We start from the raw sequence: 57671 nt of genomic DNA, 5'->3' as shown, positions 1-57671 counted from the left end.
ACGGCAGCATCCGGCGCATCTGCTCAGCGGTGGTCAGAAGCAGCTGCTGGCGATCTCCGGCGTGCTGGTGATGGAGCCGGAGTATATCGTTTTCGACGAGCCGACCACGCTGTTGGATCTGCGCAACAAGCGGCGTATTGCCGCCGCGATTGGCGAACTGGATCAAACGGCGATCGTCGTGTCGCACGATCTGGAGTTTTTGCAGGATTTTGACCGCGTGCTGGTGTTTGAGCGCGGGGAAGTTGCCGTCGATGATGTGCCCGCCGTGGCGCTGAAAGAATATGTCAGGATGATGTCATGACCCTGAGTGATTACGTACCGGGTAACTCGGTTATCCATCGCCTGCCGCCGGGAGTCAAAATCCTCTCTCTGGCGCTGGTCGGTACGCTGCTGTTTGTTTTTCCCCTGCTGGCGGCCGTGCTGTCCACGCTGGCGGTGGTTGCTGCGCTTTATCCCCTGTCCGGCATCGGACCGAAAATCATGCTGCTGCAGCTGAAACCGCTGCTGTGGGTGCTGGCGCTGTTGTTCGCCGTGCAGTGGTGGATGGTCGACTGGCTTTCCGGCCTGCTGGTCGTTGCACGTCTTTGCGCGCTGCTGCTGCTGGCGGCGCTGGTCACGCTGACGACGCGCACCACCGATATGATTGATGCGCTGGAAAGCGAGCTGTTCTGGCTGCGTTTTTTACGCATCAACCCGGCGAAGGTTAGCCTGGCGCTCTCGCTGGCTTTGCGTTTTATTCCGGTGCTGGCGGCCATCACCGCCGAGGTGCGTGAAGCGCAAAAGGCGCGCGGCCTCGATCGCAGTGTGATTGCCGTAGCGATCCCGGTTATTGTCCGTACCCTGAAAATGGCTGATGACATTGCAGCGGCGCTTGAGGCCCGCGCATACGATCCTCAGTTAAAACGTCCCCAAAGCGATGCTGAAAAGTCGAGAGGCTCTTAATGTCCACCCGAGATATTGTTTATATTGCGTTATTTGCAGCGATGACCGCGGCGCTGGGCCTGTTCCCGGCCTTCAGCCTGCCGGTAATTGGCGTGCCGATCACCGCGCAAACGCTGGGCTGTATGCTGGCGGGTGCGATTGCCGGCGCTAAGCGCGGCGCGCTGGCGATGGTGTTGTTCGATCTGCTTGTCGCTATCGGGCTGCCGCTGCTGGCCGGTGGCCGTGGTGGGCTGGGGGTATATATGGGGCCGGGCGGGGGTTTTATTCTTTCGTGGCCGCTGGCGGCCTTGCTGATTGGCTACCTGTATCAGCGCGGCCTGCGTTCGTTGACGTTGGTGAAAGAGCTGCTGATTATCGCGCTGGGTGGGATCGTGGTGATTTATGCCTGTGGTATCCCGTGGATTGCTGCCGTTGCGGGCATCACGCTTAAGCAGGCCGCGCTGGGTTCGCTGGGGTTTGTGCCAGGCGATATCGTGAAGGTTGTGCTGGCGGCGGTGATTGTGCGGGCGGTGCGGCGGGCGTATCCGACGCTGAGCTAGTGTTCGGCGCTGTGGAACGGGTGGTTGGGGTTCAGCCTCTGCTGCTGCTCCGGGCGGTCCTCGCGCCGCGTTGCGGTACCCGGTAACGCCAGAAGACGTCGCCGTGGAACAGGTGGTTGGGGTTCAGCCTCTGCTGCTGCTTCAGGGCGGTCCTCGCACCGCGTTGCGGTACCCTCGGTTACGCCATTGTGCCGAACGGATCGGCCAGGATTGAACGTCCTTGTTCAAGCCCGGCCTGACGCCAACATCCATGTTGCCGTCTCCTGGCGCAATGGCTCCACCTCAGCGCTGCGGATGCCCTTACGCAGCAGCAGAGGCTGCCCCATCACTTGATTCATCGCTTTTAGATTTTCAGTCAAGACGAATGTCAGATGTGCCAGGCGATATCGTGAAGGTTGTGCTGGCGGCGGTGATTGTGCGGGCGGTGCGGCGGGCGTATCCGACGCTGAGCTAGTGTTCGGCGCTGTGGAACGGGTGGCTTGGGTTCAGCCTCTGCTGCTGCTCCGGGCGGTCCTCGCGCCGCGTTGCGGTACCCTCGGTTACGCCATTGTGCCGAACGGATCGGCCAGGATTGAACGTCCCTGTTCAAGCCAGGCCTGACGCCAACATCCATGTTGTCGTCTCCTGGCGCAATGGCTCCACCTCAGCGCTGCGGATGCCCTTACGCAGCAGCAGAGGCTGCCCCTTCACTTGATTCATCGCTTTTAGATTTTCAGGCAATACTGAAATCAGAAAGCGGGCTGGTCGTGCCTTCGGTCGGGCAATCCACAGCGCTGAACGGAGAGAGGAAGCCAGGATTTGGCCGCATGGACGCGGCCGAAAAGCGTAGCCGCGCAGGACGCGCGTCTACGCTGGTCCGTCCGGCTGACGAGCGAAGTGAGGGGACCGCGTAGCGGCGCGAGGACCCGCCCAACCGAAGGCACGACCAGCCAGCACAACCCCCAGACTGCAAACAACTTAGCGTAAACGTCCGGCTGACGAGCGAAGCGGCGCGAGGACGCCCGACCGGGGGCACTGCCAGCCAGCGCCAGCACCTCGCCCTGCAGAATCTCAGCTCTCTCAAAGCTTCAGTAAAATCTTCCCCTTCAGCGCCCCAGACAGCACCGCTTCCACCGCCCGATGAATATCCGCCAGCGCGAACTCGGCCACCACCTCGGTCGCAATCACCCCGTCACGAATCAGCGCCATCACCTCATCAATCCGCCGCTGCACCAGCGCTTTCTCGTGGCCATGTACCCACAGCCGTAAATGGAAATTGGAAAAACGAATATCCGGCCGACTGCGCCAGAACGCCGGAGGAATCGGCCGACCGGACAGCAGGCCATAATGAATAAACTGGCCGCCCGGCATCAGCGCCTGTGCCAGCGACAGCGACTCCTCACCGCCGATGCAGTCCAGAATCGCCTCCACGCCGCCGCTGCGCTGAAGCGCCGCCAACTGCTGCGGGTAATCCGCGCTGCTGCTGTTCAACACCTTCTCAACGGGGTAGTCGTCAAACAACGCCAGATTCTCCGCCTTGCGCACGATGGCGATTGCCCTGATGCCCAGATGGCTGGCAATGCGGATCAGCATCTTGCCGATCGCCGAATTGGCCGCATTGATAATTACCCGCATCCCGGGCGTGAAGTGCAGTTCCTCGGTCAGCATCAGCAGGGCGGTCATCGGATTCACGTAGCTGGTCGCCGCTTCTTTATCGCTGACGAAATCGGGCAGGGTGAAACACCACTGCGCCTCGCTGTCCTTGAAGGTCTGCCAGGCTCCCATGCTGCCCACCGGTAGTACGCGCTGGCCACGTAACAGAGAGGGATCGTTGCTCTGATGAATATGCCCCATACCTTCGAAGCCCGGCACGAAAGGCAGGGTAATACGTGAACGGTAAGCACCGGAAATAGTAATAATATCAGAGGGATTGATCGTCGCCCACGCCATCTTAACTCGCACCTGACCGGCGGCTAATTCACTCTGCTCACCGGATTCCAGCCGCAGAATATCCCTGATATTACCGAACTCGCGGACCATCGCTCTGGTGAATAAACTCTCTTTCATGGTATATTTTCTTTAGTGGTTTCTGGTTTACAGGTTGATGATTTTTATGCAGCAGTATAATAGTGAAACATTTCGCGTATCAATGCGTGATATCGATCTGCATGGTCACGTCCATAATTCAGTTTACCTGGATTACTGTGAAGATGCCGTGGTTAATGCCTTTCGCCGTGCCGACATTTTAGCGTTATTTCGCCCTAAGACGGCCGGTGTGGTTTATCACGTTAAAAAATGCGAAGCCACCTTCCATTTTCCATTATCGGTCGACGATGTGGTGGAGCCGCAGGTATTCATTGAGAAGCTCGGCAACAGCAGCTTAATATTTTCTATTCATCTGAATTTACAGGGAAGGGATATTCTCGCCGCCGAAGGAAAATTAGTCTGGGTTTGCATCAATCCTGCTGAAAATAAGCCCTGTCCGATCCCTGAGGAAACCCGCAACGCGCTGACCCATCATTTTTCATGGATTGAGGCCGGAGTCTGATGCCGGTTCACGACAGAGTCCAGCAGCATGCTCGAAAGTATCCCCAGTCTGTCGCCATCAATATTGATGGCCAGACGCTGAGCTGGCAGCAGCTCTGGCGTCGCTCACAGGCGCTTTATCAGTATATTCTCACGCAGCCGACCGCCGGAAATCCCGTGGCGATAGCGACGGGTAATGCGATTGCGTTCCCGATAGCCTGGCTGGCGGCCACTGCACAGCCGTTCACCGCAGCGATAGTTGATCCACAGCTGCCCGCCGCACAGCTGCACGAAATGCTGAGCCGTATTAAGCCGGGTCTGCTGCTGCTAAACCAGCAGGATCGGGCGACGATCGCGCTGGCCGATGCGCTACAGATCCGCTGGCTGGCGGTGGATCGCTGGCTGGAAAACGATCCTGTCAATGCCGACGATCTGCCCGCATTCAGCCAGGGGATGCATGACGCCACGCCGTTTCTGATAAACTTCACTTCCGGCACCACCAGCCTGCCGAAGGCGTTTGTCCGCTCGCGCCGATCCTGGCGCAGCAGCTTTGAAAACGGTGAAGCGATCTTCCAGCTGACGGATGCGCCCTCAACGCTGTTTCCCGGCCCGCTGTCGAACGGCATTGGCCTTTACTGCCTGAATGAAACGCTGTATGCGGGAGGCTGTTTCTACAGCCTTGGGAAGTGGCAGCCCGACGGCGCACTGGCGCTGATCGCCAGGCAGCAGATCCAGCGGCTGGTGGTGGTGCCAACGATGATTGCCGGTTTTGCTCGCGTGGCTGATGGGCAGCTTTTTCCCGGCCTGCTTAACCTGCTCAGCGCCGGATCCAAACTGGAGCTGAACCACTATCGGCAGGCGCGGGCGCTGTTTCCTGAAGCGCAGATACAGGAATATTACGGCGCATCGGAGCTGGGATTCGTCGCGGTGTCCACGCTGAACGACGACAGCATCAGCGACTCCCTGGCGACCGTCGGGCAGGCTTTTCCGGGGACCACCATTGAAATCCTTGACGATGACGGTGCGCCGGTGGCGGTGAATCAGCCGGGCCGGATCTTTATTCGCAGCGAGCAGATCATCGAAGGTTATTTATGGGGCGATGACGGCAGTGCATTTAAAAAATATGCGTGGGGGGCCACGGTATCGGATATCGGCTATCTGGATGAACGGCAGAACCTTCATATTATTGGCCGCCGGGGAAATATGATCGTCAGCGGCGGGAATAACATTTATCTGTCAGAAATAGAAACGACGATCAAATCGATCCGGGGTGTAATAGAAGCGGTAGTCATCGCGATAGATGATAATTACCTCGGAAAAAAGATCGTCGCTATGATTGACGCGGAATTATCGCTGGCGGAAACCATTCCGCTAATCTGCCGCGAGCAGCTGGCGAAATATAAATTGCCGCGCCACTATTATCACATCAGCCGCTGGCCGTTAACGCCCGCTGGAAAAATTAAACGCGCCGAGCTGGAAATAAGGATCGCAAATCATGATTTCAGAACCGATCTCACTGAACTACCAGCCGGAAGATGACTGGCAGCCGATCGTGGTGGCGGCGGTCCGTACGCCGGTAGGCAAGGCATACGGTATGCTGGCGGAGCTGTCGATGGAGGCGCTGCTGGCTCCGCTGTTTGACCGGCTGCTGGCCGCGTTTCCAGCGGATTTTCGCGCTATCGATGAGGTGATTATCGGTAATGCGACCGGCGGCGGCGGCAATATTGCCCGGCTGGCGGCGCTCAGTGCCGGGCTGCCGCTGGCGGTTCCGGCGGTGACGGTCGATCGTCAGTGCGGTTCCGGGCTGGAGGCGACGATTAACGCCTGCCGCCTGATCCAGGCTCGCGCCGGAGAGTGCTATCTGGCCGGTGGCGTGGAGAGTGTCAGTAACGCACCGTGGCGGGTTGAGAAACCCGGCTCGCTCAAGCAGCTACCGCGTTTCTACGCCCGGGCACGCTTTTCCCCGGACGATATCGGCGACCCGGATATGGGCGAAGCGGCGGAAAACGTGGCCCGCCGCTGCGGCATCAGCCGTGAACGGCAGGATAGGTTTGCCCTGCGCAGCCACCAGCGCGCCGTCTCGGCACAGCAGCAGGGCGCATTTCGCGATGAGATCGTGCCGCTGAACGTGGCGGGGCAGGAGATAACGCAGGATGAATGCCCGCGCCCGACCACCTCGCTGGCACGGCTGACCGCGCTGCCGCCCGCCTTTGCCGCCGACGGCAGCGTGACGGCGGGCAATTGCTGCCCGCTTAACGACGGCGCGTCGCTGCTGCTGGTGATGAGCCGCCGTCTGGCGCGCGAGTGCGGCTTTGTGCGCGGGCTGCGCTTTGTTGATGCCTGTAGCGCCGGGGTCGATCCAAACTTTCTCGGGCTGGGGCCGGTTCCCGCCACGCAAAAGCTGCTGGCACGTCAGCCGCAGCTCAGCCTCGATCGGGTCGCCGCCATTGAATTTAACGAAGCCTTTGCCGCCCAGGTTCTGGGATCGCTGGATGCGCTGGGCATCGACGAACAGCGCGTTAACCGCCAGGGCGGAGCCATTGCGCTCGGCCATCCTTACGGCGCGTCCGGGGCGATGATGGTGACGCGGCTGTTCAGCCAGCTGGTACAGACGGCGGAGAGCGAAGACGGTTTTGGCCTGGCGATGCTGGGGATTGCGGGCGGCCTGGGGCTGAGCGCGCTGTTCCGCGCGCAGACGCTGTAGAGTGAGCTTTACTCTCGTCAGAAGGGTATTTCAAAACTACCGCAGTGCTTCGTGCAGAATTTCATGCTTTTATCTTCCTCGCCACTGCGGCGGGCGGCGTTCGCTGAAGGCACGCAGGCTTTCCTGATAATCTTCGCTCTGCTGAAGCTGGCGTAGCGCTTCTTCGGTGGAGGATAGCAGGGCTTCCTGCTGTGCATCCCCACCGGTGGCGGGCAGAGGATGTTTCAGCCGCGCTTCACCGTCGTCAGCAGCGGCATTCAGGTGCTGTTTCAGCAGCGCATTACAGGCCTGCACCGCCAGCGGGGCGCTGCGATTAATGCGTGCCGCCAGCACCAGCGCCGCATCTTTCAGGCCGTCAGGCGCGGCCAGCTGATTGAACAGTCCCAGCGCCAGCGCGCGCTTCGCATCGAAGGCTTCGCCGGTTAGTAGCAGTTCGCGGGCGATATTCACCGGCAGTCGGGCGGCAAGCTGGCTGATGGCCCCGCCAAGCGGCAGCAGGCCGTGCGTCACCTCGGGCAGGGCGATTTTCACCTGCTCGCTGGCAACGATAAAGTCGCAGTCCAGCGCCATTTCCAGCCCACCGCCCACCGCGTGGCCGTTCAGGGCGGCGATCCAGATTTTCCGCCGGGGCTGATGCTGTAGCGGATTGTAGCCGCCGCAGCGGTTACGCACCTTTTTACCCCCGTCGATAAACGCTTCCTGCAAATCCGCCCCGCTGCAAAACGCACCGCCGCCGCCGGTCAGGATCACCGTCCAGATCTCCGGGTTGTGCTCGCTGTAATCCAGCCACTGTTCCAGCTCGGCAATCATCATCGCGTTATAGGCATTGCGCTGCGAAGGGCGATGCAGCGTCAGGCACAGCACGTGGGGGGCCGGGCGGTCAGCCAGCACAAAGCGGGTGAGCGGTTCATCTGCGGTCATTGCGGTCATAGAGGGATCCCGGCATCGGAGGGTTCTGAGCAGTCTACCACGCCGCGGTTGACCTGCTGCACCCAGTCGATAAAGCAGCGCAGTGCGGCCGAGTGGTATTTGCGGCTGGGGTAGTAAAGCCAGAAGCCCTCCGGCCTGGCCGCATAATCGGCCAGGATTTCCACCAGCGAACCGTCGGTCAGCCAGGGCTGCGCCAGCTCGCGCATCACCAGCGCCGCGCCCGCATCGGCGCGCGCGGCCTGAATCATCAGCATATCGTTGTCCAGCGTCAGATCGCCGCTGACCGCCACGTCAAAGGGTTTACCTTCCGTGTGAAACTCCCATTTGTACAGCATGCCGCTGGGGAAACGCCGCTGAATGCACGGGTATCCCGCCAGCCCTTCGGGATGCGGCGGGGTGCCGTGGCGCGCAAGCAGCGCCGGGCTGGCGATGACCGCCCCGTTTATCGGCGGGCCAAAGGGGATCGCCACCATATCCTGCGGGATCGCTTCGCCGAAGCGTACGCCCGCGTCGAATCCCTCTTCAATGATATTGACCAGGCTGTCGCTGGTGGCGATCTCCAGCGCGATGTCCGGGTAGCGCTGGCGAAACGGCAGCAGGATCCGCTGCAGCCAGAGCGTTGCGGCGCTGCGCGGCATATTCAGTCGCACCGTCCCACGCGGGTCGGCCCGCCAGCTGTTCAGCTCATCGACCGCGCTGGAAAGATCCACCAGCGCGGGCTCAATCCGCGAGAGAAAAGCGCGCCCGGCCTCGGTCAGCGAGACGCTGCGGGTGGTGCGGTTCAGCAGCCTGATGCCAATGCGTTGCTCCAGATGATTCATGGTATGGCTGAGCGTGGACGGCGTGACGTTGCGCTCTTCCGCCGCCTTGCGGAAGTTAAGGTGGCGGGCAATAGCGGCAAAGATTTCCAGTTCCTGGAGCGTGGTGCGATTTTTCATATTGATGATTATTTTTCACTAAATCGGTTAAATGGCATCAATTGTTGATTTATTCCGGGGGAAGTATAACGGCTTCATCGTCAGTTAACCGGAGTATTACCATGAAAAAAAGAACGTTAGGCAGTGCAGGTTTGCAGGTTTCCGCCATTGGCCTGGGTTGCATGGGAATGAGTTTTGCCTACGGTGCCAGCGATGAGCGGCAGGCCATCAATACGCTGCATCGCGCCTTCGATCTTGGGGTGGATTTCCTCGATACGGCAGAGGTTTACGGCCCGTTTACCAATGAATCCCTGCTTGGCCGCGTGCTGAAAGGACATCAGGGTAAGGTCAAAGTCGCCACCAAATTTGGCTTCCATATCACCGATGAGGGTGAGGGCTGGGAGCGAATTAAAGGCGTGAACAGCCGTCCGGAAAACATCCGTGCGGTGGTGGAAGCTTCGCTGCAGCGGCTGGGCATTGAGGCGATTGACCTGCTGTATCAGCATCGCCCCGATCCGGCGGTGCCGGTGGAAGAGGTGGTCGGCACGATGGCCGATCTGGTGCGCGAAGGCAAAGTGCTGCATCTGGGCCTGTCGGAGATCTCCAGTGAGACGCTACAGCGTGCGCAGGCGGTGCACCCTATCGCGGCCGTGCAGAGTGAATACTCGCTGTGGAGCCGCGATCCCGAACAGGGGCTGCTGGAAACCTGCCGCCGTCTGGGCGTCGGTTTCGTTCCGTACAGCCCGCTGGGACGCGGCTTCCTGACTGGTAAAGTGGCGGCTGCCGGTACGCTGGCCGAGGATGATTTCCGCCGTTATCTGCCGCGTTTCCAGCAGCAGGCGTGGGAACATAATCAGCAGTTGGTCGTACAGCTGACGGAGATGGCGCAGGGCTATCGGGCGAGTCCGGCTCAGCTGGCGCTGGCCTGGGTGCTGGCACAGGGTGAGAACGTTGTGCCGATCCCGGGCGCGCGTCAGCAGGCCCATCTGGAGGATAACTGCGCTGCGGCCGATGTGGTCATTAACGACCGCGATCTTGCCACGCTGAATACGCTGTTTGCCCCGGCGAATATTGCCGGAGAGCGCTACAGCGAGCAGGAGTTTGCGCTGGTGGAGCGGTAAGGGAAGACGGCAGACTGCGTGCGGTCTGCCGTTAATGATTTAACGGATCTTGTATTCCTGTGCGGTACGTTCCACCGCACGGCGGGTTTTTTCCACCAGTTCATCCAGTTCGGCATGGCTGGCGACCAGCGCCGGGGCCATAATCATCCTGCCCTGCGTGGCGCGGATAATCACCCCTTCCCCGAAGCCGAAGCTGCGGCAGCGCCAGCTCATTTCATCCTCATTCGCAAAGCGCCTACGCGTGGCTTTATCGGCGGTAAACTGCAGCGCGGCCACTAAGCCAGTGCCCTGGATTTCACCGATCATCGGATGATCGCCAAATACCTCACGCAGTCGCCGTTGCAGGTAAGGACCGGTATCGTTTTTCACCCGCTCAACGATTTTCTCATCGCGAAGCGCATTGATATTGGCAATCGCCACTGCCGCCGCTACCGGGTGCCCGGCGTAGGTCAGGCCATGAGCAAACACCCCGCCGTGTTCGACCAGTGCTTCCGCCATGCGCCTTGAAAGGATCAGCCCGCCCATCGGAACGTAGCCCGAGGTCAGCCCCTTGGCGATGGTGATGGTGTCCGGCTCAAAGCCAAAATGCTGGTGGGCGAACCACTCTCCGGTGCGGCCAAATCCGCCGATCACCTCATCCGCGCACAGCAGCACATCGTACCGGCGGCAGATGCGCTGGATTTCCGGCCAGTAGCTCTCAGGTGGGAAGATCATCCCGCCCGCGCCCTGGAACGGCTCGGCGATAAACCCGGCGACGTTCTCGCTGCCCAGCTCAAGGATTTTCTCCTCCAGCTGGCGGGCGCACTTCAGGCCGAACTCTTCCGGCGTCAGATTTCCGCCGTGGGCGAACCAGTATGGCTCATCAATGTGGGCGATATCCGGCAGCATGCCGCCCATCTCGTGCATAAATTTCATACCGCCCATTGCGGTACTGGCCAGCGTGGAACCGTGATAGCCGTTCCAGCGGCCAATCATTACGCGTTTTTCCGGTTTGCCCACCACCTGCCAGTAGCGGCGCGCCGTGCGGATCAGCACCTCGTTGGATTCAGAACCGGAATTGGTATAAATCACATGGCTGTAGCGGTCGGGCAGCAGGCTGAACAGCAGCTCGGACAGCTCAATCACCGACGGGTGGGTGGTGTGGAAAAACATATTGTAATAGGACAGCTGCTCCATCTGGCGGGTGGCCGCGTCGATCAAATCCCGGCGGCCGTAGCCCAGCGCGGTACACCACAGCCCGGACATGCCGTCCAGATACTGGCGGTCATCATTGTCCCAGACGTACAGCCCTTTGGCGCGGTTCATCACCCGGGGACCCGACGCATTCAGTTTCTTCTGGTCGACGAAGGCGTGAATATTATGTTCCGCATCCCTGGTCTGCCAGTCGCGGGTACTGTGCTGATTTACATCATGATTTTTCATCGGTTGTTCTCCAGTCAGTGTAAGGTCCAGCAGGATTTTCCCTGCCTGATTCAGTTTTTATGCGGTGGATTTAGGGCTTTCTCGATGGGTTCCGGGGCAAACAGCGGCTTATTCATCACCCGCTTCACCCACAGCGCGCCAATAATCGCCACGACCGCCAGCACGCCACCGGCGACGGCGAAAACTTCATGCGCCATTTCCGGCGTGGGGGAGGCATTCCAGATGGCATACAGCATGCCGACGATCCCCAGGATCTGCGGCAGAGGATAGAAGGGCGTGCGGAACGGGCGCGACAGGTGGGGATAGCGGCGGCGTAAAACGATGACGTTGATATGGGTGATGATGTAGGCCAGCAGCCAGCAGATTGCGGCGGCCAGCAGCAGCAGGCTGATTGAGCTGGCATTCATCAGCAGCAGCGGCAGCCCGGTAATGGCGGCAACAAACAGCACCGCCAGCCACGGCACGCCGTTGCGGCTCTGGCGCTTAAAGCACGGGAAAGCCTGGCCGTTCTGCGACATGCCGCTGAGCATGCGCGGAATGGTGGCCAGCGACGAATTAAGCGTACTGCAGGTGGCGGTAATAGCGGCCGCGAGCAGCAGCAGCTTGCCGCTTTCACCGAACACTTTGGTGGCGAACAGGAAGTGCGGCAGATCGTCTCCGATCAGGGCGGATCGCGGCAGCACCAGCAGGGCACCGAGGCAGTAGAGGATGATGGTGAAAAAAATCAGCGTCAGGCCGATCATCATTGCGCGCGGGATATCGCGCTGGGGCCGTTTGGTTTCTTCAATCAGCGGGCAGACAAATTCCGCGCCGACGAAACCCCAGACTGTGGTGGCGACCAGGGCGACTGCGCCCCATCCCCAACCCTGCGGAGCCAGGCTCCCTTGTGCGATAGCATCCTGCACCGTTTCCGCCTGCGGACTGGTGAGGGCACAGATGCCCAGCACCAGCAGCACCACCATCATAATCACCGCCAGCGCCGTTTGCAGACGGGCGAAGATATCGATATTCATCAGGTTAAACAGGGTGAACAGCAGCAGCACTCCAGCGGCCACGGTCAGCGGCGGGAGTGAGCTGTGCGGGAAAACCTTGCCGACAATCAAATCCAGCAGCAGCAGTTCGGCGGAGAGCGCAAACATCGCCACCACGATATAGCCTGAAAAGGTGGCGATGATCGCCGGGAAGTGGCCGAGGGCCACCTCGGTATAGCTACACAGGCTGCCCGAGCGCGGGATCATCAACGACAGCTCGGAGAACGAGCAGGCATAGCTGAGGGCCAGCAGCCAGGCGAGCGTCAGCGGGAGGATCAGGCTGAGCCCGGCGATCCCCACCGCGTGCAGCATCATCACCATCACGCCCTGTGATACCACCAGGCCAACGGCAACGGAGATCAGCGAGAGAAACCCCAGCTTCGCCGTCGGCCTGGCGGAAGCGAGCTTATTAACGGATAGATCGGTATTTTGCGACATGTGTCTGTCCTTTTTGCAGGCGAACGAGGGTCACTGGCACAGCTGGATCCAAGTCGTTTTGAGCTGGGTAAACTTGTCGAAGGCGTGCAGGGAGAGGTCGCGGCCAAAGCCCGACTGCTTGCCGCCGCCGAAGGGGACGCTGACGTCGATAGCATCAATGGTGTTTACGGAGACCGTGCCGGCATTCAGCCGCTGGGCAACCCGGTGTGCGCGGCGCAAATCGTCGCTCCACAGTGACGCCGCCAGCCCGTAGATACTGTCGTTGGCAAGGGCGATGGCCTGCTCTTCGCTGTTGAAGGGCATGACAGCCAGTACCGGCCCGAACACCTCTTCCCTGACCAACTGCATATCGGACTGAACGCCGGTAAAAATCGTCGGCTGGATAAAGTTGCTTGATTTGTTGATCGTCAACCGCTTGCCGCCGTAGCGCAGTTCTGCCCCCTGTTCGCGGGCGACCTGGATGTAGCTCATCACCCGCTCGGTGTGACGGCTGCTGACCATGGCCCCGGCCCGGCTGGCGGGGTCGAGCGGATCGCCCGGCTGCCAGTTCTGAGTCTGCGCCAGCAGGCGTTCGACGAATTCGTGGTGAATGCTGTGCTCAACCAGCAGACGGGAATTGGCAGAACAGACTTCGCCCTGGTTGAAGAAGATGGCGCCCGCGGCTTTTTCTGCCGCCAGCTCAAGGTTATGGCAGTCGGCGAAGATCAGGTTTGGGCTTTTTCCGCCGCACTCCAGCCAGACCTGCTTGAGATTGGACTGCGCGGCATACTGCATAAAGTATTTTCCGACCTGGGTGGAGCCGGTAAACACCACGGCATCAATATCCTCATGCAGGCCGAGCGCTTTGCCGGTGATGTCGCCGTTGCCGGGAAGCACATTGAGCACGCCCGGCGGCAGGCCGGCTTCCAGCGCCAGTTCAGCCAGGCGCAGCGCGGAGAAGGGCGACTGTTCCGCCGGTTTGAGTATCACGCTATTGCCTGCCGCCAGCGCCGGAGCCAGTTTCCAGGCGGCCATATCGAGCGGGAAATTCCACGGCACCACGGCCGCGATAACGCCGAGCGGTGCGCGGGTAATCATGGCGACGGCGTCCTGCGCGGTGGGGGCTATCTGGCCGTAAAGTTTGTCCAGGCTTTCGGCATACCATCTGAATACGCCTGCCGCGCCGGGTACGTCCAGCTCTCTGGCATCGGTCACCGTTTTGCCCATGCTCAGCGAATCCAGCAGCGCCAGCTCATCGGCATGCTGCATGATCAGGTCCGCCAGGCGCAGCAGGACCTGTTTGCGGGAAGCGGGCGACTGCTGCGACCAGTCACCGCGTTCAAAGCAGCGGCGCGCCACGCTGACGGCCCGATTGACCGTGAACGGCTCGCTGATATCCACTTCGGCCAGCAGTCGGTTTGTTGCCGGGTTGATCACGGCAAAGGTTTTTTCACTGGCCGATGCCAGCGTCTGGCCATCGATCATTGCCCGTTGGATAAAGTGCTGCTGTTCCGCGAGTTGCTGCCACTTCTGTAGTGTCCACATCGGTTTACTCCCGCTGGTGCATGTTGAGATAACAGAATGTTTAAAAATTGTTAAATCCTGCGTCATCCTAACGCTGGGGGGAGTGGGCGAAAATTAGTAAAAATGTATAGCGTGAGCATGAAAATACGTGGCAAAGCCATTGGCTGAGTTGGGTATGGCTATGGGTATGGCGATCGGGGTTCAGCCTCTGCGGCGGCCGGGCGGTCCTCGCGCCGCTTCGCGGTTCCCTCGTTTTCGGCTGCGGGCCTTACGGATCGGCGCGGAGCGGGCGTCCTGCCCGCGCCACGCCTGAGCCCAGCATCCCTGCTGGTCTCTCCGGCCCCGCAGTCTGCACCTCGGCGCTGCGGATTGCCCGGCCGCCGCAGAGGCTGAACCCCTCAAGCAATGTGCTGGCTGCCTGAAACTGCATGGAAATCATAGTGTTTGGTGGGGCATACCTGAAACTGAAAGGGAATCATGGTGTTTTGTGGGGCATGCCTGAAACCGCATGGGAATCATGGTGTTTGGTGGGGCATGCCTGAAACTGCATGATAATCATCATGTTTAGCGAGTCATGTCTGAAGCGGTATGATAATTGTGACTATTAACAGCCTGTGCCTGAACGGTATTTTCGAACAGGCAACATCGTTATCGAAAGCGGGCTGGCTGTGGCCCCTGAAGGGCAATCCGCAGCGCTGAACGCAGCGAGGAAGCCAGGATTCGCCCACAGGGAAGTGGGCGAAAGACGCAGCCGCGCAGGACGCGCGTCTGTGGCGGTCCGGCGGGCTGACGAGCGAAGTGAGGGCACCGCAAAGCGGCGTGAGGACCGCCCGGCAGGGGCCACAGCCAGCCGGCGCGAGCACCAGACCGCCAGCCAACACCCGCCAAAGTCAGCACCAGATCGCCAGCCAACACCAGTCAACTTCATCCTCCAACCTGAATCTCAGGTTATCAACTCAAGCGAAAAGTTGACGGTTTTTAGCACAAAATTAAAAGAGATAAAGATTAATACCTGGATGAAATACCGCTATATCACCCAACGAACAGCATAAATACTAAACATTAACCATCTAACTAGTGTGGAATGCTGTAAAAAAGGAACTAACCGGAGTTGACGCGCCTCGCAAATAATGTTGCTTATTTGTAAACAGATTAACATGCGTACGAAATCCTGCTATGCTGCCCCACGCGGAACCGGGCGCCTTACCCTACACATGGATGGTTATCACTAATAGCGGTGACTTGGGTGACCCGGGATGCCATATACAATGAGAGCGAGGAGAACGTCGTGCTAGAAGAATACCGTAAGCACGTTGCCGAGCGTGCTGCCCAGGGGATCGTTCCTAAACCGTTAGATGCTTCCCAAATGGCCGCGCTGGTTGAACTGCTAAAAGCCCCTCCAGCGGGTGAAGAAGAATTCCTGTCAGACCTGTTGATCAATCGAGTCCCGCCGGGTGTAGATGAAGCGGCCTATGTTAAAGCCGGTTTCCTGGCCGCTGTCGCGAAAGGCGAAGCTACCTCCCCTCTGGTTACTCCTGAAAAAGCGATTGAACTGCTTGGCACCATGCAGGGCGGCTATAACATCCATGCGCTGATCGAAGCCCTGGATGAAGAAAAGCTGGCTCCGATTGCCGCAGAAGCGCTTTCCCACACGCTGCTGATGTTCGACAACTTCTATGATGTTGAAGAAAAAGCCAAAGCGGGCAACCCACACGCGAAAAAAATTATTCAGTCGTGGGCTGACGCCGAGTGGTTCCTGAAGCGCCCTAAACTGGCAGACAAAATCACCGTAACCGTGTTTAAAGTGACCGGCGAAACCAATACCGATGACCTCTCTCCGGCACCGGATGCATGGTCTCGCCCGGATATTCCACTGCACGCGCTGGCGATGTTGAAAATCGAACGTGATGGCATTGTACCCGACGATGCCGGCAACGTTGGACCGATCAAACAGATCGAAGAATTACAGAAAAAAGGCTTCCCGCTAACCTACGTCGGTGACGTGGTCGGTACCGGTTCATCACGTAAATCCGCCACCAACTCGGTGCTGTGGTTTATGGGTGACGACATTCCTTACGTGCCTAACAAGAAGGGCGGCGGCGTGTGCCTCGGCGGCAAAATCGCTCCGATCTTCTTTAACACGATGGAAGATGCCGGTGCGCTGCCGATCGAAGTGGATGTTGATAAGCTGAATATGGGCGACGTGATCGATATCTTCCCTTACAAAGGCGAAGTGCGTAATCACGAAACCGACGAGCTGCTGGCAAACTTCGAGCTGAAAACCGACGTGCTGCTGGATGAAGTGCGTGCCGGTGGTCGTATCCCGCTGATTATCGGCCGTGGCCTGACCTCGAAAGCCCGTGAATCTCTTAACCTGCCGCACAGCGATGTGTTTGTTCAGGCGAAAGATGTGGCTGCCAGCACCCGTGGATACTCACTGGCGCAGAAAATGGTTGGCCGCGCCTGTGGCGTGGACGGTATCCGTCCCGGCGCTTACTGCGAACCGAAAATGACTTCCGTGGGTTCTCAGGACACCACCGGCCCGATGACCCGCGACGAGCTGAAAGATCTGGCCTGTCTGGGCTTCTCAGCCGATCTGGTGATGCAGTCATTCTGTCATACCGCCGCGTATCCTAAGCCGGTTGACGTGACCACTCACCACACTCTGCCGGACTTCATCATGAACCGTGGCGGCGTGTCGCTGCGTCCGGGCGACGGCGTTATCCACAGCTGGCTGAACCGTATGCTGCTGCCGGATACTGTCGGTACCGGCGGTGACTCCCACACCCGTTTCCCAATCGGTATCTCCTTCCCGGCGGGTTCTGGCCTGGTGGCGTTTGCCGCGGCGACCGGCGTGATGCCGCTGGATATGCCTGAGTCGGTGCTGGTGCGCTTTAAAGGCGAGATGCAGCCGGGTATCACCCTGCGCGATCTGGTTCACGCCATTCCGCTGTACGCGATCAAAGCGGGCCTGCTGACCGTTGAGAAGAAAGGTAAGAAAAACATCTTCTCCGGCCGCGTGCTGGAAATCGAAGGCCTGCCGAAACTGAAAGTTGAGCAGGCATTCGAGCTGACCGATGCTTCCGCTGAGCGTTCTGCCGCCGGTTGTACCATCAAACTGGATAAAGAACCGATCATCGAGTATCTGCAGTCCAACATCGTGTTGCTGAAGTGGATGATCTCTGAAGGCTACGGCGATCGTCGTACGCTGGAGCGCCGCGTTGAGGGCATGCAAAAATGGCTGGACGATCCGCAGCTGCTCGAAGCCGATGCTGACGCGGAATACGCGGCGGTGATCGACATCGATCTGGCGGATATCAAAGAGCCAATCCTGTGTGCGCCAAACGATCCGGACGATGCCCGCCTGCTGTCTGACGTGCAGGGTGAGAAGATCGATGAGGTCTTCATCGGTTCGTGCATGACCAACATCGGTCACTTCCGTGCCGCCGGTAAACTGCTGGATGCCCATAAAGGGCAGCTGCCAACCCGTCTGTGGGTGGCTCCGCCAACCAAGATGGACGCCGCACAGCTGACTGAGGAAGGCTACTACAGCGTCTTCGGTAAGAGCGGTGCGCGCATCGAGATCCCGGGCTGTTCACTGTGCATGGGTAACCAGGCGCGCGTGAAAGATGGTGCAACGGTGGTTTCGACCTCAACGCGTAACTTCCCGAACCGCCTCGGTAACGGTGCTAACGTGTTCCTGGCCTCCGCCGAACTGGCTGCGGTTGCTTCTCTGCTGGGCAAACTGCCTACGCCGGAAGAGTATCTGAAGTTTATGGATCAGGTGGATAAAACCGCCGTGGATACCTATCGTTATCTGAACTTCGACCAGCTGAGCCAGTACACTGACAAAGCTGACGGCGTGATTTTCCAGACTGCGGTCTGATAACGCCGGGAAGGATGATTTTTCCGATGTCAGTCGGTAAAAATCACTCAGATTGGGCGATGTTCAGGCAGAGATGATTGAGCATTGCCCCGTTAAAAAGAGCCGCCGGTCGGCTCTTTTTTTATTGCGCGTTATTAACTTCCCCCTCTGAAAGCGTCTGCCATTCCCGTCAGGCTCATCTTTGCCCGAAGCTCCGGGTGTGGCGCCAGGCAGTCTGTTGTGCATTGATTACCTTCTTCATCATGCCTGCAACCTCAACCATGTCAGCAGTTCGGCCTGCGGGCTGCCGGGTACGAGGGGTATGGGTGACAGCAGGCAATAGTGGGAACCATCCTCGATAAACCCCGACGGCGCGCTCAATACGCCGCTCTCCACATCGTCTCGCACCAGGTGCCACGGGCCGATGGCCACCCCCAGACCCGCCACGGCGGCCTGCAGACTGAAATAGAAGTGATCGAACGTTTGCCCCGCGTTATCAACAGAGGGATGATCCGCAGCGGCCGCCCATTCCTGCCATGCGCCGGGCCGGGTACGCGTATGCAGACGCGGTGCATCCTTTCTGAGTGTGGCAGCGTGCTGCTCTTCGCTAAACCAACTAGCGGCCTTATCCCTACGGCAAACCGGGCCGACCTTTTCAGCAAACAGCGGTTCGGCGTGGTAGCTTCCCGGCAGCGGAAAATCGCTGCGGCGAATCGCCAGATCGATGCCGTTAGCAAAGGAGAACGGGCCACCGCCGGCAACGAGATGAAAGTCGATGTCCGGATGGCGAGCCTGAAAATCTGACCAGCGGGGGATCAGCCAGCGCATCAGCAGCGTTGGCTCGCAGGACAGCACCCACTGCCGCTGCTGGCTGGCGCGGGCACGCAACTCGCTGACCGCCTTGCGCATCAAATCCATTCCCTCACCGACGGCTCTGGCCAGCGTGCGGCCCGCATCGGTGAGGAATACGCGTCGGCTGCGGCGCTCGAACAGCGTCACGCCCAACTCGTCCTCCAGCAGGCGCACCGCACGGCTGACCGCACCGTGCGTCAGGTGCAGCTCAGCGGCGGCGCGGCTGAAGTTCTCCTGTCTGGCGGCGGCCTCGAAGCAGCGCAGCGCCAGCAGCGAAGGCAGCCGCTCATCGTTTAATGGTGAGCCAGGCTCACCGTTAGTGTCAGAAATCATCGTTATTCATCCTGATAGCCTGCCGCTATTATCGCGGCAATTAACTCGTTTCTGACAGGATAACCCATGACCGAACTGATAGCTGTAATCACCATTACCCTGCTGGCCGTCATCAGCCCCGGGCCGGATTTTGCCATGGTCACGCGCAACAGCCTGATGCTGTCGCGCCGGGCGGGCGTGCTGACCGCGCTGGGCATTGGCCTGGGCGTGCTGGTACACGTAACCTACACGCTGGTCGGCGTCGGGCTGCTTATCCAGCAGTCGCTGTGGCTGTTTAACACCATCAGGCTGGTGGGTGCCGTCTGGCTGGTGTATCTCGGTATTAAAATGCTGCGTTCCCGCGCGGGCGGCACGCCGGTTGACCGCAGGGTGATACCGCTGTCCGACGCGGCGGCGCTGCGCACCGGCTTTCTGACCAACGTCCTCAATCCGAAGACCACGATCTTTATCGTCAGCCTGTTTATGCAGGTGGTAGGCCCTGAAACGCCGCTGGCGGTGCAGATCGGCTATGGTGTGTTTATCTCGGTGGCGCATATGGCGTGGTTCAGCCTGGTGGCGCTGGGCTTCTCGGCGGGAACGGTTCGGGAGCGGTTGCTGGCCGTGCGCCACTGGATTGACCGCGTGTTTGGCGGCCTGCTGGTTGTTTTTGGCCTGCTGCTGGCAGTCACGGGAGGAAATCGTTAACTGTGGCAGTGCCTCCTGCGCCGCTGTGGGCGTCACCGTCGTCGATATTGCTGTTTTTCCCCCGCCGGGCTGCGATAATGCGCGCTGATGCTCAGTATTATCCAGGCAGAGGCGCAAAATAGCCGTGAGCATGCGCGGTCAGTCTGCCGGGAGGGGAACACGATGGAATATGAATTTTTACGCGATATCACCGGGGTGGTGAAGGTTCGCATGTCGATGGGCCACGAAGCCGTTGGCCACTGGTTCAACGATGAGGTGGATGAAAAAAATCTGGCGCTGCTGGATGAAGTGGAAGCTGCCGTTGCCAGCGTCAAGGGCAGCGAGCGCCAGTGGCAGCGCGTGGGCCGGGAATACACTCTGTGGCTGGATGAGGAAGAGGTGATCGTTCGTTCTAACCAGCTCGGCTTTGAAGGCGATGAAATGGAAGAGGGAATGAACTACTACGACGAAGAGAGCCTGTCGTTTTGCGGCGTAGAGGATTTTCTGGCGGTGATTGCCGCCTACCGCGCGTTTCTTCAGGGGCGCTGATCTGCGCTAACAGAAAAAAAGCAGGCCCGTATCCCGGGCCTGCTGTCGTTCTAAAACACTGACGTATTTTCCACTACACGGTGGCGATCGGCGTTGCCGGTGAACCTACCGCACCTGGCAGCCGCAGCGGCGGTGCGGTCAGCAGGAAGGCGTGGCGCTGATGGGCGGCCAGCCAGTCGGCCAGCTCGCTCAGGTGCCACAGCTCACCCAGATACACGCCCAGCCGGAACAGGCAGAGATCGTGCAGCGGATGCGAAGGGTAGAAATCCTCATTCAGCGGCCGCGCGGGCAGGATCTCCACCGCCGGGTTATCGGCAATCAGCGCCACCACGCCGCTGTCAATCACCCACTGCCGCAGTTCGGCGTCGCTGCCGTCCAGCCCGGCAAAGTGGCTGCTGAGGTACTCCGCATCGGGGTTGCCCGCCATCTCGAAAATCGCCTCGTCCATGCCGGTACGGAAGCAGACCATATCACCGGGGCGGATAACGATCTTGTCCTCGGCAATAATCTGCTGCAGGTGTCGGTAGCCAAAGGCAAAGCGCTCAATACCAAAATGCTTTTTGATATCAATCATCACCGCGCGGCCCTGAATACCGTGGTGGGCCATATTTTCAATGCCCAGCGCGCGGGCGCCCAGGTGGCTGCCCTGGCCGCAACCGCAGCCGCCGCGAAAATCCGTTTCGCCAATGATATCGACCCCGGCACGATAGCCGTTGTAAAACACCATCTCCGGCCTGCCGTTACCCTGCACATCAAACCACTGCCCCATATGGGCCAGGCTGTCCCACTGGGTGGAATACTGCAGCGCCAGCGTCACGCTGTCATCGCAGATTACATCGCTCAGGCGGGCATCATCCCTCGACAGCGGATAGGTCATGTTCGGATGCTCGCCACGGCGGGTGGCGTTCAGCTGTGGCGGTGGGCGTCGCGGGTTCATCGCGGTGCCGCCCGGCAGATCCAGCGGCAGGCTCAGGCAGAAGGTCTCGCCGCTCTGCACCTCGGCAACGCCTTCACGCACCTTAGCAGCGGTGAGAAGATTCAGGCGGCCAAGCTGGTCATCAGGGCCGAAGTCACCCCAGGTTGAGCTTTCCGGGCGCTGCTGCCAGCGCGTCTGGTGAGTCATTTTTTATCTCCTTCAGGCGGCTTTATGCTGCATCGGTTGTACCGCAGGCAGCCAGAAGCCGTAAATCAACGCGCCGATCAGGCCAACAATACCGGCCAGAACCAGCGGGATGGTAAATGAATGGGTAAACTGCATCAGCACGCCAATCAGGATTGGCGAAATGATCCCGGCGAGGTTTGCGGCCATGTTCTGGATGCCGCCGATAGTGGCGACGTTGGCCCGGTTAGCGGCAACGTCCGACGGCAGCGCCCACAGTGCGGCGGAGGCAAATGTCGCGGCGAAGTTCGCGAAGCACAGCGCGGCCAGCGCCAGCGTTACGGTCGGCGAAAACGCGGCCAGGCCGATCACCGCGCTGCCCAGCATGCCGCCCACCAGCGGAATTTTACGTGCAACAGTCAGCGACACGCCGCGACGTACCAGGCTGTCGGAGAGCAGGCCGCCGCACCAGCCGCCGATAATTGCCGCGATCCCCGGCAGCATACCCAGCAGGCCGAACTTCATCAGCGACAGGTGGAAGGTTTCCACCAGATAGGTCGGGAACCAGGTAAAGAAGAAGTACGAAACGAAGTTAATGCAGAAGAACCCGGCCATCATCGCCTGTACCGTGCGCTGCTTCAGCAGCTCGCGCACGCTCATCGGCGCACCGGTGTCCGGGTCCTGGTTGGCTTCAATAAATGCCACTTCTTCCGCCGACACGCCTTTATGCTCGCGCGGATCGCGATACCACAGATACCAGCCCACCGCCCAGGCCATCGCCACCAGCCCGGAGATCACAAAAGTCCAGCGCCAGCCGACCAGCGCGATCAGGAAGGCGATAATCGGGATCGCCAGCGTGCCGCCGATTTTGCTGCCGTTGTTAAAGGTGGCGGCGGCAAAACTGCGCTCCTGGCGCGGGAACCAGCGGGTGACGGTTGACGAACTGGCCGGGTAGCAGGGGGCTTCAACCGCGCCGAGGGCGAAGCGGAAGCCGACCAGCGCACCCACGCTGTTAGCCAGGCCGCAGGCGGCGGTTGCCAGTCCCCAGCCGAGGCTGCTGAAGGCGAAGGTAATACGCGGGCCGAATTTATCTACCAGCCAGCCGCCGGGCAGCTGGAATAAGACGTAGCTCCAGAAGAAAGCGGAAAGTAATAACCCGCTATCCGTGCTGGATAAATTCAGATCGTGTGACATAAATGGAATAGCAACGCTCATCGCCGCACGATCGATATAGTTAATCGCGATACCAACGGAGAGTATGGTTAATATCACGAACCGGGTTTTACCCACGGATTTTTTCCCGCCTGTATTAATGACTACGGTGCTATCTTGAGAATTGATCGACATCATCTCCTCCGGAGCAGGTTATTATTATTTTCTTAGGGTCAGAAAGGGAATCACACCCTGCAGCCAGGGTGTGAAGGGGACAACGCTTTACTTATTTCAGGCTCGCGGCAGGCGCAGGCTGGTGAGCGGGATGTTCTTCCTCGACGATAGGCTCTACTTTGCCCATCAGGAACAGGTAGTTAATGATCCCCAGCACCACCAGCGCGGCGGAAAACACCAGCGCGTAAGTGAAGGAACCGGTCGCGGCGACGATAGCACCGGTGATAATCGGGCCGACCGCGCCGCCCATATTGGACACGGTGTTTTGCAGACCGGCGACGATCGACACGCTGTTTTTCGGAGCGACATCGCCCGGCAGCGCCCAGACCTGGGAAGCCGCGACGGTGGTACCGGATTTCGCCACGCACAGCAGGAATACGGTCATAAATACCGAGTCGGTGAACGGGGCAAAGCCGATGCACAGCGCCATCAGCAGACCGATGGTCAGGAACAGCTTACGTGTGGCGGTCAGCGACAGGATTTTCTTGTGCACGATGCGGTCAGAGGCCCAGCCGGCAATTACTTCGATAATCATCCCGCACAGCAGCGGCAGCGCAGCGACCATCCCCATCTTGATGAAGTCCATGCCTTTTTCTTTCACCAGATAGGTCGGTAGCCAGGTGATAAAGAAGTAGGAGGTGTAGTTGATGGTAAAGAAGCCGAGGCACATCGCCCAGATATTGCGATAGCGCAGCAGCTTGTACCACTTCATCGGCAGCACGCTCTTATCGCCGTGCTTCTGCGCCTGGCCGTCACGGATCAGGCTAATTTCCGCCGGGCTGATGGATTTATGGTCTTCCGGGTTTTCCGCGTAGATAAAGTACCAGGCAATCACCCACAGCAGGCCCACGGCACCGATAATCAGGAAGGTCAGACGCCAGTCGACGATGTAGATCATCCAGACGATTAGCGGCATCGCCACCGCACCACCGAACTTCGAGGCGCTGTCAAACAGACCGGAGACGGTGGCGCGCTCTTTGTCCGGGAACCAGCGTGCGGTGATCCCTGCGTTGCTGGGATACGCCGCGGCTTCACCCACGCCCAGCGCCAGGCGCAGCGCCAGCAGGGATTTAAAGCCGGTCGCCAGGCCCATCGCCGAGGTGGCAATGGACCACCAGGCAACGGCGATGCCCAGCCCTTTTTTCTGGCCGTAGCGGTCGGCGAACCAGCCCGCCGGAATTTGCAGCAGCGAATAGGACCAGAAGAAGGCGGCCATAATAAAGCCCATCATCTCCGGATTCAGGCTCAGCTCATCAATAAGATGTGGCGCGGCGGCGGAGAGTACGGTGCGGTCAATATAGTTAATGGCAATCGCCAGCCACATCAGCCCGGCAATCCACCAGCGAATGCGGGTATTGCGTGCAACAGTATTCATAATAATAACCCGGTACAAAGGTTGTTAATCTGCCGTCGAAATAAACGACGGCAGGGTGATAATGCGGGTACATTGCCCGCAATAAATAGTCAGAGCGAATTCATAATATTTAACGGCCGCTGCTGTTCTTTAATGCACTGAATAATCTGCTGCACGCAGCGCTCGCCAATCGCATTAATTGCGCCGTCGGTATAGCCGGCAATATGTGAAGTGGCAATAAAGTTATCCAGGCTAAATAACGGATGCGCTTCCAGCGGTTCGTGCTCAAACACGTCGGCGGCGGCTCCTGCAATCACACCGTCGGCCAGCGCCTGATAAAGATCGGCTTCGTTAATCACGCCGCCGCGAGACACATTGACCAGGAATGCTGATTTCTTCATCCGCGACAGGCGCGCGCGGTCGAACAGGTTATGGGTTTCGGCGGTCAGCGGCGTATGCAGGGTGATAAAATCGCTCTCTTCGGTCAGCGTATCCATGCTGACGAACTGCACGTCATGCTCGGCGGCAAACTTCTCGTCGGGATAAAAGTCGAAGGCCAGCACGCGCATATTGAAGCCGCGCGCCCGCAGCGCAACCTGTTTGCCGATATTGCCTAAGCCCACGATGCCCAGCGTTTTGCCGTACATATCGGTGGCGAAAATACGCGGCCACTTGCCGTCCCGCGTGCCGTTAGCGGCCTGGGTCAGCTGGCGGGCGCTGTTAAGCATCATCGCAAAAGCGAAGTCGGCGACGGCGTGCTTGTTCGCGTCCGGCACGTTGGTGACGAAGATCCCGCGCTCGCGCGTGGCCGCCAGATCGATGTTGTCGACGCCAACGCCGTGCTTGCAGACGATCTTCAACTGAGGAGCCAGCGCCAGCAGCTCGGCGTTGACCTCGGTAAAGGCGACGATCATGGCAACCGTATCCGCCAGGTGCGGGGCCAGATCGCTCAGCGGCGCATCGGCGGGCAGCGTGACTAGCTCAAAACCCTGCTGCTGCAGCGTGGCGATCGGCTGGGCATCGTATTTGGCGAACGACGGTGAAGTACAGATAACTTTCATACTAATGAGTCCCGGATGTCAGTGCGGGCGGCACCGCAGCGCCGCCGGATAAATTACTGGAGGTACTGATTGACGATCTGGCGGATTTGCTGCTCTTCGGCCGCATTGAACTGCACTGCATAGCGGCTGTCGCCGACGTCGTGGCCCATCAGCGCCACGGCCTTTTTCACCGCCGCCGGAGAGAAGGCAACGGCATACAGATCGGTACGCAGCCCGGTAACGTTTTCCTGTGCCTTACGGGAGGCGTCGATATCACCGGCGTTGAAGTGCGCCCAGATGGCGTTGATCTCTTTCGGCGCGACGTTTGCCAGGCCGGAAATACAGGCGGAGCAGCCGTCAACGAAGCCCTGATGGATCAGCGAGTCCGGGCCGTTCAGCACGTCAAAATTGTCTGCGCCTTTCGCCGCCGCCAGGAACCCGCTCAGGCTTTCATAGCTGCCCGCGCTGTCTTTGATGCCGATGATGTTCGGGTGCGCCGCCAGCTGGCGAACGGTGTCCGGCTGCAGGGTGTTGCCGGTACGCGCCGGAATGTTGTAGAGGAACACCGGCACGGTCAGGGCGTCGGCCACTGCGGTGTAATGGGCGATCAGCTCGGACTGCTTCAGCGGGACAAAATATGGGGTGATCACCGACACTGCATCGACGCCCATCGCCGCAACCTGACGGCCGAGGCGAATCGTTTCGCGGGTGGAGATCTCGCCGACGTGGGCGACAACATGGGCTTTACCCGCCACTTCATCCACGCAGGTTGCCGTCACGGCCAGCTTCTCCTGCTCGTTCAGCACGAAGAATTCACCGTTGGTGCCGCCGCAGAAAATCCCGTTTCCGGCGGCCAGCTGACGCTGGATCTGGCGGCGCATCGCCGCTTCGGCGTAGGCACCTTCGGCATCAAAAGGGGTCACAATGGCGGTCAGTACGCCGGTAATTTTTTTACTCATCATATCCTCGGATTAATCAGTGATTCAGGGCCGGAAACAGGGTCAGGTAGACGTTACGCACGTTGCTGGCGCTGACCGCCGTTGGCACGTTCTTCATCAGTCGCTGTACGTCCAGTGCGGCTTCAACTAAATAGGGCAGGTGATCGGCGCCAATGCCCAGCTCTTCCAGGCTGGCGGGCAGTTTCAGGCGCTGTACCAGGGCGGAGAAGTAGTCCACCAGCGCGTGGGATTTCTCTTCGTCCGTCAGCGAGGTGTCCGCTCCCGGCACCAGGTCCCAGGCCATGGCAAACTTGCTGACCGCCGCCGGGCGCACGAAGCGCATGCACGGTGCCAGCAGAATGGCGTTGGCAACGCCGTGCGGCAGATGGTATTTGCCGCCCAGCGGGTAGGACATGGCGTGAACCAGGTGCGTGCCCGCGTGGGCGATAGCCGCGCCGCCGTAGTAAGAGGCCCACAGCATATCCAGCCGCGCCGCGAGGTTTTCCGGTTCGGCAATGGTGGTTTCCAGGCTGGTAAACAGTTTCTTCAGGCCAATCAGCGCATAGTTGTCGCTGACCGGGTTGGCGACGGTGGCGGTAAAGCACTCAATCAGATGGCACAGCGCATCAATACCGGTGGAGGAGGCGATATGCGCCGGCATGCTGGTGGTCAGCTCCGGGGCCAGCACCACATAGTCCGGCAGCATCACCGGGGAGATAATCCCGACCTTGGTCTCTTTTTCCGGGATGGCCAGAATCGCGTTTGGCGTGGCTTCAGAACCGGTGCCTGCGGTGGTCGGGATCAGCAGTGAGGTGGTGCGACGCTGCGGTTTTTCACCGGCCAGCAGAGCATCCAGACCCGGTGCATCTTCAACGCACAGCACCGACAGCAGCTTGGCCACATCCAGTACGCTGCCGCCGCCCACGCCGATCACCAGATCGACATCGCGGCTTTCCAGCGCGGCCAGAATAGCCGCCACGTCGTGCTGGCTCGGTTCCGGCGGAACGCTGCCCACGATATGCAGAGATGACACCCGATCGCGAACCTGATCGATCAGCGCCTGGACCGCCGGGATCGCCGCAATGTTCTTATCGGTGACCAGCAGGACGCGCTGCTTGCCCTTCAGCAGGTAGCCGATATCGTTGAGTGTCTGAAAGCCTGCTATCACGGTGCTGTTAATGTTCACTTTTTTCCTCTCCTCATCACGCCGCCCTGTGCCGCAGTGATTGTATTTCGTCATTTGTAAGAGACTTCTTACCTGTGATGGCTAATTTATAGGACATATTGATTCTGATTAATTTGAAGTTGCTCACATTTAATCAAATGTGATTGAATATAATCATACTAAGTTTGCAGCGGTACTTACTGTCAGCATCATGACCGAGGCCGTTTGACTGACCGCAGGAGTAACAATGACGCAGCGTAGATGGCAAACGCCGGTAGTGGTGATTGCCGATGATTTTACCGGGGCCAATGACGCCGGAAGCGGGCTGGCCCGGGCAGGTGCCAGAGTGAACGTGCTGTTCGACAGCCGGGCTGCACAGGACCTGAGCAGCGCCGACGTCTGGGTGATCGGCACCGACAGCCGCGCGCTGAACGGCAGCGAAGCGGCGGAGCGGGTGCGCGATGCGCTGTCCCACTGGCCGCAGGCGCTGGAGGACGGCTGGCTGTTTAAGAAGATTGATTCAACGCTGCGGGGCAACCTGGGGGCGGAAATCGAAGCGGCGCTGCTGACTAGCGGAGCCGGACTGGCGCTGGTGGTGCCCGCCGTTCCAAGGCTGGGGCGGATAACGCGCAACGGCCAGTGCTATATCCACGGGCTGCTGCTGACCGAAACGGAGTTTGCCAGCGATCCGAAAACGCCGGTGAGCAGCGCCAGCATTGCCGCACGGCTGGCTGAGCAGAGCCGGTTACCTTCCGTTTCGCTGCCGCTGTCGGCGGTGCGCGGCGACGATCTGCTGGCGCAGATGCAGCAGGCGGCGGCGGGCGGCCAGCGTTTCATCATCGTTGATGCCGAAATCGACGGCGATCTGCAGCGCATTATGCAGGCTGCCGTGCAGCTGCTGCCGCGTCCTTTACTGGTCGGGGCGGCCGGGCTGAGCGATGCGCTGAGCGGATTGCTGGCCGAGCGTCAGCCGCGCCCGGCGCTGGCGGTGGTGGGATCGATGAGTGAGATCGGTCAGCAGCAGATTGCCCGCCTGCAGCAGCAGCAGCCGATCGCGCTGGTGGATATTGATATCAGCGGACTATTTGCCACGCCGCCGTGGCCGCAGCGCGAGGCCTGGCGGCAGGCGGTGGTGCAGGCGCTTCAGTCCGGGCAGCACTGCGTGATCCGCACCTGTCAGGATCGCAGCCAGCGCGAGTCGATTGCGGCGCTGTGTGAGCAGCATCGGCTGAGCCGCGCTCAACTCGGTGAACAAATTTGTGCCCTGCTGGCGGCGCTGACCCGCGACGTGCTGCAGGAGGTAAAACCCGGCGGCCTGTACCTCTCCGGTGGCGATGTGGCGATAGCCGTCGCTCGCGGGCTGGGTGCCGGTGGATTCCAGATCGAAGGCCAAATCGCGGGCTGTGTGCCGTGGGGCCGCTTATTAAATGTTACCGATTCCCTGCTGGTGATGACCCGGGCCGGTGGCTTTGGTGATGAAAACACCCTGGTAGAAGTGATTCGTTTTATTGAGGAGAAGTCGAGTGAGTAAAGTTATTGCAGTCACCATGGGCGACCCGGCGGGTATCGGTCCTGAAATTATTATCAAGGCGCTGAGTGAGGGTGAGCTGTCCGGCTGTCCGGCGGTGGTGGTGGGCTGTGCCAGTACGCTGCGCCGCATCCTCGGCCTGAACATCACGCCGCAGGCCGAACTGCGGGTGCTGGAACGTGTGGCCGATGCGCATTTTGCACCGGGCATTATTAACGTTATTGACGAGCCGCTGGCCGATCCGGCTGCCCTGCAGGCGGGCGTGGTGCAGGCGGCGGCGGGCGATCTGGCCTACCGCTGCGTGAAGCGTGCCACCGAGCTGGCGATGGCCGGTGAGGTGCAGGCTATCGCCACGGCACCGCTGAATAAAGAGGCGCTGCACTCCGCCGGGCATCTTTATCCGGGGCATACCGAGCTGCTGGCCAAGCTGACCGACAGCAAGAACTACGCGATGGTACTGTATACCGATAAGCTGAAGGTGATCCACGTCACCACGCATATTGCCCTGCGCAAGTTCCTCGACACACTGGGCCGCGAGCGCATTGAAACGGTGATCGGCATGGCGGACACCTTCCTCAAGCGAGTCGGTTTCGACAAGCCGCGTATCGCCGTTGCCGGGGTTAACCCGCACGCGGGTGAAAACGGGCTGTTTGGCGATGAAGAAATTACCATCGTTGGCCCGGCGGTTCAGGCGATGAAGGCGCAGGGTCTTGACGTTTACGGTCCGTGCCCGCCGGACACCGTTTTCCTGCAGTGCCAGGAAGGCCAGTACGATATCGTGGTGGCGATGTACCATGACCAGGGGCACATTCCGCTGAAGCTGCTGGGCTTTTATGACGGGGTTAACATCACCGCCGGACTGCCGTTTATCCGCACCTCCGCCGACCACGGAACGGCGTTTGATATTGCCTGGACAGGAAAAGCGAACTCTGCGAGCATGGCAATCTCTATTCAGTTAGCGATGCAGCTTGCATAAGGGTTTATGAAGGGACAAAGCCGCCTCGATCAGATTATGGACTATCTGAAAAGTCATAATCTGGTCACCGTTGATCAACTGGTGGCCGCCATTGCGGCGTCACCCGCCACGATACGACGCGATTTAATCAAGCTCGATCGGGAAGGGGTGATCAGCCGCAGTCACGGCGGCGTGACCCTCAATCGCTTTATCCCCAATCAGCCTACGACGCTGGAGAAAATGCAGCGTCATCTGGTGGAGAAGCAGACCATTGCGCGCCATGCCGCCAGCCTGGTGAAGTCCGGCGATGCGGTGGTGCTGGATGCCGGTACCACGATGCTGGAACTGGCGCGTCAGCTGACCCATCTGCCGCTGCGGGTGATCACCGCCGACTTGCATATCGCGCTGTTTCTTGCCGAATTTAAGCAGATTGAAGTGACGATTATCGGCGGGCGGATTGATGATTCCAGCCAGTCCTGTATTGGCGAACACGGCCGCCGCCTGCTGCGCGGTATCTATCCCGATATCGCGTTTGTCAGCTGCAACTCGTGGAGTCTGGAGAAGGGGATTACGGCACCCACCGAGGAGAAAGCGGGGCTGAAGCAGGATTTGCTGGTGAATGCCCGTCGCCGGGTGCTGCTGGCCGACAGCAGCAAATACGGCTCGTGGTCGCTGTTCCAGGCCGCGCCGCTGCATCAGCTGAGCGATATTATTACCGATACGCAGCTGTCCGCTGAATCCCAGCAGGAACTGAGCGGACAGTCATTTTCGTTAAGTCTGGCCCTGTAGTCAGGGCCAGATCCTTACTGCGTTTTTAATCCCACCGACGGAATATTGCGTCCGTAGTAAATCTCACGCATCTCTTTCCACAGCAGATCGGTGATCCGCTTGTGCTCCTGCGGGCTGAGATCGTCAGGTTTAGTGTTAAACAGATAGTGGCGAAGATCGAAATCCTTCAGCAACATCTTGGTGTGAAAAATATTTTCCTGATAGACGTTCACGTCCATCATGTCATACATCCCTTTCATGTCGTCGGACATAAAGTTCTGGATTGAATTGATCTCATGGTCGATAAAGTGTTTCACCCCGTTCACGTCGCGGGTGAAACCGCGCACGCGATAGTCGATGGTGACAATATCGGATTCCAGCTGGTGAATCAGGTAGTTCAGCGCTTTCAGCGGCGAAATCACCCCGCAGGTCGACACTTCGATATCGGCGCGGAAGGTACACAGACCGCCTTCCGGGTGGCTTTCCGGGTAGGTATGCACACAGATATGGCTTTTATCCAGATGGGCAACCACCGAGTTCGGCAGCGGGCCGGGATGTTCAGAGGTATCAATATCGCGCGGATCGATTGGCTCTTCGCTGACCAGAATCGTCACGCTGGCGCCCTGTGGCTCGTAGTCCTGGCGGGCAATATTCAGCACGTTAGCGCCGATAATCGAGCAGGTTTCGCTGAGAATTTCCGTCAGACGGTTGGCGTTGTACTGCTCATCAATGTACGCAATATATCCGTCGCGTTCCGCTTCAGTGTTCGCGTAACAGATATCGTAGATACAAAAACTCAGGCTTTTCGTCAGGTTGTTGAAGCCATGTAGTTTAAGCTTTTGCAATTTAGGTCACCCCCTTAAAATGCCCGGTCAGCCGACCAGTGCATTTAACAGATACTGTGGCAGGGCAAAACTGCCCGCGTGGATTGCCGGATTGTAGTAACGGCAGGTCAGCCCGGAGGCGGTAAAGCGCTTGGCAATCGTTGACGCATCCAGCTGACGCAGTGCCGGATTATCGCTGGCCCAGGCAAAGGTCATGATGCCGCCGTAGTAGGTCGGGACCGCCGCCTGATAGAAGCTGACGTCTTTGAAGTAATGGCCGAGCTTGCGATGGCTGTTGACCGCTTCGTCCTGCTGCAGGAAGCAGACGCCATTCTGCGCCACGAAGATGCCATTTTCATGAAGGATACGATGGCAGCCGGCGTAGAATTCTGAGGTGAACAGGCTCTCTCCCGGACCAATCGGGTCGGTGCAGTCAGAGATAATCACGTCAAACTTCTCAGCGGTTTGCTTCACGAAGTTCACGCCGTCATCAATCACCAGCGTAAAGCGCGGGTCGTCATAAGCACCCTGGCTGTGGTTCGGCAGATACTGTTTGCAGAACGTCACCACCCCGGCATCGATCTCAACCATGGTGATTTTTTTGATGCCCTGATGGCGGCTCACTTCGCGCAGCATGGCACCGTCGCCGCCGCCGATGATAAGCACGCTCTCCGCCGCGCCGTGGGCCAGCAGGGGAATATGGGTCATCATCTCATGATAAATGAACTCATCGCGCTCGGTGGTTTGTACTACGCCGTCCAGCGCCATTACACGGCCCAGCGCGGCATTTTCAAAGATGATCAGATCCTGGTGCCCGGTCTGTTCGCGATACAGTACGTTATCGACAGAAAAATACTGTCCGAATCCGGCATGAAGGGTTTCATACCACATTTCTTTATCGGCCATGGTGGGGTTTTCTCCTCATAACAGCCACGAAAAATGGGGGCATTAGAATAGCCATTTCTGACCGTGGTTGCACGGTCAATTCGGACGCGGGAAGGGGGAAAGCGGGTGATTATCTGACGTAGGCAAGCAGGCTCAGGGAGTCACGGGCCAGCGATTTGCACTTGGTATCGTTCGGAATGGCAATGCCGCTCAGATCGCGATAGCTGTCCTCACCGAGCGATTTCATATTGAAGCTATTGTAATTGCTGAGATCCCAGCGATTTTGCTGCGCGTAGAACATCAGTGCGCGGCGAACCTGCCCGTCCGGAAGATCCTGGTAGCCACAGTCATTTTTCAGATAAACAAATACGGCAGTTAAATCGGCCAAATCTTCTGCTTCCGATTCGCTCAGGGCGAAACTGGTGGAGGAGAAGCCAAAAAGCCCTAACAGCAACAGAGCCTTGATGCTTGTCTTCATAGTTGTTCTCATTCGTGTGCAATGAGCAAACGTTAGCACAGTTCAGGCCGGGTGCCAGCCCCTTTTCCCTTAGAAAGCCTGCGATAACCCGTTTTCGCCCTTTTATCGCGGCTTGACCTTCCCGCTGGGTAAGGGTTTATGCTGCCTGTGTTTTCGACATCTGAAAAAAGGAATGAATGATGCAACGTCGTGACTTTCTCAAATTAAGCGCCGCACTTGGCGCAGCCAGCGCCCTGCCGCTGTGGAGCCGCTCGCTGATGGCGGCCGAACAGCGTCCTTTATTACCCGTTCCCTCACTGCTGCTACCCGATGCGCGCGGTGAAATCAAACTCGTTGCCCAGCAGGGCTCCAGCCACTGGCGGGGCAAGGACGTTCCGACCTGGGGCTATAACGGCAGCCTGCTCGGTCCGGCAATCCAGCTGGATCGTGGTAAAGAAGTCCGTGTGAATATCTTCAACCGCCTGCCCGACACGACCACCGTGCACTGGCACGGGCTGGAGATCCCCGGCGAAGTGGACGGCGGACCACAGGCGAGGATTGAACCGGGGCAGCAGCGCAGCGTCAGCTTTACCCCGGACCAGCCCGCCGCAACCTGCTGGTTCCACCCTCATCAGCATGGCCGTACCGGCTATCAGGTTGCGCAGGGACTGGCGGGCCTGGTGCTGATAAACGATCCCGAGAGTGGCAAACTGCTGCTGCCGAAACAGTGGGGCGTGGATGATATTCCGGTGATCCTGCAGGATAAACGCCTGACCGAAGACGGCAGCAAAATTGACTATCGGCTGGATGTGATGGATGCGGCGGTCGGCTGGTTCGGCGATATGCTGCTGACCAACGGCGAGATTTATCCGCAGCACGGCGTGCCGCGCGGCTGGCTGCGCCTGCGCCTGCTGAACGGCTGCAACGCCCGCTCGCTGAACCTGACAACCAGTGACAGCCGCCCGATGTACGTTATTGCCAGCGACGGTGGACTGCTGGCGGAACCGGTCAAACTCAGCGAGCTGCCGATGATGCCGGGTGAACGTTTCGAAGTGCTGGTGGATACCTCCGACGGCAAGCCGTTTGAGTTGCAAACGCTGCCGGTGCGCCAGATGGGCATGACGCTAACGCCGTTTGACCAGCCGCTGCCGGTGCTGTCGATTACCCCGCTGCGGGTGATGGCCAGTGGCACTCTGCCCGATAAGCTGGTGGAGATGCCCGCCGTTGCCGTGCCGCAGGCTTCCGACACCCGCTGGCTGCAGCTGATGATGGATCCCGAGCTGGACCGCCGGGGCATGCAGGCGCTGATGGATAAATACGGCCATGCGGCAATTGCGGGGATGGATATGTCCGCGCATGGCATGGGGGGAGCGAAAAGCGATCATTCTGCAACAGCGCCAGCTGGGAAGATGCAGGGCATGGACCACGGCAGCATGGGCGGAATGGATCACGGAAATATGGCCGGGATGGACCATGGCAAGAAGGCGATGGGCCACGGCGATATGAAAGGTAAGCCGGAGAAATCCGCCGCGCCATTCGACTTCCATCAGGGAAATAAGATTAACGGCGTTGCTTTCAATATGGATAAACCTGCGTTTGAGGCGAAGCAGGGCATATGGGAGAAGTGGACCATCTCCGGTGAGGGCGACATGATGATGCATCCCTTCCACGTTCACGGTACCCAGTTCCGCATCCTGTCTGAAAATGGCAAACCGCCAGCCGCGCACCGCAGCGGCTGGAAGGACATGGTGCATGTAGAAGGCGGGCGTAGCGAAATTCTGGTGCGCTTTAACCATAAGGCGGACAAAGCCAACGCCTATATGGCGCACTGTCACCTGCTGGAGCATGAAGATACCGGGATGATGCTCGGCTTCACCGTGGTGTGATGGCGTGAGGGCTGGATTGCCGGGGCAGAAAGCATATTTTTCCCCGGTGGGACCGGTGAGTTGATACCCTTTTTTTTACGGATTTCTCAGTTTTTTGATTTATATGGATATTATTGTGGTTGAGAAAAAGAGGGGTTAACGAGAGTTTATAGCGAAAACCTGATTACCCTCATCGGGTTATCGTGAGAAGCTAACGGTTCACTGCCGTACAGGCAGCTTAGAAAACCATTTGAGCGCGACAGGACATAAACGTCCAGTTCACTGCCGTACAGGCAGCTTAGAAATGTGCAGATGCGGGCGACTGGGCTGCATATACGTTCACTGCCGTACAGGCAGCTTAGAAAATCAACTTCGAAACTACCATCTGTTTATCCTCGTTCACTGCCGTACAGGCAGCTTAGAAAATCAACGACCTGATCTTCTCATCAACAGACTTGTTCACTGCCGTACAGGCAGCTTAGAAAAACTCTAATGCGGGTGCTCGCATCAACCAGAAGTTCACTGCCGTACAGGCAGCTTAGAAAACAATATATTTGCCGCGCCTGCCCCTGAAATTGTTCACTGCCGTACAGGCAGCTTAGAAATGGAATATCACTTTGCAATCACCGTTAAACGCGTTCACTGCCGTACAGGCAGCTTAGAAAAGCATTACCGCCAGCTGCTGGATGCTGATCGGGTTCACTGCCGGACAGGCAGCTTAGAAAAGCAACGCCGGAGCAGTGGTTCCAGCATTACCGTTCACTGCCGTACAGGCAGCTTAGAAATTTACCTGTTCAGGAAATGATGACCTTTTTTAGTTCACTGCCGTACAGGCAGCTTAGAAAGATTTAAGCGACTCAAGCGGATGCATCACCAGGTTCACTGCCGTACAGGCAGCTTAGAAAAGCGGCTGTGCCATTTGCCGGCGCACCGAATGAGTTCACTGCCGTACAGGCAGCTTAGAAATGCCGCAGTTTTGCCCGAGAAGGATTACCTTTGTTCACTGCCGTACAGGCAGCTTAGAAATGCAGGGCAAGATTATAGGCGCTGGCCATCTCGTTCACTGCCGTACAGGCAGCTTAGAAAATTCTGCCGCGCTCACACGTCCCAGGATGGAAGTTCACTGCCGTACAGGCAGCTTAGAAAATCGAGGAAATGCTGATGCCCTGCTCGATACGGTTCACTGCCGTACAGGCAGCTTAGAAATGACGGCCGCGCACGCACACCCGGGAACCGGGGTTCACTGCCGTACAGGCAGCTTAGAAATTATTGATGAGGCAGATGCTGGTCTATTTCCAGTTCACTGCCGTACAGGCAGCTTAGAAAAAATCGCAAAACTCTGCATCTGTCAGCTGCAGGTTCACTGCCGTACAGGCAGCTTAGAAAACAAAAAAAACCATGCGACGGGCATGGTTAATGGTTCACTGGGGTACAGGCAGCTTAGAAAACTAACCACGGCACGTCGCCGCGCAATCATGGGTTCACTGCCGTACAGGCAGCTTAGAAATGACAGGTCCACCTCGTCAGACTTCACACCGTGTTCACTGCCGTACAGGCAGCATCAAATCAATCGCTATCAAAAATCGTGTTATCCGTAATTGAAAAATATCTAGCCGACGAAATAATAATCAGTGCCCGTGTTGTTATCACATTCACTATGAGCAAACAGTATTCAAAAACCGCCAGAGGATCAGTATGGAAACGATCGGCTCTTCGGATTTAAAGACTATCTTGCATTCCAAACGTAGCAATATTTATTACCTGCAATACTGCCGGGTTCTGGTAAACGGTGGGCGTGTGGAATATGTCACGGATGAAGGTAAACGATCGCTTTACTGGAATATCCCCATCGCAAATACCACCGTAGTGATGTTAGGAACCGGCACGTCGGTGACTCAGGCTGCAATGCGTGAGTTTGCCCGTGCAGGTGTACTGGTCGGATTCTGCGGAGGCGGCGGTACACCACTGTATGCGGCGAATGACGTTGAAGTCGATGTTTCCTGGCTTAGCTCGCAAAGCGAATATCGGCCTACCGAGTATTTACAGCACTGGGTCAGTTTCTGGTTTGATGAAGCATTACGTTTGGAAGCTGCTATTGCGTTTCAGCGCGTTCGAATCAACCAGGTTCGGCAGGCATGGAGCGGTGCGAAAATGCAGCGAGAAGACAAATTCACTATTGATATTCCTCGTTTAAACGGTGTCCTGGAACGTTTTGAGCAGGGCCTTACAGGCTGTAGTAATAGCACTGACCTGCTGGCGCTTGAGGCGGTAATGACCAAGGCGCTATATAAACTCGCTGCCGAAAGCGTTAAGTATGGCGACTTTACCCGGGCAAAACGCGGGGGTGGTATCGATCGGGCCAACCGTTTTCTCGATCATGGCAACTATCTGGCCTATGGCCTTGCTGCGGTGGCCTGTTGGGTCATTGGCTTACCGCATGGGCTGGCCGTGCTGCATGGCAAAACGCGTCGAGGCGGGCTGGTATTTGATGTGGCGGATCTGATTAAAGATGCATTGATTCTGCCGCAGGCGTTTATTGCGGCGATGGCCGGAGAAGAAGAACAAGAGTTCCGCCAGCGCTGCCTTACCAGCCTGCAAAATGCTGATGCGCTGGATACGATGATTGACGCGCTGGAGTCCGTATCACAGCAGTTGAGCCGGGCGGGAAAATGAATATTGTATTGATTTCCCAGTGTAATAAACGGGCCTTAGAAGAAAGCCGATGCATTCTCGATCTGTTTGCGGAAAGAAAAGGCGATCGTAGCTGGCAAACCGCTATCACCTGGCAGGGGCTGCTGACGCTGCGTAAATTGCTGCGTAAGACCGCCCGCAGGAATACTGCGGTTGCCTGCCACTGGATAAAGAAGGACGGACAAACCGAACTGCTATGGATCGTCGGCAACCTTCGCCGTTTTAATGAGCAGGGCAGTGTTCCCACCAACATCACGACGGCTGACGTACTGAAAAGTAAGGATGAAAACAGCTGGCACAGTATTGAAGCGATAGGCCTGCTGGCCGCTGTGGCGGGGCTTTTTCATGATTTCGGGAAGGCTAACAGCCTGTTTCAGAAAATGCTGCGCGGGGAAAAAGGGATCAAGACCTTTCAGCCCTATCGTCATGAATGGGTTTCGCTGCGCTTATTCTGTGGCTGGATTGGTGAACGCAGTGACAGCGAATGGCTCACCGCGTTAAGCCGGATTGATGCCAGCGATGAATCTGCAATGCTGGCATCTATGAAAAAAGATGGCCTGACGGATTCACCTAACGCGTTTAAAGATCTACCGCCGGTAGCCAGGGTAGTGGCCTGGCTGATTCTTTCTCACCACCGTTTACCCTGCTATCAGCAAAAAGAAGATGGCCAGGGTATACCTCCCGACCTTGCCTATCAGGAACACTGGCTGACCAGTCATCTCGATACGGTGTGGAACGCCCGTAACCACGAAAAGTCAGATTGGGCGCAGACGGATTTTCAGGCACAGTGGCAGTTCCCGCACGGCACGCCGATGCGCAGTAGCACATGGTGTGCGAAAGCCAGAAAACTCTCTCAGCGGCTACTGGCTCAACCTGCCTGGCTTGCCCAGATCGATCTTAATCAACGCTTTACCTGCCATCTTGCCCGGCTGGCCCTTATGCTGGCCGATCACTTCTACTCCTCTCAGCCAGCAACACCCGGCTGGCAGGATCCGGGTTATTTACCCGCGGCCAACACCGATCGTAATACCGGTAAACCAAAGCAGAAACTGGACGAACATAATATCGGCGTGGCGCAGAATGCGCTGCTGCTGGCCAGAAGCCTGCCGAATTTGCGAAAAAGCCTGCCGGCGATTACCCGCCATAAAGGCTTCAAGAAGCGAAGTGAGCAAGAAAAATATCGTTGGCAGGACAAAGCCTATGATGCCGCACTTGCCTTGCGTGAGCGCTCCGCAAATCAGGGGTTCTTTGGCATCAATATGGCTTCAACCGGCTGCGGTAAAACTTTCGCTAATGCGCGCATTATGTACGCCCTGGCCGATGAGCAGCAGGGATGCCGCTTCTCGGTGGCTCTTGGACTGCGGGCCTTAACGTTGCAAACCGGGGATGCCCTGCGCGAAAAACTGACGCTGCAGGAGGACGATTTAGCCGTTCTGATTGGCTCGCAGGCCATGGCACAGCTGCATCAGCTGCGGATCGATGACGAGAAATCCAAATCTACCGGGAGTGAATCCGCCAACGCGTTAGTGGCTGAGCATCAGTATGTCAGTTATGACGGCAGCCTGGATGACGGGCGGCTTAGCCTCTGGCTCAAAAACGACGGCAGTTTGCATAAGCTGGTCAGTGCGCCAGTGCTGGTGACGACGATCGATCACTTAATCTCCGCAACGGAAGGGCTGCGGGGAGGCAGGCAGATAGCCCCCATGCTGCGGTTGCTGACCTCGGATCTGGTGCTTGATGAACCGGATGATTTTGATATCAATGACCTTCCAGCGCTGTGTCGGTTGGTTAACTGGGCGGGAATGCTGGGTTCTCGCGTGCTGCTTTCCTCCGCAACGCTGCCTCCCGCGCTGGTGCTGGCGCTGTTTAATGCCTATCGCAGCGGGCGTGAGATCTTTCAGCAGGCCTGTGGGCTGGTTGAGAACAGGCCGGTTTGCTGCGCGTGGTTTGACGAGAACGAGACGTTTACGGAAGAGGTGATACAACCGCTGGCGTTTAAATCGCTGCATGAAGCCTTCGTTACGCGGCGGATAGGCCGGCTGGATAAATCACCGGTGCTGCGGCGTTGCAGGCTGGTGCCTACTGCTTCTGCAACACATGACGAAGCCGCGGTGTATCGCAGCGTTGCCGAAAGCCTGTCCAGCTCGATGCTGGCACTGCACGCTGAGCATCATCAGCGTCATGCTGAATCAGATAAAACCGTATCCGTGGGCATCGTGCGTATCGCCAATATTAACCCGCTGGTTGCGATTGCCCGGTTGCTGATGTCGACCCCCGCTGCGGAAAATCACCATATTCATTACTGCGTGTATCACAGCCAGCATCCGCTGGCGATGCGCTCCTGGATTGAGCGAAGACTCGATGAGACGTTAACGCGCTATCAGGAGCAGGCCTTATGGCATGTTGATGAAATCGAAAGCGCGCTGAGCCAGCATCCGCAACAGCATCATCTGTTTGTGGTGCTGGCAACGTCTGTTGCTGAAGTCGGAAGAGATCATGATTACGACTGGGCGATTGCTGAACCGAGTTCAATGCGCTCACTTATCCAACTGGCGGGCCGAATTCAGCGCCATCGCCAGCGTCCGGTCAGTTCGGATAATTTTTATATCCTTCAGGAAAATATACGTGCGCTGCAAAATCCCGGGACACAGCATGCGGCCTACAGCCTGCCCGGTTTTGAAAATACAAAATTCATGCTGGCCAGCCACGATCTTACCCAACTGCTGGAATCTGAACAGTACGAAAAAATCAGCGCCGCGCCGCGTATTCAGGAAAGAGTTAAACCAGGCATTCGCTCACCTTTTAGCAATTTTGCCGATCTTGAACATCGACGCTTATGGGTAGAATTGCAGGGGGAGAAGGCTTCGCCCGAATGTGCCGCTTTATGGTGGCGCGAGCAGATGACATGGTGCGGTGAGCTTCAACGGCGAAAACCTTTTCGGCAGTCACAGCCTGAGTCTTTGTATTTCCTACTAATTGCCGAAGAAGGGGATATCCCCAGGTTTTACTTTCCAGATGATGGCCCGGCAGGCCGAAAGGAAAGCGAAGTTTTTTCCCCGGTTAATCTTATGTTTGCTGAAGGGAACAGCGCATGGATGGTGCCGGACTATCAGCAAATTTACCTGGATCTGGCTGATAAGCTGGGTATGGAGTTAGAGGTGATAAGCCTCCGCTTTGGCGAAATTGTTCTGCCTGATAACAAAGGGAAGGGCTGGTGTTTTCATCCAATTTTGGGGGTGTTTAAAGATAGTGCTGTGTAATTTTAAACTGGCTCAGCGGGATAGTATTAATTGGTTATGTTTACAAAAAGGCCTCTTATTTGGGGCCTTTCTGTAGAGATAATGAAATGAATGCATTTGTTTAAATTATGATTTTTAAAAATAGCGCAGTATCCGCACAGAAATGACCACTTACGTATCTGTAAGTTGAAGGAGTTATATTAGTCATTAAGTTACTCAAGGAGAGGGTATGTTGCAGGAGACATTGGCTTCTTTTATTACCGACTACATCAATGAGCGGAAAACAGAGAAGCTCGACGTATTCGAAAAGAAGAAAAAGAAACAGCTGTCCGCACTGTCTGAACAGGAGGGTTCAGCGTCTGTCGTGCAGGACCTGAATCAACAGCGTGCGGAAATTGAAAAAAAATACCAGCTGGAAGTCTGGTTAACGGATGCCGCCATTCTGACCGGGCAAATCAGCCAGGCTACTCATGCGTTGAAGTTCACTCACGGCAAAGCCCGCGGCAGCAGCGTTTTCTATGAGGAGGCAACCTCTTCCACTTCCTATCTTTCAACCGCAACGCTAGGTAGACGAAAGTTGGATATTGTAGGTAACGCTGCGTATTTTTATATCGCCAAGGTGTTGCTTAGAGAGGTTCAGGGAGACTCATTAATCGCCGGCCTTAATCGCGGTGATTACTCGGTGCTGGAGTCCTTAACCGATAATAAAGAGCTTTCAGATGCCTGGATTGAAGGATTTAAACAGGTTCTGATCGATAAGCAACCCGTCAGCCATAATCTGGCGAAGCAAATCTATTTTCCCATCGCGCCACAGCAGTACCATCTTATCAGCCCTCTATTTGCATCCTCGTTAACACACGTTCTGCATCAGCGTATTGCCGATGCGCGATTCAGCGAAGAGGCCAAAAATGCGCGAGCGGCAATGAAGGCCAAAACCTGGCACCGCGAACCGGTGGTAGTTTTCCCCGGTACTGCGGTGGCTAATTTCGGGGGGACCAAGCCGCAGAATATTTCTTATCTGAACAGCTTACGCGGCGGAAAAGTCTGGTTGTTACCCTGCTTGCCTCCCGCATGGCAGACGGTGAGCAAACCACCGTTAAAAAACCAGTCCCTGTTTTCTTACAGTGAGTTTTCCCGCCAGGCCTGGCCGGTGATTCTCAGAATGAAGCGCTACTTACATCAGGTAAAACCGCTGGACAGCACGATGGAGATTCGTCAGCAGCGATTGGCTTTCACGGATGAAATTATCGATATCCTGTTTAACTATGCTGCGGGAATTCAGAATCTTACTCAGGTCAGCGGTTGGAGTGCCGATCGGGAATGTCGACTAAAACAGTCTCAGCAGCTTTGGTTGGATCCGCTTCGCAGCAAAACCGATCTGCAGTTTCGACTTGAGCGTGAAAAGGGTGACTGGAAGCAAGAGATCGCCCGTGATTTTGGCCTGTGGCTCAATCACCAGCTGCGGGATGAAACGCTTAAGTTGGGGGCAGTGGAGCACCAGCATTTTTCAGCGTCTCCTCTGCTTAACAAACGCCTGCGCGAACTGGAAGATGATTTAGCAGAGGATCTGCCATGAGCAACCTGATTATTTTACGCCATCTGCGTGTTGAAAACGCCAATGCGATTGCCGGCCTGACCTGGGGGTTCCCGGCTGTAACGCATTTTCTTGGTTTTACTCATGCACTATCTCGTCAGCTCACTCAAACACACGGTATCGAGTTAGAAGGTTGTGGCGTGGTCTGCCATCAGCAGCAGGTACATGCGCACTCTTCAGGCCGCGATTACGTATTTTCCCAGACCCGCAATCCATTAACCCGGGAAGCTAAGACGGCCCCTTTTAATGAAGAGGGGCGGATGCACATGACGGTATCCCTGTTGATTCGCTGTAACGGAATGATTCGCGATGGCGAGCAGGGGGCTATTGCACTTGCCGGGCATATTGCAACGCTGTGTCAGCGGCTACGACTGGCCGGTGGGACTGTAACTTCCGTAGAGAAGGTGCAGATTTTGGGTTGGCCGGAGGATGGGCGACAGGCCCGACGGGTACTGCGTCGTTTACTACCCGGTTTTGCTTTATTGGATCGATCACCTCTGCTCGCTGAGCATTTTTCCCATCTGCAGCAGTCCTGGCCGGAAGCCGAAATGATTGATGCGTGGCTGGATTTTTCCACCATCAAAATGCAGGCGGTAGCCAACGAAGCTGAACCGGATGAACCGGTAAGTTGGCAGTATCAGCCTAAACCCGCTGCAGGCTTCCTCGTTCCGTTGATGACCGGTTATCAGGCGATTTCTCCGGTTTATGAGCCTGGAAAGGTCAGTAATGCTCGCGATACACAGACGCCGTTTTGCTTTACCGAGGCGATCTACGGCGTAGGTGAGTGGCGTGGCCTGCATCGGGTTGATGATTTACGTGAACTGCTCTGGCAGTACCACTATGAGGATGGAAGCTATCTCTGCCGGAGTGAAATAACGGCCAGCGACCAGAATTACTCAGAATATGACGAAGAAATCAATTACAGCTAATTTAACGTTATAAGGACATAATCATGGCTAAATCAACAATTAAGACCGCATCCGTACTGGCTTTTGAACGCAAACTCTCTAACTCTGATGCCGTTATGCTGGCCGGGAAATGGCAGGAAAAAGAGGGATGGCAGCCGATCAAAATTCAGGATAAGGCGGTGCGCGGAACCATTTCTAACCGGTTGAAGAATACGATTGCCAGCGATCCGTTAATGCTGGATGCTGAAATTCAAAAAGCGAACCTGCAACGCGTTGATGTTGCCGCTCTGCCGTACGATACCGATACCCTGAAAGTCTGTTTTACCCTGCGGGTGCTGGGCGATCTCTCCACGCCATCCGTTTGTAACGATCGTCTATATCAGGCCGAACTGACCTCCGTAATTAACGGTTACATCACCCGGAACGGCTTCAGCGAGCTGGCGGCACGCTATGCCGAAAATATAGCGAATGGCCGCTTTCTGTGGCGTAACCGCGTTGGCACTGAGCGAATTTTGGTACAGGTAACTAGCGGAGAACATACCTGGAAGTTTAACAGCCATGACTACAGCCTGCGTGCATTCAGCCAGCCACAGGGCGATCTGCTGGAACTGGCACAGGCGATTGAACAGGGGCTGGCGGGTAATGCGTTCGCGCTGTTTAACGTGGAAGCGCAGGTTTACCTTGGTAACGGCCAGGAAGTCTTTCCATCACAGGAGCTGGTACTGGACAGCAACAGTAAAAAAAGTAAGGTCCTCTATAAGATCGGTGATGTCGCAGCCATGCACTCGCAAAAAATCGGTAATGCCTTACGGACTATCGATACCTGGTATCCGGAGGCAGATGAACAGGACGTTGGCCCCATTTCCGTAGAGCCTTACGGATCGGTAACCAGCAGAGGTATCGCTTATCGCCAGCCGGTTAAAAAAATGGATTTTTATACTCTGCTGGATAACTGGGTCACTAAAGCGCAGGAACCTGACGTGGCACAGCAGCACTATGTAATGGCGACGCTGATTCGCGGTGGCGTATTCGGTGAGAAAAGCGAGTAGAGGCTGGCTATGGATTACTATCAGGATATCCGCGTTCTGGCGGATGCTGAGACAGCGGAGCACGTTGTCATGGCGCAGCTTTTTCAACGATTGCACCAGTATTTACAGCGTGCCGCCGATGGCCGGATAGGCATCAGCTTTCCGGAGGTAAGGCAAACTCTGGGCAACAGGCTCCGGCTGCACGGATCGCGGGAGGATCTGTCTTCCTTACAGCAGTGCGACTGGCAGCATGGCCTGAAGGACTATATTCACTGCGATGTTATTACCCGGGTGCCGGAGAATAAAAGCTGGCGCACCGTCCGACGGGTGCAGGTTAAAAGTAGCGCCGAGCGCCTGCGCCGCCGCTCGGTTAACAAAGGCTGGTTAAGTGAGTTAGAGGCGCAGCAGAAGATTAATGCGGTAAATGAACAGCGTAGCGATCTGCCTTTCCTGTTTATAAAAAGTGGTAGCAACGGCAATGCCTATCGATTTTTTATTGAACATGGCCCGCTCGGGTCAACGCCGGTTCATGGCGAATTTAGTTCCTACGGCTTGAGTGCCACTACTCCTATCCCCTGGTTCTGACCCTTTTTTTTCCTCCAGCGCTAACCTGTTGATTTTCATTAGCGTTGGAGGGGCCGTTAGAAAGAGGGTTTTTTGAGGGTATTTGGTTTTTCAGTCTGTGTTACAGATGGTTAGATGTTTTCATAACAGTTCACTGCCGTACAGGCAGCTTAGAAACGCATGCTACCAACGAAGTCTTCTATGGTAATGTTCACTGCCGTACAGGCAGCTTAGAAATCGTCATCGGGGCTGTTAACTCCCCAGGATTCGTTCACTGCCGTACAGGCAGCTTAGAAATAAACCAAGAATCCTTATAACCTTCACTAGAAGTTCACTGCCGTACAGGCAGCTTAGAAATCTAGCTCTAGATATAATGCCGCTTTGCTGTCGTTCACTGCCGTACAGGCAGCTTAGAAAATCGAGAACGGAATGGTGGCAAGCACGTTACGGTTCACTGCCGTACAGGCAGCTTAGAAACTTCAATGTACCCGTATCACTACAATCGCCGTGTTCACTGCCGTACAGGCAGCTTAGAAAGTTGTCAGCGCAAACTCAAACACGTAGCTCATGTTCACTGCCGTACAGGCAGCTTAGAAAAGCCAGGAAGGTTGCATGCGGGTTGGTGCTGGGTTCACTGCCGTACAGGCAGCTTAGAAATTGATAATGCTGGCTCCTCTGACTGGACTCGAGTTCACTGCCGTACAGGCAGCTTAGAAAGATAAGAGTGTCTCACTCATTGGTAAGTTCACTGCCGTACAGGCAGCCCTTATAAATCACCCGACAACAACTCAAAACCAGCAGCAGCATCATCCGCTGCTGCTGGCGATCAAACGTTTACCCCAGCAGCGCCAGCCGCAGATCCTCGATCAAGTCGTCTTTATTTTCGATGCCGATCGACAGGCGGATCGTCGTGGATTTAATACCTATGCGGTCGCGGACCTCCAGCGGAACGCCGGAGTGGGTGGTGCTGGCCGGATGGCTGGCGAGGGATTCGGTGCCGCCGAGGCTGACCGCCAGCTTGAACAGCTGCAGCGAGTTGAGGAACTTAAACGCCGCCGCTTCACCGCCGTGGATATCAAATGAGAAGGTGGAACCGGCGCCGCTGCACTGGGCGCGATACGTTTTGCCCTGCGGCGAGTCGGCGTCCAGGAACGGCAGATAGTGGATGTGTTCCACCTGTGAATGGTCGCGCAGAAACTCCGCCACAGCAGCCGCGTTGTCATTGGCGCGCTCCATACGCAGCGCCAGCGTCTCCAGCGATCGTCCAATCATCCAGCTGGAGTGCGGATCGAGCTGGGTACCGATGGCGCTGCGCAGCGCTTTCACCTGGCGGATCAGCGTCTTGCTGCCCATCGCCGCTCCGGCAATAAGATCCGAGTGGCCGCCAACGTATTTGGTCAGTGAATAGAGTGAGATATCCGCACCGTGTTCGGTTGGGCGAGAGAATACCGGCCCCAGCAGCGTGTTATCGCAGGCAATTACCGGGCGGTAATTCTGCCGCTGTTCGATGCTGTCCGCGATGCGTTTAATCAGCGCAATATCCACCAGGCTATTGGTCGGATTCGCCGGGGACTCAATCAGGATCACCGACACGCGACCCTGCGCCAGTGCCTTGTCGGCGGCGGCCTGAACTGAGGCTTCATCAACGCCGTCGGCGAATCCCACGCTGGAAATATTCAGATTACCGAAGGTTTTGCTTAGCAGGGTTTCCGTACCGCCGTAAAGCGGCTGCGAGTGCAGGATGGTGTCCCCGGGCCTGGTGAAAGCCAATAGCGTGGTTGAAATTGCCGACATGCCGGAGGAGAACAGCGCCGCGCTTTCGGTGCGTTCATAGACCGCCAGTCGATCTTCCACTATCTCGCTGTTCGGATGATTAAAGCGCGAATAAACCAGGCCGTTTCCCTCTCCCGCAGGCGGCTCACGACGCCCGGAAACGTAGTCAAAGAAATCGCGGCCCTCTTCGGCGCTGTTGAAGACGAAGGTTGAGGTGAGAAATACCGGCGGCTTAACCGCACCTTCCGACAGCGCCGGGTCATAGCCGTAGTTAAGCATCTGGGTTTCGGGCTGCAGTTCGCGGTTGCCGATATGCGTTTTTTTAGAATGTGAGGAAGCCATGCAATCTCCTGCCATTAGGCGCGGTGCTTTTATTATTCGCGCTAAACTATCATGCGCGGTATGGGCAGGATAAATGAATTAACGTTCTATTGATAAAACATATAGCGATATAAAATGTGGCTATCTTTACGTTTAGCAGTCCATATGTCTATTGCGTAATTTACCGTGGGGCGTTGCGCAACGGAGCGCGTCAGGAGGGAGAAATGTGCTAGACTGTGCCGCTTTCCCTGAACAATCGACGACTAACTATGAAACATACCGTTGAAGTGATGATCTCCGAAGCCGAGATCAAATCCCGCATTGCTGAACTTGGCCAGCAAATCAATGACCATTACCGCAACAGCGGTAGCGATATGGTGCTGGTTGGCCTGCTGCGCGGCTCCTTTATGTTTATGGCCGACCTGTGCCGGGCCATTGATGTGCCTCACGAGGTCGATTTTATGACCGCCTCCAGCTACGGTAACGGCACCTCCAGTACCCGCGATGTAAAAATCCTCAAGGATCTGGATGAAGATATCCGCGGCAAGGACGTGCTGATTGTCGAAGACATTATTGATTCAGGTAATACGCTGAGCAAAGTGCGGGAAATCTTCAGCCTGCGTGGCCCTAAGTCACTGGCAATCTGTACTCTGCTGGATAAGCCGGAGCGCCGGGAAGTGCAGGTGCCGGTGGAATATGTCGGTTTCTCTATTCCTGATGAGTTCGTGGTGGGCTACGGTATTGACTACGCCCAGCGCTATCGCCACCTGCCGTTTATCGGCAAAGTGGTGATGCTGGACGAGTAAAATCGGGCTGAATGACCGCCAGTGTCCACCGCACAATCGACCAAGGTCGGAAATTTCGGCCTGTTATATGATGTGCGGCAAATTGCAGTCGGGCGGGGATGTTTTGCCCGTGGCTTACGGAGTGAAGTCCGGGTCGTTCAGCAGGTTGGCGATGCCGTGGCGGTAGCGCTGTTCCAGAATTTCACGGTTGGTGGCCGTTACACCCAGGTCGCGCAGATAGCCGTCCAGGATGCCGTACACCCAGCCGTGAATTGTCACCTTCTGTCCGCGTTTCCACGCTGACTGCATCACGGTTGAGTGGCCAAGGTTGTAAACCTGCTCAATCACGTTGATTTCACAAAGTTTATCGAAGCGTTTTTCCGGCGCCAGCTCACCCAGCAGCGAACTGTGTTTGTACCAGAGATCGCGAATGTGCAGCAGCCAGTTGTTAATCAGGCCCAGTTCCGGGTTTTCCACCGCCGCCTGAACGCCGCCGCAGCCGTAATGGCCGCAGATAATAATATGTTCAACCTCCAGCACCTCCACCGCGTACTGCACGACGGAAAGGCAGTTGAGGTCGGTGTGAATCACCAGATTGGCCACGTTGCGGTGAACGAAAAGTTCGCCAGGCTCCAGCCCGGTCAGTCGCTCGGCGGGAACGCGACTGTCGGAGCAGCCAATCCACAGGAAACGGGGTTTTTGTGCCAGAGACAAACGTTCAAAAAAACCGGGATCTTCCTCTTTCAGCAATCGGGACCATTCGCGGTTATTGCTGATAAGGGTTTCAATATCTTTCATAATGGTGTCGACCAGTCACACACAAAAACGTTGCGGTAATATAGGGCAATGATCGGCGCTTGAAAACGGCAAACAAGAAACTAAACGCGACACGATAAATACAAAGGGCTATTTCTTACCTATGACTTATGCACTTGAACTTGAAAAACTGACCAAAACCTACGCGGGCGGAGTTCAGGCGCTCAAGGGAATCGATCTCCAGGTTGAGGCAGGTGATTTCTATGCGCTGCTCGGCCCTAACGGGGCGGGTAAATCCACCACCATTGGCATCATCAGTTCGCTGGTGAATAAAACCAGCGGCCGGGTGCGGGTGTTTGGTTACGATCTGCAAAACGACGTGGTCAATGCCAAGCGTCAGCTGGGGCTGGTACCGCAGGAATTTAACTTTAACCAGTTTGAAACCGTGCAGCAGATCGTCGTCGATCAGGCCGGTTATTACGGTGTGGAAAAACGCGAAGCGGTGAAGCGGGCGGAAAAATACCTGACCCAGCTAGACCTCTGGCAGAAGCGCAACGAGCGTGCGCGTATGCTCTCCGGCGGCATGAAACGTCGCCTGATGATCGCCCGCGCACTGATGCACGAACCGAAGCTGCTGATTCTGGATGAGCCAACCGCTGGGGTGGATATCGAGCTGCGTCGTTCGATGTGGACCTTCCTGAAAGATCTGAACGCCCGCGGCACCACCATCATTCTGACTACCCACTATCTGGAAGAGGCGGAAATGCTGTGCCGCAACATCGGCATTATCCAGAGCGGTGAACTGGTGGAGAACACCTCAATGAAGGGGCTGCTGGCGAAGCTGAAGTCGGAAACCTTTATCCTCGATCTGGCCGCAAAAAGCCCGCTGCCGCAGCTGGAAGGCTTCAAGTATCGGCTGGTGGATACCTCAACGCTGGAAGTGGAAGTGCTGCGCGAGCAGGGGCTGAACAGCGTGTTTAGCCAGCTGAGCGCTCAGGGCGTGCAGGTGCTGAGTATGCGCAACAAGGCGAACCGTCTTGAGGAGCTGTTTGTTGACCTGGTGAATGGTCACACGGGAGAGAAAGCATGACACATTTGTACTGGGTAGCCCTCAAGAGCATCTGGAGTAAAGAGGTTAACCGCTTTGCCCGTATCTGGATCCAGACGCTGGTTCCGCCGGTCATTACCATGACGCTGTACTTTATCATCTTCGGTAATCTGATCGGCTCACGCATTGGTGAAATGCACGGCTTCACCTATATGCAGTTTATCGTGCCTGGCCTGATCATGATGGCGGTGATCACCAACGCCTATGCCAACGTTGCCTCGTCGTTTTTCAGTTCCAAGTTCCAGCGCAATATTGAAGAGCTGCTGGTGGCGCCGGTGCCAACGCATGTGATTATCGCCGGTTACGTCGGCGGTGGCGTGGCGCGCGGCGTCTGCGTGGGCGTGCTGGTCACGGCGATTTCGCTGTTCTTCGTGCCTTTCCAGGTGCATTCGTGGCTGATGGTGGCGGTGACGCTGCTGCTGACGGCGATCCTGTTCTCGCTGGCCGGTCTGCTGAATGCGGTCTTTGCTCGCACCTTTGACGATATCAGCCTGATCCCGACGTTTGTGCTGACGCCGCTGACCTATCTTGGCGGGGTGTTTTACTCACTGACGCTGCTGCCGCCGGTCTGGCAGGTGGTCTCCAAGCTGAATCCTATCGTCTATATGATTAGCGGATTCCGCTACGGCTTCCTCGGTATCAATGACGTGCCGCTGGGCTTCACGCTGGCGGTGCTGGTGGCGTTTATCGTGGTGTTTTATGCGCTGGCGTGGTCGCTGATCCAGCGGGGTCGCGGGCTGCGAACCTGATGTGATTGACTGAAATGAACTGAACGGGGCGACCATAAATGGCCGCCCCGTTTTGTTTACGCCACCTGAACCGGGACGGCTTTCGCCACACGCTTCATCTGGTTGTCGCCTTCAAAGTAGGCCACTTTCGGCTGCCATTCGCGGGCTTCGGCGTCCGACATCTGCACGTAAGAACAGATAATCAGCAGGTCGCCCTCACAGGCGCAGCGCGCGGCCGCGCCGTTGACCGAGATGATTTTCGAGCCGCGCTCGGCGGCAATCGCGTAGGTGGAAAAACGCTGGCCGTTGTTGACGTTGTAAATATCGATCGCCTCATACTGCAGGATGCCGGAAGCGTCGAGAAAGTCCTGATCGATGGCGCAGGAGCCTTCGTAATTCAGGTCGGCCTGGGTGACTTTCACCCGGTGGAGTTTACCCTGCAACATAGTACGGTTCATAAGCTGTAACTCTGCAATCAGTCGAAAAACGAACGACAGTATTGCCCCTGCGGGCAACGCTGTCTACTGGGTGAGATCAACCTGCTGGTTATCAATCAGGCGAGCTTTACCCAGCCATGCGGCCATCAGGATCACCGCACGACGGCTGTCCGTGGTTAGCGGCAGCAGGGTATCGGCATCCACAATCGCCAGGCCATCCGCCCGCAGCCCTTTCTCAGCAAGGGCCGTTTCGGCGTCAGCAATCAGCTCTTCAATATGGCGCTCGCCGTTACTCAGCTTGTTAGCAATATCATTCATCACCTGGCTTAGACCCGGCGCGATTTTGCGCTCATCGGCGGTCAGATAGCCGTTGCGCGAGCTGAGCGCGAGGCCGTCTTTCGCACGTACCGTCGGCACGCCGACGATCTCCAGGTCGTAGCCCATATCCGCCACCATTTTGCGGATCAGCGCCAGCTGCTGGAAGTCCTTCTCGCCGAAGCAGGCGATGTCCGGCTGAACCAGGTTAAACAGCTTGCTGACGATGGTGGACACGCCGCGAAAATGCCCCGGGCGGCTGGCACCCTCCAGCAGAGTGGAGAGACCGGGAACGTCGACGAACGTCTGCTCGTGCAGACCCTGCGGGTAGATATCCGCCGGTGCCGGGGAAAACACCAGATCGACGCCGCGACGGTTCAGCTTTTCACAGTCAGCCTGAAGGGTACGCGGGTAGTTCGCCAGGTCGTCGGCGCGTTCAAACTGCATCGGGTTAACGAAAACGGACACCACCACGATATCCGCACGCGCGCGCGCTTCATCAACCAGCGTCATATGCCCATCGTGCAGGTTGCCCATGGTGGGCACCAGCGCGATACGTTTACCATCCTGACGCCAGCGGCGGATTTCACGGCGGAGCAGCGGCAGGGTTTCAATAATCAGCACGGTGTTTCTCCTCGGTTACTGGAAGCTGTGTTGTTCGGCGGGATAGCTGCCGTTTTCCACTTCCGTGACGTACTGGCGCACGGCGGCACGGATGTCGCCGGTTTCAGCAAGGAAGTTTTTAGCGAATTTCGGGATATGTCCGCCGGTGATGCCAAACGCATCGTGCATCACCAGGATCTGTCCGTCGGTAACGTTACCGGCACCAATGCCGATAACCGGAATGGTCAGCGCGTCGGTGACGCGTTTTGCCAGCGCCACCGGTACGCACTCCAGCACCAGCAGCTGCATACCGGCGGCTTCCAGCGCCAGCGCGTCTTCCAGCAGGCGATCGGCGTCGGCCTCGGCGCGGCCCTGAATTTTATACCCGCCGAAGATATTTACCGACTGCGGCGTCAGGCCAAGGTGGCCACACACCGGCACCGCGCGCTCGGTCAGCTGCTTCACCGTCTCCGCCAGCCATTTACCGCCTTCCAGCTTCACCATGTTGGCCCCGGCACGCATCAGCTGTGCGGCGCTGTCGAAGGTTTGCTGCGGGGTGCTGTAGCTCATAAACGGCAGGTCGGCGAGCAGAAGGGCGGCGGGCGCGCCGCGGCGGACCGTTGTGGTGTGATAAGCGATATCAGACACGGTGACCGGCAGCGTGGAGTCGTGGCCCTGAACCACCATCCCCAGTGAATCCCCTACCAGCAGCACCTGGATGCCTTCATCGGCAAACAGACGGGCGAAGCTGAATTCATAGGCGGTGATAGAAGCAAATTTACGCCCCTGCTGTTTCCATTGACGCAAGGTCGAGACGGTAGTCGGTTTCATCGTATCCTCAGTAAGAGTCTTCCTGGTTGGCGTATCTTAAAGGATGGGGAGGAGAGTGCAAAGGGGATATCCGGCGCAGCTCGGGCGGCACCGACATGCGGTTACCAGGGACGGATAGCGCTGCTGTCCAGCGGGGCCAGCAGATCGGCAATATGCGTGCCGTCCGGCAGGCAGAGATCGGGGGCGATTTCCTGCAGCGGCAGCAGCATAAAGGCGCGATTGTGCATATCGTAGTGCGGCACTGTCAGGCGCGGGGTGTCCAGCGTCAGGCTGCCAAACAGCATGATGTCGAGATCCAGCGTGCGTGGGCCCCAGCGATGATCTTTGCGCACGCGCCCCTGCTCCAGCTCAATGCGCTGGGTGTGATCCAGCAGCGCTTCGGGGCTGAGCCCGGTATCCAGCGCCACGGCGGCGTTAAGATAGTCAGGCTGGTCGGGTGGGCCGTACGGCGGCGTGCGGTAGAGAGAAGAGCAGGCGATCAGCCTGCTCTGCGGAATCGCGGCCAGCGCATCCAGTGCCGATTGCACCTGAAGCAGTGGATCGGCCAGATTACTGCCCAGCGCCAGATAAACTCGCGTCATGCGTTGTTGTTGTCGTATCCGCGACCACTGCCCGGCACGCGCTTACGCGGACGGCGGGTGCGGCGGCGCGGTGCCGGATCGTCCCCGAGGGTGTTCAGCATGGTTTTCTGCTGCGGCGGCGCGGAAACCTGGAACTCACCCCACCAGGTAGTCAGGCGCTGCAGTTCGTGATTGTTTTCCACTTCGGCGCGCAGGGCCAACAGATCGTAGGCGGCGCGGAACTTAGGATGTTCCATCAGCTTCCAGGCGCGCTTGCCGTGGCGGCGCGACAGGCGCAGCTGCAGGGTCCAGATATCACGCACCAGCGAGGTGATGCGTTTCGGAATTGCCAGCGAACGGCAGGCTTCATCCAGTACGTCGTTCATCGCCAGCGCGAAGGCATCGTAATAGGCCAGACCGCTCTCCTGAGCGATTTTCTGCGCGGCTTCCAGCTGCGGGTACCAGAACATGGCCGCAAACAGGAATGCCGGGTTTACGCGCATCTGAGTGTGAATACGGGTATCCGTATTCTTCAGCACCAGCTGGATCATCCGCTCCATATTACTGTCACCCTGTTCGGTGAAGTAGCGGGTAATGATCGGGAACAGCGGCTGGAACAGCTGATATTCACACAGCTTGCGGTAGGTGGCTTCACCGTAGCCCGCCTGCAGCAGCTTGAGGGATTCCTCAAACAGACGTGCCGGTGGGATATCATGCAGCAGCGTGGCAAGGCGCGGGATAGGTTCACCGGTTTCAGCGGCTATGCTCATATTCAGCTTGGCGGCAAAGCGCGCCACGCGCAGCATCCGCACCGGATCTTCGCGATAGCGGGTTTCCGGATCGCCGATCATGCGGATAATGCCCTGCTGCAGATCGTTCAGGCCACCGACATAATCGCGCACGGTAAAGTCCGCCACGCTGTAGTAGAGGCTGTTAATCGTCAGGTCGCGGCGCTGGGCGTCATCTTCGATCGAGCCGAAGATGTTATCGCGCAGCAGCATGCCGTTCTGGCCGCGCTGCGAGCTGTTGCGATCGTCAACGGGCTGCTGTTCCGCCTCGTGGTGACCGCGGAAGGTGGCCACTTCGATGATTTCGGGACCGAACATCACGTGCGCCAGACGGAAACGGCGACCGACCAGGCGACAGTTGCGGAACAGTTTACGCATCTGCTCCGGCGTAGCGTTGGTGGTGACATCGAAATCTTTCGGCTTTTTACCCAGCAACAGATCGCGTACGCCACCGCCCACCAGGTAGGCTTCAAAGCCCGCTTTATTCAGGCGATAGAGCACCTTGAGGGCATTTTCGCTGATGTCCTTGCGTGAGATGTTATGACGATCGCGAGGAATAACGGTCATCTGACGCACTTCCTCGATCCCGGCTGGTACAACCTCATCGCGACTGAGAACTTTTCGGCAAAAATTAGCAACTCGGGTAAAAATGGGACACCTCGATAGTGACAATGAATTCTGTGCGGTAAAAACAGCGGCTAATCATAGCTCAGAGTGAACCGTTTGAGAATGCCGATGTCGCCGTATCCTGCTGCTGCGCGTCGGTAATCGGGATTAAACTGAGATCCCAGTGACTGACCGCCTGCTGTAAAAGTGCCTGCTGGCTGAAATCCTGCCAGTTTTCTGTAACTCTCTGGCCAAGGAAACGCAGCGCCTTCACCAGCGCCGGGCGCGGATCGCCCTCGGGCAGCGGCGCGGCGTGATTCTGCTTCGACAGCTTGTTGCCGTCATGATTTAACACCAGCGGCAAATGCAGATGACCAGGGGCTGGCCAGCCAAACTGCTGATAGAGCGTGATTTGCCTGACGGTTGGCTCGATCAAATCGGCTCCGCGCACCACTTCCGTGATCCCCTGAAAACGATCGTCAACCACCACAGCAAGATTATAGGCAAACAGTCCGTCGCGGCGGTGAATAATAAAGTCTTCGGCGGCCAGGCGCGCATCGGCCTGTACCGTACCGCGCAGGCGATCGCGAAAGGTGCTGACCGGCGCATCCACCTTCAGACGCAGCGCGGCCTGCTGCGCCCCGTGATGCAGCGTTCGGCAGTGGCCATCATACAGGCCGCCGATCTGCTGGATACGGCTGCGCGTGCAGGTGCAGTAATAGCTCTTCCCCTGCTGTTTTAGCCAGTCGAGTGCGGCGCGATAAGCTTCATGGCGCTGCGACTGCCACAGCACGTCACCGTCCCAGAGCAGACCGTAATGCTCGAGCTGTTTCAGGATGCGGGTCGCCGCGCCGGGGATTTCACGGGGAGGATCGATATCTTCAATGCGAACGCGCCACAGACCGTGCTGCGCGCGAGCCTGCAGGTAGCTGCCAACGGCGGCAATCAGAGAGCCGAAATGCAAATCACCGGAAGGAGAGGGGGCAAAGCGCCCGATATAGGATGCTGACATCATGAGTGGGGAAGGGCAGTGAAACGGGAACGGAGAACCGCTCCCGGATCCACTGCGCAATCCTGTTGCCGTTAACCGGCCATTTGTTTTTCGCGGATTTCCGCCAGCGTTTTACAGTCGATACACATATCGGCAGTCGGACGCGCTTCAAGGCGACGAATACCAATTTCAACGCCACATGAATCACAGTAGCCGAAATCGTCATCCAGCACTTTCTTCAGCGTCTTCTCGATCTTTTTGATCAACTTGCGCTCGCGGTCACGGTTACGCAGTTCAAGACTAAACTCTTCTTCCTGTGTTGCGCGGTCAGCGGGATCCGGGAAGTTAGCAGCTTCATCCTGCATGTGCGAAACCGTGCGGTCCACTTCATCCCGAAGCTGGTTACGCCAGGCTTCAAGGATTTTCTTGAAGTGCTCCAGCTGGGCGTCGTTCATATACTCTTCGCCTGGCTTCTCTTGGTATGGCTCCACCCCAGCGATGGCGAGAATACTCAGGGACGATGTTTTACGGTTTTGCCCTTCTTGCATGTTGTTTCTCCTGGATAACACGCACTATACCCTTCACTTCTCAGGCTGCAGATACTGTCAGCCGGTGAAGTCCCACACGGCTATTGCCTGCCCTGCATGCCGAAACTGTCGGGCATCGATCCCCCGGAGGGGAAAAAACAGGCCGCTATAAATAACAGAAGCGATTAAGGTTGGCAATTATTCCTGAACATGCCTTGACAAGCATGTGAGGAAGAGCGTATTTGGCCCCTTGCCGAAAGCGTGCTTATAACAGCAAATTGCGCCAATTTTTACAACTCTACCTTCAGGGGGCGAATCAGACTGATCCCTTCGGGTGATAACTGTGCCTTATAGCAAAGCAGCTCAACGCCGTTATGCTGTGCCTGTGCTAATAGTTCTGCGTAGCGCGCATCAATGTGACTTGCGGGGGCAACGTCCTCAATCCCCGAGTGCAGAACGGCGAAAAACAGAACTGCCCGTTGGCCGGACTGCGCGATCTGAGTCAGCTCGCGCAGATGCTTCTGGCCACGCGTGGTTACCGCGTCCGGGAAGTACCCTTTGCCCTGCTGTAATAACGTAACGGATTTGACTTCAATATAGCAGTTACGGCAACCCTCTGCCTGTAACAGGAAGTCAATACGGCTGTTTTCGGCGCCGTATTTAACTTCAGGCTGCAGGTGGGTGTAACCGGATAATTCTGCAATCCGTCCTTCTTCCAGCGCTTCACGCACTAACGTGTTGGCGCGCAGGGTATTAATGCAAATTAGCTCTCCGCTTTGCGTTCCGGTCAGCTCCCAGCTGTGGGGATACTTTCGCGTCAGGCTGGCGGAGGTGGAATACCACACGGTATCCCCCGGCGTGGCGCACCCGGTCATCGCGCCGGTATTGGCGCAGTGGAGGGTCAGCGTCTCGCCGTCTGGCGTGATCACATCGGCCAGAAAGCGCTTATAGCGTTTAATCAGCGTTGCCGATTGCAGGGCGGGACTGTATTCCATAGGAAATCCTTATTGAAGCGCCCAGCCCTTAATCTCCTTAACACGGGTTTGCCCGCGGGAGAAGTGCGACTGAAACAGCACAAAACGCCCGACGGGCAGCGACCAGCTAAAATCACGCGCTGGCAGCTTTACCGGCTGCGTAGCCTGGCGCAGTAATGTGACATGCGGATGAAAGGGCTGTGGCGATTGTGCGCAGCCGTGACGCGCGGCCTGAGCGCGTAGCAGTGCGGCCAGCTGTAGCAGGCCACGCGGTGCGCAGTGCGGCCCCAGCCAGACCTGACCAGAACGCGGCCAGTGGCCGGCGTCGTCCAGCGTCAGCGTAAAGCCGGGCTGCCGGATGCGCCCAGCCAGCAGCATCAGCGCCTGCGCTTTCTCATCACTGACTTCGCCCAGCCAGGCCAGCGTCAGGTACAGACTTTCTGCGGCGACCGGATAGCCCAGGTCTGCGGGAAAGCCCCAGGCGCGCCACTGAATAATCTGCTGTTTCATCTCTTTCGGCAATTCGATGCCGAAGAACAGCCGTTTAGATTCGCGCATCGCGTCCTCCGGTAAATCAACCCCGGGAATGCTACAATGCCCGAAAGATTAAGACCATGCTGTTATGGAGCTAAACGTGAGTTCATTACCGGTCAGTGCCGTCTTGCCCGAACTGCTGGCGGCGCTGCAATCCTCCCCACAGGTGCTGCTGGCTGCCCCGACCGGCGCCGGGAAATCCACCTGGCTCCCGCTACAGATCTTAAAGCAGGCTTCCTTTAGCGGCCGCATTCTGCTGCTTGAGCCGCGCAGGCTGGCGGCGCGCAACGTGGCGCAGCGGCTGGCGGAACAGCTGGGGCAGCAGCCGGGTGAAACCGTCGGCTACCGGATGCGCGGCGAAAGCCGCAGCGGGCCGCAAACCCGGCTGGAGGTGGTAACGGAAGGGATCTTAACCCGCATGCTGCAGCAGGA

Annotated in this window: 51 protein-coding genes and 2 CRISPR repeat arrays (2 of these 53 cut by a window edge); of the genes, 24 read left to right on the top strand and 27 right to left on the bottom strand. The window is 57.4% G+C overall.

The genetic code is table 11. The annotated features are described in order from the left end of the window. The 3 genes in view from EC836_RS22140 to EC836_RS22130 are tightly spaced (each overlapping or abutting the next) and all read left to right on the top strand, a layout consistent with a single transcriptional unit that may run on beyond the window. Window positions 1–301, top strand: partial view of an energy-coupling factor ABC transporter ATP-binding protein gene (locus EC836_RS22140; protein WP_123337170.1) — the 3' end only. 374 nt of this gene lie to the left of the window's left edge; 301 of the gene's 675 nt are visible here — the last part of the coding sequence; its start codon lies beyond the left edge, outside the window; it ends in the stop codon at window positions 299–301. Next, a complete protein-coding gene (locus EC836_RS22135; protein ID WP_123337168.1) occupies window positions 298–942 on the top strand; it encodes an energy-coupling factor transporter transmembrane protein EcfT in 645 nt (214 codons plus the stop codon). Before EC836_RS22140 ends, EC836_RS22135 begins: the two co-directional genes overlap by 4 nt. After that, complete coding sequence (locus tag EC836_RS22130) at window positions 942–1481, top strand: biotin transporter BioY (protein ID WP_123337166.1); 540 nt, start codon at window positions 942–944, stop codon at window positions 1479–1481. The genes EC836_RS22135 and EC836_RS22130 overlap by 1 nt, the downstream gene beginning before the upstream one ends. A gap of 1059 nt (window positions 1482–2540) precedes the next feature. Here the strand turns inward: EC836_RS22130 and EC836_RS22125 are convergent. Then, window positions 2541–3527, bottom strand: a complete 987-nt coding sequence (locus tag EC836_RS22125) for a zinc-dependent alcohol dehydrogenase family protein (protein WP_123337164.1) — start codon at window positions 3525–3527, stop codon at window positions 2541–2543. Between the two features lie 46 nt (window positions 3528–3573). On the opposite strand from EC836_RS22125, the gene EC836_RS22120 reads away from it, so the two are divergent. From EC836_RS22120 to EC836_RS22110, 3 genes are read left to right on the top strand one after another with little or no spacing between them, the layout of a single operon-like run. After that, a complete protein-coding gene (locus EC836_RS22120) occupies window positions 3574–4008 on the top strand; it encodes a thioesterase family protein (RefSeq protein WP_123337339.1) in 435 nt (144 codons plus the stop codon). Then, window positions 4008–5525: a class I adenylate-forming enzyme family protein gene (locus tag EC836_RS22115; protein WP_123337162.1), complete on the top strand. Its 1518-nt coding sequence runs from the start codon at window positions 4008–4010 to the stop codon at window positions 5523–5525. The genes EC836_RS22120 and EC836_RS22115 overlap by 1 nt, the downstream gene beginning before the upstream one ends. Beyond that, the gene (locus tag EC836_RS22110; RefSeq protein ID WP_123337160.1) at window positions 5482–6690 is read left to right on the top strand and encodes a thiolase family protein; all 1209 of its coding nucleotides are present in this window, start codon (window positions 5482–5484) and stop codon (window positions 6688–6690) included. Before EC836_RS22115 ends, EC836_RS22110 begins: the two co-directional genes overlap by 44 nt. Window positions 6691–6759: 69 nt before the next feature. On the opposite strand, the gene EC836_RS22105 is transcribed toward EC836_RS22110, so the two are convergent. Together EC836_RS22105 and EC836_RS22100 are read right to left on the bottom strand one after the other, a co-directional pair. Further along, window positions 6760–7611, bottom strand: coding sequence for an enoyl-CoA hydratase-related protein (locus tag EC836_RS22105; RefSeq protein ID WP_123337337.1), 852 nt, complete (start codon window positions 7609–7611; stop codon window positions 6760–6762). Window positions 7612–7616: 5 nt separating this feature from the next. Continuing rightward, on the bottom strand, window positions 7617–8558 hold the full coding sequence (locus EC836_RS22100) for a LysR family transcriptional regulator (protein ID WP_123337158.1): 942 nt from the start codon (window positions 8556–8558) through the stop codon (window positions 7617–7619). A 101-nt stretch (window positions 8559–8659) separates the two neighbouring features. Between EC836_RS22100 and EC836_RS22095 the strand changes: the two genes are divergently transcribed. Next, window positions 8660–9658, top strand: coding sequence for an aldo/keto reductase (locus EC836_RS22095; protein ID WP_123337157.1), 999 nt, complete (start codon window positions 8660–8662; stop codon window positions 9656–9658). Window positions 9659–9697: 39 nt separating this feature from the next. Here the strand turns inward: EC836_RS22095 and EC836_RS22090 are convergent, their stop codons facing one another. From EC836_RS22090 to EC836_RS22080, 3 genes are read right to left on the bottom strand one after another with little or no spacing between them, the layout of a single operon-like run. Further along, the gene (locus EC836_RS22090; protein WP_123337155.1) at window positions 9698–11080 is read right to left on the bottom strand and encodes an aspartate aminotransferase family protein; all 1383 of its coding nucleotides are present in this window, start codon (window positions 11078–11080) and stop codon (window positions 9698–9700) included. A 50-nt stretch (window positions 11081–11130) separates the two neighbouring features. Beyond that, window positions 11131–12549, bottom strand: a complete 1419-nt coding sequence (locus tag EC836_RS22085) for an APC family permease (protein ID WP_123337153.1) — start codon at window positions 12547–12549, stop codon at window positions 11131–11133. Window positions 12550–12579: 30 nt separating this feature from the next. Continuing rightward, on the bottom strand, window positions 12580–14073 hold the full coding sequence (locus EC836_RS22080) for an aldehyde dehydrogenase (RefSeq protein WP_123337151.1): 1494 nt from the start codon (window positions 14071–14073) through the stop codon (window positions 12580–12582). A gap of 1267 nt (window positions 14074–15340) precedes the next feature. Here EC836_RS22080 and acnB point away from each other — a divergent pair. Further along, window positions 15341–17938 carry a bifunctional aconitate hydratase 2/2-methylisocitrate dehydratase gene (acnB, locus tag EC836_RS22075; protein WP_123337149.1) on the top strand — a complete coding sequence of 866 codons (2598 nt, stop codon included), beginning with the start codon at window positions 15341–15343 and terminating at the stop codon, window positions 17936–17938. Window positions 17939–18178: 240 nt separating this feature from the next. Here the strand turns inward: acnB and EC836_RS22070 are convergent, their stop codons facing one another. Further along, window positions 18179–19102, bottom strand: a complete 924-nt coding sequence (locus EC836_RS22070) for a LysR family transcriptional regulator (protein WP_123337147.1) — start codon at window positions 19100–19102, stop codon at window positions 18179–18181. Between the two features lie 66 nt (window positions 19103–19168). Here EC836_RS22070 and EC836_RS22065 point away from each other — a divergent pair, with 66 nt between their 5' ends. Together EC836_RS22065 and yacL are read left to right on the top strand one after the other, a co-directional pair. Then, complete coding sequence (locus tag EC836_RS22065) at window positions 19169–19786, top strand: LysE family translocator (protein WP_123337145.1); 618 nt, start codon at window positions 19169–19171, stop codon at window positions 19784–19786. Window positions 19787–19948: 162 nt separating this feature from the next. Beyond that, complete coding sequence (yacL, locus tag EC836_RS22060; RefSeq protein ID WP_105595406.1) at window positions 19949–20314, top strand: protein YacL; 366 nt, start codon at window positions 19949–19951, stop codon at window positions 20312–20314. A gap of 73 nt (window positions 20315–20387) precedes the next feature. Here the strand turns inward: yacL and EC836_RS22055 are convergent, their stop codons facing one another. The 6 genes from EC836_RS22055 to EC836_RS22030 form a co-directional block, all read right to left on the bottom strand. Continuing rightward, the gene (locus EC836_RS22055) at window positions 20388–21437 is read right to left on the bottom strand and encodes a cyclase family protein (RefSeq protein ID WP_123337143.1); all 1050 of its coding nucleotides are present in this window, start codon (window positions 21435–21437) and stop codon (window positions 20388–20390) included. A gap of 12 nt (window positions 21438–21449) precedes the next feature. Next, entirely contained in the window at window positions 21450–22760 is a 1311-nt protein-coding gene (locus tag EC836_RS22050) for an MFS transporter (protein WP_123337141.1), read from the bottom strand. Between the two features lie 91 nt (window positions 22761–22851). After that, window positions 22852–24174 (bottom strand): MFS transporter, encoded by a 1323-nt coding sequence (locus EC836_RS22045; protein WP_123337139.1) that lies wholly within the window; start codon window positions 24172–24174, stop codon window positions 22852–22854. Between the two features lie 89 nt (window positions 24175–24263). After that, window positions 24264–25214, bottom strand: a complete 951-nt coding sequence (locus tag EC836_RS22040) for a phosphoglycerate dehydrogenase (RefSeq protein WP_123337136.1) — start codon at window positions 25212–25214, stop codon at window positions 24264–24266. A gap of 53 nt (window positions 25215–25267) precedes the next feature. Further along, window positions 25268–26152 carry a dihydrodipicolinate synthase family protein gene (locus EC836_RS22035; RefSeq protein ID WP_123337335.1) on the bottom strand — a complete coding sequence of 295 codons (885 nt, stop codon included), beginning with the start codon at window positions 26150–26152 and terminating at the stop codon, window positions 25268–25270. Window positions 26153–26168: 16 nt separating this feature from the next. After that, window positions 26169–27317, bottom strand: a complete 1149-nt coding sequence (locus tag EC836_RS22030; RefSeq protein ID WP_123337134.1) for an iron-containing alcohol dehydrogenase — start codon at window positions 27315–27317, stop codon at window positions 26169–26171. A 226-nt stretch (window positions 27318–27543) separates the two neighbouring features. Between EC836_RS22030 and EC836_RS22025 the strand changes: the two genes are divergently transcribed. The 3 genes from EC836_RS22025 to EC836_RS22015 are packed head-to-tail and all read left to right on the top strand — an operon-like array spanning window position 27544 to window position 30568. Continuing rightward, window positions 27544–28827, top strand: coding sequence for a four-carbon acid sugar kinase family protein (locus EC836_RS22025; RefSeq protein ID WP_123337132.1), 1284 nt, complete (start codon window positions 27544–27546; stop codon window positions 28825–28827). Next, on the top strand, window positions 28820–29800 hold the full coding sequence (locus EC836_RS22020) for a D-threonate 4-phosphate dehydrogenase (protein ID WP_123337130.1): 981 nt from the start codon (window positions 28820–28822) through the stop codon (window positions 29798–29800). The genes EC836_RS22025 and EC836_RS22020 overlap by 8 nt, the downstream gene beginning before the upstream one ends. A gap of 6 nt (window positions 29801–29806) precedes the next feature. Then, window positions 29807–30568 carry a DeoR/GlpR family DNA-binding transcription regulator gene (locus EC836_RS22015; protein WP_123337128.1) on the top strand — a complete coding sequence of 254 codons (762 nt, stop codon included), beginning with the start codon at window positions 29807–29809 and terminating at the stop codon, window positions 30566–30568. A gap of 14 nt (window positions 30569–30582) precedes the next feature. Here EC836_RS22015 and speD read toward each other — a convergent pair whose 3' ends face one another. The 3 genes from speD to EC836_RS22000 all read right to left on the bottom strand — a co-directional run bounded on the left by speD (window position 30583) and on the right by EC836_RS22000 (window position 32734). Then, window positions 30583–31392 carry an adenosylmethionine decarboxylase gene (speD, locus tag EC836_RS22010; RefSeq protein ID WP_123337126.1) on the bottom strand — a complete coding sequence of 270 codons (810 nt, stop codon included), beginning with the start codon at window positions 31390–31392 and terminating at the stop codon, window positions 30583–30585. 27 nt (window positions 31393–31419) lie between these two features. Beyond that, window positions 31420–32277, bottom strand: coding sequence for a polyamine aminopropyltransferase (speE, locus tag EC836_RS22005; RefSeq protein ID WP_123337124.1), 858 nt, complete (start codon window positions 32275–32277; stop codon window positions 31420–31422). 109 nt (window positions 32278–32386) lie between these two features. Further along, entirely contained in the window at window positions 32387–32734 is a 348-nt protein-coding gene (locus EC836_RS22000) for a YacC family pilotin-like protein (RefSeq protein WP_123337122.1), read from the bottom strand. A gap of 179 nt (window positions 32735–32913) precedes the next feature. Here EC836_RS22000 and cueO point away from each other — a divergent pair, with 179 nt between their 5' ends. The 7 genes from cueO to cas6f all read left to right on the top strand — a co-directional run bounded on the left by cueO (window position 32914) and on the right by cas6f (window position 44623). Continuing rightward, complete coding sequence (gene cueO, locus EC836_RS21995) at window positions 32914–34599, top strand: multicopper oxidase CueO (protein WP_123337120.1); 1686 nt, start codon at window positions 32914–32916, stop codon at window positions 34597–34599. Window positions 34600–34795: 196 nt separating this feature from the next. Further along, a CRISPR array of direct repeats spans window positions 34796–36145; the repeat unit is 28 nt; unit sequence GTTCACTGCCGTACAGGCAGCTTAGAAA. A 128-nt stretch (window positions 36146–36273) separates the two neighbouring features. After that, window positions 36274–37251, top strand: a complete 978-nt coding sequence (cas1f, locus tag EC836_RS21990; protein WP_123337118.1) for a type I-F CRISPR-associated endonuclease Cas1f — start codon at window positions 36274–36276, stop codon at window positions 37249–37251. Continuing rightward, window positions 37248–40529 carry a type I-F CRISPR-associated helicase Cas3f gene (gene cas3f / locus EC836_RS21985; protein ID WP_123337116.1) on the top strand — a complete coding sequence of 1094 codons (3282 nt, stop codon included), beginning with the start codon at window positions 37248–37250 and terminating at the stop codon, window positions 40527–40529. Before cas1f ends, cas3f begins: the two co-directional genes overlap by 4 nt. Window positions 40530–40737: 208 nt before the next feature. Then, window positions 40738–42084 carry a type I-F CRISPR-associated protein Csy1 gene (csy1, locus tag EC836_RS21980; protein ID WP_123337114.1) on the top strand — a complete coding sequence of 449 codons (1347 nt, stop codon included), beginning with the start codon at window positions 40738–40740 and terminating at the stop codon, window positions 42082–42084. After that, complete coding sequence (gene csy2 / locus EC836_RS21975; protein ID WP_123337113.1) at window positions 42081–43031, top strand: type I-F CRISPR-associated protein Csy2; 951 nt, start codon at window positions 42081–42083, stop codon at window positions 43029–43031. The genes csy1 and csy2 overlap by 4 nt, the downstream gene beginning before the upstream one ends. A gap of 23 nt (window positions 43032–43054) precedes the next feature. Then, window positions 43055–44059, top strand: a complete 1005-nt coding sequence (gene csy3, locus EC836_RS21970) for a type I-F CRISPR-associated protein Csy3 (RefSeq protein WP_123337111.1) — start codon at window positions 43055–43057, stop codon at window positions 44057–44059. A gap of 9 nt (window positions 44060–44068) precedes the next feature. Continuing rightward, window positions 44069–44623 (top strand): type I-F CRISPR-associated endoribonuclease Cas6/Csy4, encoded by a 555-nt coding sequence (gene cas6f / locus EC836_RS21965; protein WP_123337109.1) that lies wholly within the window; start codon window positions 44069–44071, stop codon window positions 44621–44623. 128 nt (window positions 44624–44751) lie between these two features. Beyond that, a CRISPR array of direct repeats spans window positions 44752–45373; the repeat unit is 28 nt; unit sequence GTTCACTGCCGTACAGGCAGCTTAGAAA. A gap of 63 nt (window positions 45374–45436) precedes the next feature. Here the strand turns inward: cas6f and EC836_RS21960 are convergent. Continuing rightward, complete coding sequence (locus EC836_RS21960; RefSeq protein ID WP_123337107.1) at window positions 45437–46717, bottom strand: cystathionine gamma-synthase family protein; 1281 nt, start codon at window positions 46715–46717, stop codon at window positions 45437–45439. Between the two features lie 248 nt (window positions 46718–46965). Here EC836_RS21960 and hpt point away from each other — a divergent pair, with 248 nt between their 5' ends. Further along, window positions 46966–47502 (top strand): hypoxanthine phosphoribosyltransferase, encoded by a 537-nt coding sequence (hpt, locus tag EC836_RS21955; protein WP_123337105.1) that lies wholly within the window; start codon window positions 46966–46968, stop codon window positions 47500–47502. A gap of 114 nt (window positions 47503–47616) precedes the next feature. On the opposite strand, the gene can is transcribed toward hpt, so the two are convergent. Next, a complete protein-coding gene (gene can / locus EC836_RS21950; RefSeq protein ID WP_123337103.1) occupies window positions 47617–48279 on the bottom strand; it encodes a carbonate dehydratase in 663 nt (220 codons plus the stop codon). Window positions 48280–48400: 121 nt separating this feature from the next. Between can and EC836_RS21945 the strand changes: the two genes are divergently transcribed. Beyond that, window positions 48401–49327, top strand: coding sequence for an ABC transporter ATP-binding protein (locus EC836_RS21945; RefSeq protein WP_123337101.1), 927 nt, complete (start codon window positions 48401–48403; stop codon window positions 49325–49327). After that, window positions 49324–50094, top strand: coding sequence for an ABC transporter permease (locus EC836_RS21940; protein ID WP_123337099.1), 771 nt, complete (start codon window positions 49324–49326; stop codon window positions 50092–50094). The genes EC836_RS21945 and EC836_RS21940 overlap by 4 nt, the downstream gene beginning before the upstream one ends. Before the next feature lie 56 nt (window positions 50095–50150). On the opposite strand, the gene panD is transcribed toward EC836_RS21940, so the two are convergent. From panD to thpR, 9 genes are all read right to left on the bottom strand, one after another. Further along, window positions 50151–50531 (bottom strand): aspartate 1-decarboxylase, encoded by a 381-nt coding sequence (gene panD, locus EC836_RS21935; protein WP_062747172.1) that lies wholly within the window; start codon window positions 50529–50531, stop codon window positions 50151–50153. Window positions 50532–50594: 63 nt separating this feature from the next. Continuing rightward, on the bottom strand, window positions 50595–51449 hold the full coding sequence (panC, locus tag EC836_RS21930; RefSeq protein WP_123337097.1) for a pantoate--beta-alanine ligase: 855 nt from the start codon (window positions 51447–51449) through the stop codon (window positions 50595–50597). 15 nt (window positions 51450–51464) lie between these two features. Further along, window positions 51465–52259 (bottom strand): 3-methyl-2-oxobutanoate hydroxymethyltransferase, encoded by a 795-nt coding sequence (gene panB / locus EC836_RS21925; RefSeq protein ID WP_123337095.1) that lies wholly within the window; start codon window positions 52257–52259, stop codon window positions 51465–51467. Between the two features lie 101 nt (window positions 52260–52360). Continuing rightward, window positions 52361–52840: a 2-amino-4-hydroxy-6-hydroxymethyldihydropteridine diphosphokinase gene (gene folK, locus EC836_RS21920; protein WP_123337092.1), complete on the bottom strand. Its 480-nt coding sequence runs from the start codon at window positions 52838–52840 to the stop codon at window positions 52361–52363. After that, window positions 52837–54258, bottom strand: coding sequence for a polynucleotide adenylyltransferase PcnB (pcnB, locus tag EC836_RS21915; protein ID WP_233599395.1), 1422 nt, complete (start codon window positions 54256–54258; stop codon window positions 52837–52839). Before pcnB ends, folK begins: the two co-directional genes overlap by 4 nt. Before the next feature lie 58 nt (window positions 54259–54316). After that, window positions 54317–55225, bottom strand: coding sequence for a tRNA glutamyl-Q(34) synthetase GluQRS (gene gluQRS, locus EC836_RS21910; RefSeq protein ID WP_123337333.1), 909 nt, complete (start codon window positions 55223–55225; stop codon window positions 54317–54319). 71 nt (window positions 55226–55296) lie between these two features. Next, a complete protein-coding gene (gene dksA, locus EC836_RS21905) occupies window positions 55297–55752 on the bottom strand; it encodes an RNA polymerase-binding protein DksA (protein WP_123337088.1) in 456 nt (151 codons plus the stop codon). Window positions 55753–56021: 269 nt separating this feature from the next. After that, on the bottom strand, window positions 56022–56726 hold the full coding sequence (gene sfsA, locus EC836_RS21900) for a DNA/RNA nuclease SfsA (protein WP_123337086.1): 705 nt from the start codon (window positions 56724–56726) through the stop codon (window positions 56022–56024). Between the two features lie 9 nt (window positions 56727–56735). Then, on the bottom strand, window positions 56736–57263 hold the full coding sequence (gene thpR / locus EC836_RS21895; protein ID WP_123337084.1) for an RNA 2',3'-cyclic phosphodiesterase: 528 nt from the start codon (window positions 57261–57263) through the stop codon (window positions 56736–56738). Window positions 57264–57339: 76 nt separating this feature from the next. Between thpR and hrpB the strand changes: the two genes are divergently transcribed. Next, window positions 57340–57671: the 5' end (the start) of an ATP-dependent helicase HrpB gene (gene hrpB / locus EC836_RS21890; RefSeq protein ID WP_123337082.1), read on the top strand. The gene runs 2116 nt beyond the window's last position; only the first 332 of its 2448 coding nucleotides appear in the window; the start codon lies at window positions 57340–57342; the stop codon falls past the right edge of the window.

Source organism: Erwinia sp. JUb26, assembly GCF_003751505.1.
Taxonomy (GTDB): Bacteria; Pseudomonadota; Gammaproteobacteria; order Enterobacterales; family Enterobacteriaceae; genus Erwinia.
The sequence above is the reverse complement of the archived record's forward strand: the minus strand, read 5'-3'. Positions and strand labels throughout refer to the sequence as shown.

Excerpts from the sequence above, each read along its gene's own strand:
- gluQRS (WP_123337333.1), bottom strand. The coding sequence starts at position 55,225 with ATGTCAGCATCCTATATCGGGCGCTTTGCCCCCTCTCCTTCCGGTGAT.
- EC836_RS22035 (WP_123337335.1), bottom strand. The coding sequence starts at position 26,152 with ATGAGTAAAAAAATTACCGGCGTACTGACCGCCATTGTGACCCCTTTT.
- EC836_RS21945 (WP_123337101.1), top strand. The coding sequence starts at position 48,401 with ATGACTTATGCACTTGAACTTGAAAAACTGACCAAAACCTACGCGGGC.
- csy2 (WP_123337113.1), top strand. The coding sequence starts at position 42,081 with ATGAGCAACCTGATTATTTTACGCCATCTGCGTGTTGAAAACGCCAAT.
- EC836_RS21940 (WP_123337099.1), top strand. The coding sequence starts at position 49,324 with ATGACACATTTGTACTGGGTAGCCCTCAAGAGCATCTGGAGTAAAGAG.
- EC836_RS22115 (WP_123337162.1), top strand. The coding sequence starts at position 4,008 with ATGCCGGTTCACGACAGAGTCCAGCAGCATGCTCGAAAGTATCCCCAG.
- panD (WP_062747172.1), bottom strand. The coding sequence starts at position 50,531 with ATGAACCGTACTATGTTGCAGGGTAAACTCCACCGGGTGAAAGTCACC.
- EC836_RS22085 (WP_123337153.1), bottom strand. The coding sequence starts at position 12,549 with ATGTCGCAAAATACCGATCTATCCGTTAATAAGCTCGCTTCCGCCAGG.
- speE (WP_123337124.1), bottom strand. The coding sequence starts at position 32,277 with ATGGCCGATAAAGAAATGTGGTATGAAACCCTTCATGCCGGATTCGGA.
- EC836_RS22135 (WP_123337168.1), top strand. The coding sequence starts at position 298 with ATGACCCTGAGTGATTACGTACCGGGTAACTCGGTTATCCATCGCCTG.
- EC836_RS22055 (WP_123337143.1), bottom strand. The coding sequence starts at position 21,437 with ATGACTCACCAGACGCGCTGGCAGCAGCGCCCGGAAAGCTCAACCTGG.
- panB (WP_123337095.1), bottom strand. The coding sequence starts at position 52,259 with ATGAAACCGACTACCGTCTCGACCTTGCGTCAATGGAAACAGCAGGGG.
- EC836_RS22000 (WP_123337122.1), bottom strand. The coding sequence starts at position 32,734 with ATGAAGACAAGCATCAAGGCTCTGTTGCTGTTAGGGCTTTTTGGCTTC.
- cas6f (WP_123337109.1), top strand. The coding sequence starts at position 44,069 with ATGGATTACTATCAGGATATCCGCGTTCTGGCGGATGCTGAGACAGCG.
- csy1 (WP_123337114.1), top strand. The coding sequence starts at position 40,738 with ATGTTGCAGGAGACATTGGCTTCTTTTATTACCGACTACATCAATGAG.
- cueO (WP_123337120.1), top strand. The coding sequence starts at position 32,914 with ATGCAACGTCGTGACTTTCTCAAATTAAGCGCCGCACTTGGCGCAGCC.
- EC836_RS22105 (WP_123337337.1), bottom strand. The coding sequence starts at position 7,611 with ATGACCGCAGATGAACCGCTCACCCGCTTTGTGCTGGCTGACCGCCCG.
- EC836_RS22095 (WP_123337157.1), top strand. The coding sequence starts at position 8,660 with ATGAAAAAAAGAACGTTAGGCAGTGCAGGTTTGCAGGTTTCCGCCATT.
- EC836_RS22065 (WP_123337145.1), top strand. The coding sequence starts at position 19,169 with ATGACCGAACTGATAGCTGTAATCACCATTACCCTGCTGGCCGTCATC.
- can (WP_123337103.1), bottom strand. The coding sequence starts at position 48,279 with ATGAAAGATATTGAAACCCTTATCAGCAATAACCGCGAATGGTCCCGA.
- hpt (WP_123337105.1), top strand. The coding sequence starts at position 46,966 with ATGAAACATACCGTTGAAGTGATGATCTCCGAAGCCGAGATCAAATCC.
- EC836_RS22025 (WP_123337132.1), top strand. The coding sequence starts at position 27,544 with ATGACGCAGCGTAGATGGCAAACGCCGGTAGTGGTGATTGCCGATGAT.
- folK (WP_123337092.1), bottom strand. The coding sequence starts at position 52,840 with ATGACGCGAGTTTATCTGGCGCTGGGCAGTAATCTGGCCGATCCACTG.
- EC836_RS21960 (WP_123337107.1), bottom strand. The coding sequence starts at position 46,717 with ATGGCTTCCTCACATTCTAAAAAAACGCATATCGGCAACCGCGAACTG.
- EC836_RS22100 (WP_123337158.1), bottom strand. The coding sequence starts at position 8,558 with ATGAAAAATCGCACCACGCTCCAGGAACTGGAAATCTTTGCCGCTATT.
- EC836_RS22045 (WP_123337139.1), bottom strand. The coding sequence starts at position 24,174 with ATGAATACTGTTGCACGCAATACCCGCATTCGCTGGTGGATTGCCGGG.
- EC836_RS22130 (WP_123337166.1), top strand. The coding sequence starts at position 942 with ATGTCCACCCGAGATATTGTTTATATTGCGTTATTTGCAGCGATGACC.
- EC836_RS22015 (WP_123337128.1), top strand. The coding sequence starts at position 29,807 with ATGAAGGGACAAAGCCGCCTCGATCAGATTATGGACTATCTGAAAAGT.
- EC836_RS22090 (WP_123337155.1), bottom strand. The coding sequence starts at position 11,080 with ATGAAAAATCATGATGTAAATCAGCACAGTACCCGCGACTGGCAGACC.
- EC836_RS22110 (WP_123337160.1), top strand. The coding sequence starts at position 5,482 with ATGATTTCAGAACCGATCTCACTGAACTACCAGCCGGAAGATGACTGG.
- EC836_RS22050 (WP_123337141.1), bottom strand. The coding sequence starts at position 22,760 with ATGTCGATCAATTCTCAAGATAGCACCGTAGTCATTAATACAGGCGGG.
- EC836_RS22070 (WP_123337147.1), bottom strand. The coding sequence starts at position 19,102 with ATGATTTCTGACACTAACGGTGAGCCTGGCTCACCATTAAACGATGAG.
- cas3f (WP_123337116.1), top strand. The coding sequence starts at position 37,248 with ATGAATATTGTATTGATTTCCCAGTGTAATAAACGGGCCTTAGAAGAA.
- EC836_RS22125 (WP_123337164.1), bottom strand. The coding sequence starts at position 3,527 with ATGAAAGAGAGTTTATTCACCAGAGCGATGGTCCGCGAGTTCGGTAAT.
- cas1f (WP_123337118.1), top strand. The coding sequence starts at position 36,274 with ATGGAAACGATCGGCTCTTCGGATTTAAAGACTATCTTGCATTCCAAA.
- EC836_RS22120 (WP_123337339.1), top strand. The coding sequence starts at position 3,574 with ATGCAGCAGTATAATAGTGAAACATTTCGCGTATCAATGCGTGATATC.
- sfsA (WP_123337086.1), bottom strand. The coding sequence starts at position 56,726 with ATGGAATACAGTCCCGCCCTGCAATCGGCAACGCTGATTAAACGCTAT.
- EC836_RS22080 (WP_123337151.1), bottom strand. The coding sequence starts at position 14,073 with ATGTGGACACTACAGAAGTGGCAGCAACTCGCGGAACAGCAGCACTTT.
- EC836_RS22040 (WP_123337136.1), bottom strand. The coding sequence starts at position 25,214 with ATGAAAGTTATCTGTACTTCACCGTCGTTCGCCAAATACGATGCCCAG.
- yacL (WP_105595406.1), top strand. The coding sequence starts at position 19,949 with ATGGAATATGAATTTTTACGCGATATCACCGGGGTGGTGAAGGTTCGC.
- dksA (WP_123337088.1), bottom strand. The coding sequence starts at position 55,752 with ATGCAAGAAGGGCAAAACCGTAAAACATCGTCCCTGAGTATTCTCGCC.
- csy3 (WP_123337111.1), top strand. The coding sequence starts at position 43,055 with ATGGCTAAATCAACAATTAAGACCGCATCCGTACTGGCTTTTGAACGC.
- thpR (WP_123337084.1), bottom strand. The coding sequence starts at position 57,263 with ATGCGCGAATCTAAACGGCTGTTCTTCGGCATCGAATTGCCGAAAGAG.